Below are 57,550 nucleotides of genomic sequence, written 5' to 3'. Positions count from 1 at the left end.
TGCTGGCCTCGAACATGGAAGAGTTCGAACGGCTCAAGCGCATGGCGGAAAACCTGATGTTCCTGGCCCGCGCTGAGCAGGCCGAGCGCGCGCTCAATCTGCAAACGCTGGATTTACGCAGCGTTGGCGGTGAACTGTGTGATTACTTTGAGGCCTTGGCCGATGACCGCGAGTTGCGTCTGGACAATCAACTGCATGGCGAACTGCTTGCCGATCAGCAGTTGCTGCAACGGGCGCTGGGCAACTTGCTGGCGAATGCCGTGCGCCACGCTGACTCCGGAACCGTGATCAGCCTGCGTCGCCGCGATGAGGCGGGTTGGTGCTGGTTGCAGGTGCACAACCATGGCCCGGCCATTGCGTCGGAGCATCTGGGCAAACTGTTCGACCGTTTCTACCGTGTCGATCCTTCGCGCGCGGAGCCGGGGGATTCGGGTGGCTTGGGGTTGGCGATCGTGCAGTCGATCATGCAATTGCATGGTGGGCAGGTGCGGGTGAACAGTGATGCGGCGGGTACGGTGTTTGAGCTGGGTTTTGTGGTGAATTGAAGGACGTCTTCGCGAGCAGGCTCGCTCCCACATTTGGAATGCATTTCACATGTGGGAGCGAGCCTGCTCGCGAAGGCGCCGGATCTGACGACCCAACCCTGGGATCAGTCAGCGCAAACCATCGCGAAACTGCCCCGGCGTCAGCCCCGTCCAGCGCTTGAACGCGCGGCTGAAGCTGCTGGTATCAGCGAACCCGAGCAAATAACTGACCTCACTCAACGAGCACTGCGGATCGCGCAGGTGCAGCAGCGCCAGATTCTCCCGGCTCTCGTTGAGCAACGTATCAAAGCGACAACCTTCATCCGCCAGATGCCGCTGCAAACTGCGCAAGCTCAGGTGTAACGCCTGGGCAATCCTTTCAGCACTCGGCTCACCTTCTGGCAGTTGCTCTTCAATGGCATCGCGCACCTTGCGCTCCCAAGTCAGCGGTTGGAGCTGGGCCATCGTGCGTTTGAGCACCGCTTCATTGTGTTCGGCGAGTTCCGGGTTGGCGTCGTCGAGGTGGCTGTCAAAGTCGGCAAGGGCGAACTCCAGGCGATCCTCCGCACAACCAAAATGCACCGGGGCGCGGAAGACTTTGTGCCATTGGTGCGCATCGCTCGGCTCCGGGCGGCGCAGGTAAACGGCCAGCGGCGCGTAATCGCGACCAAGACGATTACGGCAGGTGCGCACGTAGATCGCGGTAAACGCATCGATGGCTTCGAAGGCCGGTGCCGGATTGCCTGACGGAATTTTCAGACGGAATTGGTAGCGATCATCGCTGCGGCTCAGTTCCAGTTCCAGCGCATCGCTGACCACCGGGTGATAGCGCACGATGCGTTCGAATACCTCGCGCAGGCTGCCGCTGGCGACCAGCGCATAACCGAGGGCATGGAACGTGGTAGGACTGACAAAGCGCGACACGCGCAGACCAATCGCCGGATCGCCGCTGACCTGCACGGCAATTTCCCACAAGCGTGTGGTGCCGGACAGCGGATAGCGCGCGTTGGGGTCGTCCATCAAATTCGGATCGAGCCCGGCCTGCTGGCACAGGGCAATGCTGTCCAGTCCCAGCGCATCGAGTTGCTTGCGCAAGGCACGGGTCCAGCTGGCGAGGGAGGTCGGTTCCTTCATGCTGATTGGCGCTTCCGGTCAACAGGTTGGCGTTCTCGGCTACCGCAATTGAAGCCTTGGCGAGGCACGATGCGAACATCATAAACCCGAGGATGGAAGCATGGACGGTACTTCTGCAAGTCCCCAGCGACACAATGCGGCCCAGCGATCAGCGCATATTCGCGAAGTGGTGCTGGCCAAAGGCGTCGAACTGCGCGAGCGCTACCCGATTCTCAAGCATCAGGATGCGCTTGGGGCGGGGATTCTGGCCTTTGCCCTGATCGGGATGATCGGCTCGGCGGCGCTGTACATCAGCGGCCACTTGGCGTGGTGGGTTTGCCTGCTGCTCAATGCGTTTTTTGCTTCGCTGACCCATGAACTGGAACACGACCTGATCCACAGCATGTATTTTCGCAAGCAGCGTGTGCCGCACAATTTGATGATGGGCCTGGTCTGGCTGGCGCGGCCGAGCACGATCAACCCGTGGATTCGCCGGCATCTGCACCTCAATCACCACAAGGTCTCCGGCACTGAAACCGACATGGAAGAACGCGCGATCACCAACGGCGAGCCGTGGGGGTTTGCGCGGTTGCTGATGGTTGGCGATAACGTCATGTCGGCGTTTATCCGCATGCTGCGGGCCAAGACCTGGGCGCACAAGTTCAGCATCATCAAGCGCACGTTGAAGGTGTATGCGCCGCTGGCGCTGGTGCATTGGGGCGCGTGGTATGTGTTTCTCGGTTTTCATGCGGCCAATGGCATTGCGTACCTGCTGGGGGCGCCGATTGAATGGTCTGCGACGACGTTGTCGGTGATGCAGGTGATCGATATCGCTGCTGTGGTGATTATCGGGCCGAACGTGTTGCGCACCTTTTGTCTGCACTTCATCAGCTCGAACATGCATTACTACGGCGATATTGAACTGGGTAATGTGCTCCAACAATGCCAGGTGCTGAATCCTTGGTGGCTGTGGCCGTTGCAGGCGTTCTGCTTCAACTTTGGCAGCAGTCACGGGATCCATCATTTTGTCGTGAAGGAGCCGTTTTACATCCGCCAGATGACCGTGCCGGTGGCGCATAAGGTGATGCGTGAGATGGGGGTTAGGTTTAATGATTTTGGGACGTTTGGGCGGGCGAACCGGTTTGTTCGTCGGGATGAAGTTGCGGTGGCTGGGGAGGCGGTGGAGGTCTGACAGAAGGCGCCCTCACCCTAGCCCTCTCCCGGAGGGAGAGGGGACTGATTGGGGGATATTGAAGAGTTACGCCGACCTGAATGTTTTTCTTCGAATCCATAATCGACCCAGTTTTTCAGGTCGGTGTTTGACGAAAGACACCTCGGTCGGCCCCCTCTCCCTCTGGGAGAGGGCTGGGGTGAGGGGCTTTTGATCTTCGCCTCAATCCGGTTGAAACGGCGACTCACTCAAAATCACCCCAGTCTCCTCGACATACTGCTGCCAATGCCCAATCAACGCGCTGAGCTTCTGCGGCTGACTCACCGCCAGATCATGAATCTCCCCCGGATCACTGCTCAAATCATACAGCTGCCAGGTCGCCGGCCCCACAGGACCGGGAATCCAAACCGCTTTCCATGATCCCTGCCGAATCGCCCGACGCCCGAACAATTCCCAACCCGTGACCGTGTGCTCGTCATGCACCTGCGCAGTCTCGCCGGACAAGAACCCCAGCCACGATTTGCCACGCAACGGCGCCACCGGTTTGCCGTGCCATAATTTGCCCGGATGACGCACGCCCGCCAGATCGAGAATGGTCGGGGTGATGTCCATCACCGTGCCGAAACCATGGCTGATCTGCCCTTTGATCGCCAATTGCGGATAGTGCAACAGCGCCGGCACGCGAATCCCGCCTTCAGTGGTAAACGCCTTGAACAACCGCGATGGCGCGGTCGCCACCTGCGCCCAGTTCGGCCCGTACCAGACGTAAGAGTTGGCCCGGCCAATGTTGTCGAGGCTGTTGTCGTAATGCTGGCTGAGATACGTCACCAGTTCCGGACCGAATTTGGGGAAGGCTTCAAGCAGCGCGCCTTCGGCACCGTTGTCAGACATGAACAGGATGAAGGTGTTGTCGAGCTGCCCTTGCTGGCGCAGGTAATCGACGACCCGACCGATGTTCCAGTCCATGCGTTCGACCATCGCCGCGTAGACCTCCATGGCCCGTGCGGAAATCTGTTTTTGCTCCTCGCTCAATGCGTCCCATTGTTGGGTCAACTGAATTAGCGGATGCGGCTCGACGTCCGGTTCGATCAGGCCGAGGGCTTTGAGTTTTTCCAGGCGCTCCAGACGCAGCACTTCAGGGCCGGCGTCATAGCGCCCACGGTATTTCTCGACGATCTCGGCGGGCGCCTGCAGCGGCCAGTGCGGTGCGGAGAACGGCAGGTAAGCGAAGAACGGCCGGGTCTGGTCACGCTCCTTGAGGTACTGCAGCAGCTTGTCGCCAAAGGCATCGGAGGAATAGAAGTCCTTCGGCAATTCGTCGAGAAACGTGTCGTCCTCGATGTACAGCGCCGGAGTGGATTTCAGCAGGCCGGGTGTTTGCTCATCGTAGGTTGGCTCGAAACCGTAATGGTTGGCCGCGCCCGGCAGCAGCGAAAACGAACGCTCGAAACCTCGCGCATGGGGCGCCAATTCAGCCTTCAAACCGAGGTGCCATTTGCCGCTCATCAATGTTTGATAACCGGCCTCGCGCAGCAACTCCGGCAGCGCCACCACCCGATCGTTGAGATAGCCTTCATAACCGGGTTTACCGATCAGTTCCGGCGTCAGCGTTTCGGCCATGGTGCCGATCCCGGCGATGTGGTGGTCGGTGCCGGTCAGCAGCATCGAGCGGGTCGGCGAGCAGGTCGGTGCGGTATGAAAATCGGTGAGGCGCAGGCCGTTGCTGGCCAGGGCATCGAGATGCGGCGTGGCGATTTCGCCGCCGAACGCGCCGATGTCGGAGAAGCCTAGATCGTCGGCCAGAATCACCAGAAAATTGGGACGTTGCGGCATCGCAAAACTCCTGTTCAGCAGGCAATGAACGTCAGCGGCAGATCGCGGATCTGCACCGGTACGCTCGGTTGGTAATGGTCATCACTGGTCAGCTCGTGCAGCAGCTCTTCACGCAACTGATGGAAGTCGAAACTGCTGCGCTGGCGCGGGTGCGGCAGGGCGATGTCGACCACCTGCTTGATGCGGCCCGGGCGCGGCTCCATCACCACCACGCGGTCGGCGAGGAAGATCGCTTCCTCGACGTCATGGGTGACGAGGATCGTGGTGATTTTTGCGCGCTCGCGAATCGCCAATAGCTCGTCCTGCATTTGCTGGCGGGTCAGCGCATCGAGCGCGCCGAAGGGTTCGTCGAGTAGCAGAATGCGCGGGCTGGCGACGAGGCCGCGAGCAATCGCCACACGCTGGGCCATGCCGCCGGAGAGCTGGTGCGGATAGGCGCGAGTGAAGTCGCGCAGTCCGACCAGATCGATGAAATCGTTGATCCGCTGTTGCTTCTGCGCCGCGCTCAGCGGCTCATTGACCAGACCCAGGCCGATGTTGTCAGCGACGGTCAGCCACGGGAATAAACGGTGTTCCTGAAAGACGATGCCGCGCTCTCCACCGATGCCGCTGACGGCTTTGCCATCCACGGTAATCTGCCCGCGAAACTGCGTATCAAGGCCTACCAACAAGCGCAGCAAGGTTGATTTGCCACAGCCGCTGGAGCCGACAATGGCGACGAATTCTCCCTCGGCAATGTCCAGGTTGAATTCGCGAATCGCCTCCAGTTCGAAACCGTCGACGTCGAAGGATTTGCCTACGTGATTGAAGCTGACAATCGGTGCGTTCATGCGTGTCTCCAGCGGGTCGCGCGAATTTCCAGGCGTTGGCCAATGAGGTTGAGCAGGGCGCCGGTGAGACCGACGAAAAGCATGCCGGCCATGATCAGGTCCATGCGCAGCAATTGTTGTGCGCCGATCATCTGGCTGCCGATGCCGCCGTTCGACGGCATGAAGTATTCGGCGCCAATGGTGCCGAGCCAGGCGTAGATCAGGCTCAGTCTGAGGCCTGCGAAAATCCCCGGCGCGGCGCCCGGCAGCACGAGTCGACGCAGGCGTTGGCCGAGGCTCAGGCGCAGCACTTGGGCGGCTTCGTTGAGTTGTGGCGAGAGGTTGGCGACGCTGCGTTGCGTGGCGATAAACAGCGGGAAGAACGCGGCAAGGGCGACGAACACCCACTTGGCCAATTCGCCAAGACCGAACCATGCGGTAAGCAGCGGCACCCAGGCGAAAATGGCGATCTGGCGGAGCGCTGCGAGGGTCGGACCGAGCAGGCGTTCGCTGGTGCGCGACAAGCCCAGCAGCAAGCCGAGGGCGAAACCGAGTCCGCCACCCAACAGCAAACCGCCGAGTGTGCGACCGAGGCTGAGCGCCATGCCGCTGATCAACGTGCCATCGAGCAGACCGTCCCATGCCGTGCTCAAAACGGCCAGCGGGCTGACCAGAATGTTGGCATCGACCCACTGCAGTTCGTTTGCCAATTGCCACAGCGCCAACAAGCCCAGCGGCAGCAGCCATGGTTGCAGCCGCTGCCAGCCTTCATAACGCGGGCCGCGGCGAATTTCAGCAGTGGCCGGGTGCGGCCAGTGCACCAGTTTCTTGTCCAGCAGACCGATACCGCGATCCATCGCCACGCCGATCAATCCGATGACGACGATGCAGACGAACACGATGTCGAGCATGAACAGTTGTCGCGCCCAGACCATCAGGTAGCCGATGCCTTCACTGGAGGCCAGCAGTTCGACGGCCAGTAATGAGGTCCACCCTGCGGCCAGTGCCAGACGCACGCCAGCCATGAACGCGGGGAGGGCGGCGGGCAACACCAGGCGACGGATCATCAGGTGTGGCGGCAAACGTAAAACAGCGGCGGCTTCGCGCAGTTTTGGTTGTGCATCTCTTACGCCGACCAGTGTGTGCAAGGTCACCGGCACCACGATCGCTTTGATCAGCACCACCAGTTTCAGCACTTCGCCGATGCCGAAAAACACCATGAACAGCGGGATCCATGCCAGCGTCGGTATTTGCGAAAGTCCGGCGAAGGTGGGGAAGATCAAACGTTCAAGACGACGACTGAATCCCAGCGCTGCACCGAGCAATGCCCCCGCAGAAACCCCCGCGAGCAGGCCCCAGAACAAACGTTGCAGACTGATCCACAAATGGCTCCACAACTCGCCCTGCGACAACTCGACAGCGCTGTTCCATACCAGCGACGGCGCGGGCAGGATCTGTTCGCTCATCCATTCATTACGCGCGGCCAGCCACCATAGGGCGAACAGGCTGAGGGGCAGCAGCCACGGCAACAGGCGTTGGTTCAGGCTGGGCCAGGTACGGCGGCTTTTCAGCGGCGGCGCGGGGAGTGGGAGACTGAGCAAGGATTGGCGGGCCATGGATGACCTCCGTTGTCGGGTTGGCTCAAGATCAAGATCAAAAGATCGCAGCCTTCGGCAGCTCCTACGGGGGAATGCGTCCTTGAATTGACCCCTGTAGGAGCTGCCGAAGGCTGCGATCTCTTGCGGTATTAACTAAGAGCGAATGGTTATAAATAATCTTTAATAAGTTGTTTTTAGAGATAAGCAGCGCCATTTAAGGCTTCCAGCCCACACGCATCCAATGCATTCGAAGAATATTTTCGATGCTGTTAATGCATACGCCGCTGCAAGCCCCGTTAATGCTTGCTTAGCGTTAAAAGCTATAAAAATGTGCATTTATAGTATTTAAGCGTAGGTAGTCATTCGGCCTACTTTCGGCTCCTCAACGCCCGTCGTGATCAAGGAGCTGCACCCATGAACCTTCCCTTCAAACGTGTTTTCGGTCTGTTTGCTGTTCCTGCTCTGGCGGGCCTGCTGGCGTTTACCGCGCATGCCGACGATCTCAAGGAAATCAGGATCGCCGTGCCTGACCTGAGCGCCGGCACTCAGCACAGCGGTGGGGGCGTGGTTGATGTGTTGCGCGATCAGCAGATTTTTGAAAAAGCCTTCGCCGATCAGGGCATCAAGATCCAGTGGAATTTCTTCAAAGGTGCCGGGCCGGTGATCAACGAGGCGTTTGCCAACGGTCAGGTTGATCTGGCGTATCTGGGCGATCTGGCGGCAATCATCGGCAAGTCCAATGGCCTCGATACTCGCTTGCTCAGCGCCAGTGCCCGTGGCGTGAAGCAGTATCTGGGCGTGGTGCCGGGCTCGGGAATCAAGACCCTGCAGGATTTGAAAGGCAAGCGCGTGGCGATCTTCCGGGGCACTGCGACGCAACTGTCATTCGATGCAGCGCTGGCCAGTCAGGGTCTGAGCGAGAAGGATCTGAAAGTGATCAATCTGGATTTCAATGCAGCGGTCGCGGCGTTGGCAGCCAAGCAGATCGATGCGTCATGGGGCAGCTCCGGGTTGAGCGCATTGCAGGCTAAGGGGCTGGCCGAGTTGCCGTTGAACACCAAGGATCTCGGTGGCGCAGGCAGCGTGCAGTCGGTACTGGTCGGCACGGGCAAGTTTGTCGACGCTCACCCGGAAGCGGTGGCCAAGTTGCTCAAGGCGCAGCAACAGGCCGTGGAGTGGCTGACGCAGGACAGCAACAAGGCCGCTTATGTGCAACTGGTCTCGGGTTTGGCCAGTTATCCGCCGGTGATACTGACGCAGGATCTGCAGGATCAGAAATTGAGCGAAGTGTTCCCGTCGACGCTGGATCCGGTGTTCCTTGGCAGCCTGCAGGACAAAGTGGATCTGGCGGCGCAGCAGAAGCTGATTCGCAAGCCGTTCAAGGTCAACGACTGGGTGGCGCCTGAGTTGGCAGCGGCCAAGCTCTAACGTACACCGATCGTTCCCACGCTCTGCGTGGGAACGCATCAATGGACGCTCTGCGTCCACTTTGGGACGCGGAGCGTCCCGGGCTGCATTCCCACGCAGAGCGTGGGAACGATCCCCTTAAACGGCGACGCTGACTTCCTGCCGATCCACCGCCACCAACGTCTCGATCATCGCCCGCGCCGCTGGCGACAAGCGAAACCCGGTACGACTGACAATCCCGCAGCGCGCATTCATGCTCTCCAGGTTCTGCGGCAAATTGCGCCAGTGCAGCAACGCCAGCGAACCCTTGGCAATGTCCTCGACAAACGCCTCTTCCGTGCCGACGCCAATCGCATTGGATTGCAGCACCACCTTCACCAGCGCCGGAAAGTGCTCGGTCTCGATAGTCGGTGAAAAATCGATGCGTCCACTGAGGTTCGCCAGCAGTTTGCGAATGCCCGGCGGGATCAGCGTGGTCGCCAACGGGTAGTCGAACATGTCGTTGGTTGACAGGCTTTCCTTGGCCAGCAACGGATGCCCCGGCCGGCAGAAAAACACCCCGCGTTTGGGTGTCAGCGCCTGGGTCTGGAAGTTCGGATCGGATTCGAAATGACGGATGTCGGCGATGAAGAATTCGATCTCTTCACGGCTCAGTGCGCGGCTGAGTTTTTCCCAGTTATCCACCTGAAAACAGGTGCGCACTTTCGGGTGCGCATTGATGAATTGCGCCACCGCATCCGGCACCAGTTTCACCGCTGGCGCCGGGCCGCAACCGAAGTGCACCTCGCCGGCGTCGAGCTTGGTCATCTGCGTCACTTCGGCGCTGAGCAGCGCCGCGCCTTGCACCAGGCTCAGGGCGTGTTGCAGCACCACTTGGCCCTCGGGTGTAGGGCGCAAATCCTTGTTGCCGCGATCCACCAGCACGCAGCCGAATTCCTGCTCCAGCCCCTGAATACTGCGACTGAACGCCGGCTGTGTGATGCCCATCGCGTCCGCCGCACGGACAAAACTGCGGTGTTCGTTGAGGGCGATGAAGTAACGCAACTGGCGAAGATCCATATGCTTTTCCGGCATCCTAAAAATAGCTCGAAGGCATTTGCGACGAGGGTTGCTAGAGGTTTTAAATGCAAGCTCTTATTCCGTCAACGAAGCATGTGAATATCTATTAGATGTAAATGGAATATAGATAGAGCGTTGTTTCGCTGCCGTCCAACCGTAAGCAGTCGATGAGGGTCTACCCATGAGCAATGCCGCACTCGCAGTTAAACCCGCTGTCCACACGCTGGAAATCCACCCGGTTGCCGGTCGTATCGGCGCCGAGATCCGTGGCGTGCATTTGTCCGGTGAACTGGACGCCGCCACCGTCGAATCCATTCAACAAGCGTTGGTGCAATACAAAGTCGTGTTCTTCCGCGAGCAGACTCAACTCGACGATCAGCGTCAGGAAGCCTTCGCCCATCTGCTCGGCGAGCCTGTCGCGCACCCCACCGTGCCATCGCGTGAAGGCACGCGTTATCTGCTCGAACTGGACGGCGCTGAAGGCCAGCGCGCCAACTCCTGGCACACCGACGTGACCTTCGTCGACGCCTACCCGAAAGCCTCGATCCTGCGCTCGGTCGTCGCGCCGGCCTTCGGTGGCGACACGCTGTGGGCCAACACCGCGACGGCGTACAACGGCTTGCCGACCGAGCTGCGTGAACTGGCCGACAAACTGGTCGCCGTGCACAGCAATGAATACGACTACGCCAGCGCCAAGCCGGACGTCTCGGCGGAGAAGCTTGAGCGCTATCGCAAGGTCTTCACCTCCACCGTTTACGAGACTGAGCACCCGGTGGTCCGCGTGCATCCGATCAGCGGCGAGAAGAGCTTGCTGCTGGGGCATTTCGTCAAACGCATCAAGGGTTATTCGCAGGCGGATTCGGCGCATCTGTTCGGGCTGTTGCAGAGTCATGTGATCCGTCAGGAAAACACCGTGCGCTGGCGCTGGAAGGCCGGTGATGTGGCGATCTGGGATAACCGCTCGACGCAGCATTATGCGATTGATGATTACGGCACTCAGGATCGGGTGGTGCGTCGGGTGACGTTGAAGGGTGAAGTGCCGGTGGGGGTTAGCGGGCAGCGCAGCCAGACCATCAAGGGTCGCGATTGAAGATCAAGAGCCCCTCATCGGAACGCCGCCCGCCCAGCCCTCTCCCAGAGGGAGAGGGAGTCGACCGAGTTGTCTCCCGCTATGCATCGACCTGAAAGATCTTTATCGATTATGGATTCGGTGAAGCGCGATCAGGTCGGTGTATCTCTGCAATATTTCCCGCTCAGTCTCCTTTCCCTCTGGGAGAGGGAGTCGACCGAGTTGTCTCGCGTTAGAACCGACCTGAAAGACCTTATCGATTATGGATTCGGTGAAGCACGATCAGGTCGGTGTATCTCTGCAATATTTCCCGCTCAGTCCCCTCTCCCTCTGGGAGAGGGTTAGGGTGAGGGGCTCTTCCCACTACCAAACACCAATCTGAACAACCTTCTCGGTCTCCGGCTCACCATAACGAAACCGTTGCCCACGCAAATCAATCTCCTGATGACTGATGGTCGTGCGCCGCTTCAACCCGCGCACCCACTCAAACAAATACCCCGCATGTTCCTCGCGCACCGCCGCATACGCCGGGTCATCCCCCAGGTCACGCAACTCCTGCGGATCATTGAGCAGATCAAACAACTGCGGTCGAAAGCCGTCGTACGCCAGGTATTTCCAGCGCTCGCTGCGCACCATGGTCATCCGGCAACGATCAATCGGCTGACCCAAACGCTCACGCGCCGGCGCCTGGAAGGCGTAGTCGTATTCGCTGATTGCATAGCGGCGCCAGCCCGGGTTTTCACCGTGCAGTAGCGGGATCAACGAACGCCCTTCAAGCCGATGCTCTGCCCCCGGCAACCCCAATGCCTGAAGAAACGTCGGCAAGGCATCAATGGTTTCCGCCAGTCGATCATCGACTGTCCCGCGCGTCGTATCCGCCGCCACACGAGGGTCACGAACGATCAACGGCACCCCCACCGCCTGCTCCAGCAAAAACTCCTTCTCACCGAGCCAGTGATCGCCCAGAAAGTCGCCGTGATCGCTGGTGAACACGATCAACGTGTCATCCCAACGGCCATTGCTCTGCAGAAAATCGAACAGTCGTCCGAGTTGATCATCCACCTGCTTGATCAGGCCCATGTACGTAGGGATTACAGTCAATCGTACTGATTCACGGGAGAAGTTGAGGCTTTCCTCATGTTGGCGAAAGGCAGTGTATACGGGGTGTTTGCTGGCTTCGGAGGGCGTCGCGCGGACCGCTTCGAGAATCGATTTCGTACTGTACAAGGCGTGGTACGGCGCCGGTACGATGTATGGCCAGTGAGGTTTGATATAGGAAAGGTGTAAACACCACGATTTCTCGCCTTGCTCGGTGATGAAGTCGATGGCTCGATTTGTAGTGTAGACAGTCTCTGAGTGTTGCTCGGGAATTCGTGCTGGCAAATTCGCATGACGCATTTTCCAGCCGCTGAGGATTTCGCCGTTTTCGCCTTCGGCGGCATTGGCCCAGTCGTGCCAGGGGTTTTTGCCGTCGAAGCCGTGTTCACGCAGGTAATGGGTGTAGGGCGCGGATTCGCGTTTGTCGTCGAACAACGGATCGTCGGGATAGATGCCGTCGTGGCGCATGTAGGGTTCGAAACCGACTTCGTTGAGGATTTCGGCTTGCTCGCTCTCGGGGTTGATCGCCAGACGCTGCAAGGCATCGACATTCGCCGTCGCGTGGGTCTTGCCGACCAGCGCGGTACGAATGCCGTGAGGGCGCAGATAGTCGCCGATGGTCAGTTCTTCCAAAGGCAACGGCACGGCGTTCCACGCCACTTGATGGCTGCTGACATAACGTCCGGTGTAGGCCGACATCCGCGACGGCCCGCAGATCGTGCCTTGGGTGTAGGCGCGGCTGAAACGCACGCCGGCAGCGGCGAGGCGATCGATATTCGGTGTGTGCAGGTGCGGATGGCCGTAGCAGGACAGGTAATCGCGGCGCAGTTGGTCGCACATGATGTACAGCACGTTGCGCACGGGGTTTGGCGGGGTGGGCATGGGGTTCACCGGTCAATGGGACAGGCGAGGTATTTCGCTAGGCGTGAGGGTGTTCGGCAAGTGCATTTGGGGAATGGGTTTTATGCAGGAAATGCATCGTTGCCTGCACTGCCGCCATCGCTGGCAAGCCAGCTCCCACAGGTATTGGGAGTGTTCAAATGGTTTGTGCTCGGCGCGAATCATGTGGGAGCTGGCTTGCCAGCGATAGCGGTGGATCAAACGGCGAGATTCTGCAGCGAGCAAACCTCCTCATCCTGCTGATCTATCGCCTTGATCTGCTCAATCATCGCTTCCGCCAACGGCGACAACCGATACCCCGCCCGGCTGACAATCCCGTAACGGGTGTACAACTCCTCAAGATCATCGGCCAACCCTTCAATGCGCAAACACACCAGCTCTCCCTTGGCTTGATGCAGCGCATCGGAATATGCCCCGACAATCCCGATCGCATCCGAACGCAGCACCACACTGAGCAAACTGGAGCTGTTTTCACACTCCACATTCGGCGTGAAATCCGGCCGCCCACTGAGATCAACGATGACCTTGCGCAAGTTCGGCGGACGAATGCTCACCGCCAGCGGATAGCTCATCAATTGCTCGGCGCTGACCTTATCGAAACCCGCCAGCGGATGCCCCGCACGGCAACAGAAATGCCATTTACGCGGCCGCAACCGGTGCGTCAGATAATCCGGATCCGCCTCGAAGTAGCGTGTGTCCGCGACAAAGAACTCGAACTCCTCGCTCATCAGTCGCTTGCTCAAACTCTGCCAGTCATCGACCTGAAACTGCACCCTCGCTTTCGGGTAGCGCCCGATAAAACTGCCGATGGCGCGAGGGATCAAACCCGCCGCTGGCGCCGGCCCACAACCGAAGCGTAATTCCCCCGCCTCCAGCCCATTGAACTGACTGATCTCGTTGGCCATCTGCTGCGCGCCACTGACCAGTCGCCGTGCGTGCTCCAGCAACACCTGGCCCTGTTTGGTCGGCGGTAATTCCTTGCGCCCACGATCGACCAACTGACAGCCAACGCTGTGTTCGAGTGCCTGAATGCTGCGGCTGAACGCCGACTGCGACAGGTTCACCGCCTGCGCGCCGGCGACGAAGCTGCGTTGTTCAGCCAAGGCGATGAAGTGACGAAGTTGACGCAAGTCGATATGCATTTTTCACATAAAAAATATCCGGGAAATGCATTGGATATGCATTAGGTCGACTCCTTATAAAGGCAATCTCTTATGCAGTAAATATTTGTAAATCCATAAATAAATAACTGAAAAGAATATGCAGCGCTGAAGATGTCTGTGTGTTTTTTGACCAGGAGCCGCGCCATGAGTCCGTTGAACCTTGCGTCACCCTTAACGCCACGACGGCTCAAACGCCTGCCTCTGGCCCTGTTGCTGGCAGGGAGCGCGAGCTGGACTCACGGCTACGCCGCCGATGCGGAAACCCCGGCGCCAGTGCCGGCCGGCAAGCCTGCCGCCAACAGTTCGCAACTGGAAACCGTGACCGTCACCACCCGCCGTCGCGAGGAAAGTTCGCAGGACGTACCGACGCCAATGAGCGTGGTCAGCGGGCAGAATCTGGAGACGCAGCGGGTTTACCGGATTCAGGATTTGCAGCAATTGGTGCCCAGCGTCAACGTCGCCTACATGCACGCACGCCAGTCCAGCGTGTCGATCCGTGGCTTGGGTAATAACCCGGCCAGCGATGGCCTGGAAGGCAGCGTCGGCCTGTACATCGACAACGTCTATCTGGGCCGCCCGGGGATGGCGGTGTTTGACTTGATGGACATCGAACAGCTCGAAGTCTTGCGTGGGCCGCAGGGCACGCTGTTCGGCAAAAACACCACCGCCGGGGTGATCAACATCAGCACCCGCGCGCCAACCTTCACCCCTGAGCGCAGCATCGAAACCTCGGTCGGCGAGGACGGTTATTTCCAGACCAAGGGCACCATTTCCGGGCCGCTCAACGATCAACTGGCCGGGCGTTTTTCGGCCTACCGCACGCGCAGTGACGGCGACATCAAAAACGAATACGACGGCCATGATTTGAATGGCGGCTCGCGCGATGGTTTCCGCGCCCAACTGCTGTTCAAGCCCAATGAAGATTTCAACCTGCGCTGGATCGGTGACTACAACGAAGAGGACTCCAGCGCGGGCACCCGCGTGCTGTACAACACCGGGCCGACCATCAATGGTGTCAACCTTTACCAGGCGCGCGCCAACGCGGCTGGCGCAACATTGGTCAACGGCTCGCACCGCAAGGTCAATCTGGACAACGACCAGCATGTCACCGTGCATCAGGGCGGCACCTCGGTGGAGGCTAACTGGTTGCTGCCGAGCGACTTCACGCTGACCTCGATCAGCTCCTATCGCTTCTGGAATTTCACCCCGCGCAACGACGACGGCCTCAACGTGCCGGCGAGTTACAACGCCGGCGTGTCGGTGGAAGACAAACAATATTCGCAGGAATTTCGCCTGGCCTCGCCCAAGGGTGAGTTCTTCGATTACGTGGTCGGCGCTTACTACTTCGGCTCGGATCTGGACAATAAATCCTTCGCCTATTACGGACCGCAAGCGGATATATGGAATGGTACGGCGCCCGGTGCGCTGGCCAACGTCACCAGTGTCGGCAACGGCCATATCAAGACCGACAGTTTTGCGCTGTTCGCCCAAGGCACCTGGCACCTCACCGAGCGACTGGACTTCACCGCCGGGGTGCGTGGCACGTATGAGGAGAAATCTGCCTGGGTCACGCGCGATGCGCCGGTGGGTGGTGCAACGGTGACGGGTGCTGCGGCAACGGCCAGGCGCGGTCGTGCCGGCGCTTACGATTCCGGCGACTTGAATCAGTACAGCTCCAGTCCCTCCGGGCTGCTCAATCTCAGCTACCGGATCACCGACGATGTGCTCGGCTACGCCACGTTATCCCACGGCGAGAAATCCGGCGGGGTTAACCTCGCCGTCGGTTCCGCTCCGGTGGCCGGCGCCGATTCGCTGCTGATCGGCACCGAACGCGCGAACAACGCCGAACTCGGCTTCAAGAGCACGCTGTGGGATCACCGTCTGCAACTCAACGCCAACGTCTTCTGGACGCAGGTCAACGCTTACCAGACCAACGCCTACGACGCGGAAAATCGCGTGCAGTACCTGACCAACGCCGGTTCCGTGCGTTCGCGCGGGGTCGAGTTCGAAAGCACGGTGATCCCGCTGCGCGGCCTGACCCTGAACATCAATGGCTCCTACAACGACGTCAGCTACCTCTCGTACAAAGATGCCCCGTGCCCGCCGGAAGTCAGCCAGGCGCCGGGCGCTCCAGCGTCTTGCGACCTCAGCGGCCATCAAGTGGTCGGCGCTTCGAAGTGGATCGGCAACGCCAACGGCGAATACAAATGGAATCTGGATAACGGCTTCGAACCTTACGTCACCGCGAGCTATGCATTCCGTTCAAAAGCCGTCGGTACAGTCGAGGATTCCGACTACGGGCAGATCCCGAGTTACGCCGTGGTCAATTTTTCCACCGGTCTGCGCGGCGACTTCAACCAAGGCCAGTGGGACGTGTCGCTTTGGTTGAAAAACGCCTTCGACAAAACCTACTACACGACCCTGTGGACGGGCGGCAACGGCGGCTATGAAGGCCTGCTCGGCACACCGCGCACCCTCGGCGTCACCGGTCGCTACGACTTCTGATTCGTCACTCAAGGAGCTGCATCATGTTGCGTATCAAAACGGCTTTGCCGGTGTTGCTGTCCGGCGCAGTGCTCAGTGCCGGCGCCTTCGCCGCACCAAGTGTTTACCCGACCGGCGTGACCCGTTATGACCCGAACAAGGCCTTCAATCAGTACGTGATTTTCAGCGGCGCGGACAAACAGACGCACCTGATCGACATGAACGGCAACGAGGTGAAAACCTGGCCACAGGCAGGCTTTCCGTCGGCGATCATCGATCCAGAACTGGTTGGCGGTGAGCGCGGCCATGTGCTGCTGCAATTGAGTGAAAAGGATCCCGGCAAACTCGGTTCGGCCGGCAACGGGCTGGGCAATCAGAGCATCGGTGAGCTGGACTGGAACGGTAAAGTTGTCTGGCAGTGGGGCGACAAGGCGCCCGGTGGCGCCGCGCAACAGCACCATGATCAGCGCCGTTTGAGCAACGGCAACACCGTGGTGCTGGCGAACAAGGTGCACAAGGTAAAAGGCTTCAAAGTGCCCGAGGTGATCGACGATGCGATCTATGAAGTCAGCCCCGAAGGCGCGGTGAAATGGCAGTGGCTGGCCTCGGAGCATCTCAATGAGTTCGGCTTCACCGCCGAGCAGTTGAAGCTGGTGCGCGCCAGTGAAAATCCGGACTACCTGCACATCAACAACCTCAGCCTGGTCGGGCCGAACAAGTGGTTCGATGCCGGTGACAAACGCTTCAATCCGGACAACCTGCTGATCGATTCACGCAACGCCAACTTCATCGCGATCATCGACAAGAGCAGCGGCAAAGTGGTCTGGCGTCTTGGCCCGAATCTGCCACTGATCAACCCGAAAACCGCGCAGAAATTGCCGCGTCCGGTGGATCAGTTTGTCGGTCAGCATGATGCGCACATCATTCCGGCAGGATTGCCTGGCGCCGGTAACTTGCTGGTGTTCGATAACCAGGGATCGGCGGGTTATCCGAACGTCACCCTCGGGCTGATTTCCGGCTCGCGGGTATTGGAAATCGACCCGGTGAAAAGCGAGATCGTCTGGCAGTACAGCGCTGCCAATTCGAAGCAACCGGGTTGGGCGTTTTACAGCTCGTTTATCAGCAGCGCGCGGCGTTTGCCCAACGGCAATACGTTAATCGATGAAGGCATGAACGGGCGGTTTTTCCAAGTGACGGCCAACGGTGAGAACGTCTGGGAATACGTCAGCCCCTATCTCGGCAAGGCGCCGGGCAGCGACGCGATCAGCAACTGGGTGTATCGGGCACTGCCTGTGAGTTATGACTGGGTGCCAACGGGTACGCCACGCTCCGAGACGGCAGTTAATGCCCCGGTTGTCGGTGTGCAGCAAACCAATGCCAGCCGTTAGTTGAATTGGAATTAATGCTCGATCGAACGGCGATAAGTTATGAGCGGGTTGAATAGTGCTTATTGCAATTTCGTTAGTAACTCGCGTGGACAGGAGTTGAATCTGCAACCATCCTGACTGTCGTGAGTTTCCAGGAGGAAACTTGCTCTCATCGGAAGACACTTATCCCAACGATAAAGGAAATCGAATCATGTCGAGCATTAATGGCACTTATGTGAACGCTAACGCTGGCGCCAAACTGACGATTACCGATGGCAACGATTCCAACGGTACATTCAGTGGCACGTTCAGCCAGGGCGGCGTTAACTATGACGTCAGCTACGGGCATTACCATTTCCAGAACAGCACCGGACAACCTACCACCATCACATTTGTCGGTCTGAATGGTAATAGCGGATTTCAAGCGTGGTCATTGTTTTCTCCTGATCACAATTATGCAAAAGTTCGCGCGGCCGGTTCCCGTACTAATTTTGACGGTGAAGTAGTGACCCTGGCAGGGGAATTCGTCAAACAATAATCCGCGCGCAATTGATAAAGGCCGACGCACGAAAGTGCGCCGGCTTTTTTTATTGTTCCGGCAAAAGAACAATCAACTATCTACTTGGTATTAGTTGTCCAGCAAAACCGGGTCAACCGAATTTGATGCGTTGCATGAATACTTTCGATGCCTCAAAAGCATGCGCTTTTTCACGCATCGCTGCAGCCCGCGTGGCGCGTGGCTTTGGCAGAATTGATCAATTCTTATATTCCATAAAGACCTATGCATAACGTTAAAGATTACTTTCGGAGATAAGCGTCAAGCCCAATGATTCACCCATCGATCCACCGTGGGGGATTCAACAAACGGTTGATCGGCAGTTTTTGTAGAGAACGCAAAAAGACCGCAGGGAGTGAATCAATGGGCAATGTCCAGACCGCCGCCAGCGCAGAGGAATTGCTGTGGCGTCAGACGCCGGGTGGCGAATTGGTCGATCTCGGCCGGCCGCATCGTGTGCCGCTGGGGCAGTTGCGGTTGCAGCGTGCGCCCAACGGCATTCTGAGTCGGCGCGAAACAATTCTGCTCGGCGTGCTCGCGCTGGTGGTGCATGGCGCGGTGATCTACTGGATCAGCCAGAAACCGACGCCAGTGCTGCCAATCGTGCCGCCGGAAATTCCGCCGATGACCATCGAGTTCTCGCGCCCGGCACCGCCAGCGCCACCGGTTGTCGAGCCGCCACCACCTGCGCCTGTGGTTGAGCCACCGCCGCCGGTGGAGGACGAACTGGCCGTGAAACCACCGCCGCCAAAACCCGTTCCGAAACCGAAACCGGTGGTTAAACAGGCACCCAAACCAGCGCCGAAAGCGGTCGAGCAGCCACCCGCGCCGCCACAACCGGCCGCTCCGGTTGCAGCGCCAGCACCACCTGCTCCCCCCGCGCCGGCACCGGTAACCCCGGCCTCAGCCAACGCCGCGTACCTGAAAAACCCGGCACCGGAATATCCGTCGCTGGCTCAGCGTCGCGGTTGGGAAGGCACGGTGTTGCTGCGCGTGCATGTGTTGGCCAGCGGCAAACCGGGTGAGATCCAGATAGCAAAAAGCAGCGGCCGGCAGCAGCTCGACGATGCGGCGCTGAACGCCGTGAAGCGTTGGAGTTTTGTCCCGGCCAAGCAGGGTGATGTGGCCCAGGACGGCTGGGTCAGCGTGCCCATCGATTTCAAGATTCATTAAACCGAAACCAAATTCGCGCGAAACGTTTACACGAGGAATACATCATGACGTTACTGGCATCTCCACTGGAATCCATCGAAAGCGCGGTGATCTGGCTGCTGGTGGTTTTTTCCGTCGCCACCTGGGGGCTGGCATTGCTCAAGGCTGTGCAGTTCGGACGTCTGAAGGCACAAGACCGGCGTTTTCATAAACGCTTCTGGGCGGCGTCGAGTCTCGATTCCGCTGCTGAATTGAGCGAAACCCAACCCGGCGCCGCCGCACGAGTAGCGCAGGCCGGTTACGCAGCGATTCAAGTGGGCGAGGCGCCACAGGCCAATGATTTGAGCCAGGCGATCAACCATCAGGATCGACTGGAGCGCGCCTTGCGTCAGCAAATTGTCCGCGAACGGCGTTCGCTGGAAACAGGCTTGGCAGTGGTCGCCAGTATTGGCAGCACATCGCCGTTCATTGGTTTGTTCGGCACGGTGTGGGGAATCATGGAAGCGTTGAAAGGCATCAGTGCGGCCGGTTCGGCGAGCCTGGAAACGGTGGCCGGGCCGATCGGTGCGGCACTGGTCGCCACGGGTGTGGGGATCGCCGTCGCGGTGCCAGCGGTGCTGGTTTACAACTACTTTTTGCGTCGGTTGAAACTGACGGCGGCGGATCTGGATGACTTCGCCCACGACTTCTACAGCCTGGCGCAGAAGAGTGCGTTCCGCGTGTTGATCCATCCGACCGCGCACAAGGTCGCAACGCCGGGTAACGCGGCAAAAGTGAAGGAGGCGTCCTGACATGGCTTTCTCCACGCAAGACAGTGATGAGGTGCTCAGCGAGATCAACGTGACGCCGCTGGTGGACGTAATGCTGGTGCTGCTGGTGGTGTTTATCGTCACCGCGCCGCTGCTGACCAACGCGATCCCGATCAACCTGCCGAAGACCGAAGCGGTGGCGCCGGTCGAGCAGAAGGATCCGCTGGTGGTGAGCATCGATGGCGCCGGCAAGCTGTTTATCAACAAGGATGAGATTCAGCCGGACTTGCTGGAATTCAACCTCAAGTCAGCCAAGGCCAAGGACCCGGAAGTGCGCGTGCAGTTGCAGGCCGATGACGGGGTGAACTACGGCGAAGTGGCGCGGGCGATGGCTTCGATTGAACGAGCGGGGATTACCAAGTTGTCGGTGATTACTGCGCGGTAACAGATTCAACGTTTTTCCGGGGCCGTCTCCTTGGCAGGGTGCGGCCCTTTTTTTATTTCTGGCATTAGAAGCGAAGCCCTCACCCTAGCCCTCTCCCAGAGGGAGAGGGGACTGATTGCGTTGTTTGGCCGCTATACACCGACATGAAAAATCCAGTCGAACTCCGGATTTGAAAGGCCAGGAGATCGGCTCCCTTTCCCCCTCGCCCCCATGGGGGAGAGGGCTGGGGTGAGGGGGAAAAGATTTAATGCCATGCACACATCGCATATTCAATTCAGGTCTTAATAAATAGCTTCTTATTCCTTAACGAATATAAATCCCCTCCCTATACTCGTTCAGGAACAGACACGACGCAGGAGAGCTCCCCATGCGCAACGAATCAATCCGCTACCTGATTGTGCCGGGCTGGCAAGGATCGCCAGAAGATCATTGGCAAAGCCACTGGCAACACAGCCTGCCGAACAGCGCGCGGGTCGAGCAGGCCGATTGGCTGACGCCGCGTCGTGAAGACTGGGTGGCGGCACTGGCCGAGGCGATTGCTGCCGACAGCACGCCGGTCATCCTTATCGCCCACAGCCTCGGCTGCATCACCGTTGCCCACTGGGCGGCCACGGCGCCGTTGCAATACCTGCGTCAGGTCCGCGGCGCCTTGCTGGTTGCGCCGGCCGATGTCGAGCGCCCGGCCTGCGCGCCGGCGCTGCGCAACTTCGCACCGATTCCGACCGATCTGCTGCCATTTCCGAGCCAGGTCGTCAGCTCCGACAACGACGCCGCCGTCAGCGCGCCGCGCGCTCTGGAGCTGGCGCGCAACTGGGGCGCCGAGGCGGGGATTCTCGCCGGTGCCGGGCACATCAACGTCAAGTCCGGGCATCAGCGTTGGGAGCAGGGTTTTGCTTATCTCTATCGCCTGCAAAACCGCATGGAACACCACGCTCGCCGTCGCGCCTGATTTTTTATCTTTCAACGCCCCCGTCTCCCGGCGGTTTTGGGCGGGAGTCTGCCATGAGTTTCGAAACCTTCGGTCAGCCGTTGCTGACCTTTCCCGATGCAGAAAAAAGCCCCCTGAGCATTCGCGCCAAGGCGCTGGTGTTCGTCGATCCGCGCTCGCGTCAATTGCGCGAAGAGCTCGAGCAATTGGCACCGCGTTCGACCTCGGTACTGATCCGTGGCGAGACCGGTACCGGTAAAGAATTGCTCGCTCGGCACATCCATCGCGCCAGCGACCGTAGCGGTCTGTTCGTTTCGGTCAATTGCGGGGCGATCAGCCCGACCTACGCCGATGCCGAGCTGTTCGGCTACGCCGCCGGCAGTTACAGCGGCTCTGCCAGCAGCCGTGCCGGATGGTTTGGTTCGGCCAACGGCGGCACCTTGTATCTGGATGAAATCGGCGACTTGCCGCTGCCGATTCAAATCAAATTGCTTGCCGCGCTGGAGAACCACGAAGTCACCCGTGTCGGTGCGCCTCAGCCAAGTCCCGTGGATGTGCGTCTGGTGGCCGCGACCAGCATCGATCTGGCGCAAGCGGTGGACGCCGGCAAATTTCATGAGCGCCTCTATCACTACTTGAGCGAAGGGCAACTGGAGCTGCCCGCCTTACGCGCGCGCATCGGCGACATTCTTTCGCTGGCCGAGTATTTCCTTGGCATCTATAGCCAGCGTCTGGACTTGCCGGTGCCATTGATCAGCGAAGCGGCGCAGCATGTGCTCGAACAACACAGCTGGCCGGGCAACACTCGCGAGCTGGAAAACGTCATTCACTTTGCCTTGCTGGTGAGCACCGGCGACGAGATTCTCCCAGAGCACCTGAATCTGCCCGAGGTGTCTGGGCCGCAGCTTCAGATCGAACGGCTGGTGGCACAAATCAACATCGGCGGCAGTGTCGATGAGCGTAAGGTATTGAAAGATTTGCTGATTCGGTTAAGTGAGGGTTTGTAACCGTTTTGTTCAACATGAACAAAATGGAATATGAAGCTGAATAAACGTTATTGTCCGGGAATAAAAAATCCCGGTATTGTCCGACCCACGCCAGCGATATCACTTCACTGGCACACGTATTAATGCCGTCGTCGATGACGACCGTGATTTTCGATAAGGACACTGCATGAAAAAGGTTCTGTTGTTTACCGCATTGGCGGCTGCTCTGACTGCTTCCCTGGCCAATGCCGGCGAGAAACTGGTGGTTGCGGCGACCCCGGTGCCGCACGCTGAAATCCTTGAGCTGATCAAACCGACCCTGGCCAAAGAAGGCGTGGATCTGGAAATCAAAGTGTTCACCGACTACGTTCAGCCGAACGTACAGGTTGGCGAGAAGCGTCTGGACGCCAACTACTTCCAGACCCTGCCGTATCTGAACAGCTTCAACCTGGGCAAATACAAGGACGACAAGTCCAAGTACCTGGTGACCGTGCAGGGCGTGCACGTTGAACCGTTCGGCGGCTACTCGAGCAAATACAAGACCCTGGCTGAATTGCCGGACGGCGCGACCATCGCCATCCCGAACGAAGGCAGCAACAGCGGCCGTGCCCTGATCCTGCTGCAGAAGGCAGGCCTGATCGAGCTGAAAGACCCGAAAAACGCTCTGGCAACGCCAAAAGACATCGCCAAGAACCCGCACAACTTCAAGTTCAAGGAACTGGAATCGGCGCTGCTGCCACGCGTTCTGAAAGAAGTTGATCTGGACATGATCAACACCAACTACGCGCTGGAAGCCAAGTTGAACCCGCAGAAAGATGCGCTGGTGATTGAAGGCGCTGACTCGCCGTACGTGAACTTCCTGGTGGCCCGTGAGGACAACAAGAACAGCGACGCGATCCAGAAACTGGCCAAAGCCCTGACCAGCCCGGAAGTCAAAGCGTTCATCGAGAAGAAGTACAACGGCGCGGTACTGCCGGCGTTCTGATCTGACGCTTGAGTGAACCCCTTCAAGGTATGAAAACGCCGATGGCCAGCGAGGGTCATCGGCGTTTTTGTGTGTGCGCTTGAAAAGCCCCTCACCCTAACCCTCCCGAAACGTCGGACCGCCCAAAGGGAGAGGGGACTGATCGGGGGATGCTGTAGAGGTACGCCGACGTGAAAGATTTCTGCCGAATCCATAATCGACTTGATCTTTCAGGTCGATGTAAATCGCCATACACCTCGGTCGGCTCCCTCTCCATCCGGGGGAGGGCTGGGGTGAGGGGACTGATCGGGGGATGCTGTAGAAGTACGCCGACGTGAAAGATTTCTGCTGAATCCATAATCGACTCGATCTTTCAGGTCGATGTATGACGCAAGACACCTCGGTCAGCTCCCTCTCCCTCCGGGAGAGGGCTGGGGTGAGGGGCTTTTGATTTACGCTGTGGCCTTCAACGCCCGCCTCAACGCCACCAACAATTTCAAAATCTCCTGCGGATCCAGTCGCTGCGGCACTTTTACGTCCATGTTTTCTTCCTTGTTATGGGTTTGGCCGAGGGAGTCTGGCCAAAAGCTGTTCATCCTTGGAGGGCTTTCGTGAAAAAAAGATCCGTCCTACAGCGCAAAGGAAAATAGCCTTCTTATTCCTTCCCGGCAAACCCACAAGATAGTTTTTTGGGTGATATCAATATGCTTTAACGGTATTTAAATTCTTGTTTTTATACCTATAAAGTCGGTGCTTGCCGGACAGCCACCCGCTGCCCATGGACTGCACCACCGTCGCTTACCGAGCGGCGTTCAGGACGTTTCATGACCTTCGATTACGCATTTATCCTCAGCACCCTGCCGGCGTTTCTCAAAGCCGTGGGCGTGACGCTGCAGGTCGGTTTTATCGCCATTGGCACCTCGCTGCTGGTGGCGCTGCTCAACGCGACGATTCTGGTGTTCCGCACGCCGTACCTGCGAAAACTGGTCGTGCTGTATGTGGAACTGGCGCGCAACACGCCGCTGTTGATCCAGTTGTTTTTCGTCTACTTCGCCTTGCCGGCCGTGGGGATCCAGGTTTCCGGTTTCACCGCCGCGATCATCACCATGACCTTCCTCGGCGGCGCTTACCTCACCGAAGTACTGCGTGCCGGCGTCGATGCGGTGCCGCAGGCGCAACTGGAGTCGGGGCGCTCCATCGGTCTGTCCCATGGCCAGTTGCTGCGCTACGTGATCCTGCCGCAAGCGGGGATTCTCAGCCTGCCGTCGCTGTTCGCCAATTTCATTTTCCTGCTCAAGGAAACCACTGTGGTTTCGGCGGTGGCGGTGCCGGAAATTCTCTACACCACCAAGAGCTACATTGCGCTCTATTACAAAACCTACGAAATGCTCGCCGTGCTGACGCTGATCTGCGTGCTGTTGTTCTTGCCGCTGTCGTTGCTGCTCAGCCGTCTGGAAAGGAGGCTCCAGCATGGCCAGTTCGGGTCTTGAGCTGCTCTGGGTGTCGTTGCCGCAATTGGCCAAAGGCGCCGGACAAACCTTGTCGATATCTTTTCTGAGCATCGCCATCAGCACTGTCGGCGGCGTGCTTTACGGCGTGTTGCGCACGCTCAACGTGACATGGCTGAACGCGATTTTGCGGGTGTATCTGGAACTGTTCCGGGCGATCCCGGTGCTGGTCTGGTTGTATCTGTTGTTCTTCGGTCTGCCGATTTTCTTCGGCCTGAGTATTCCCAGCTTTTGGTGCGCGGTGCTGGTGCTGTCGCTGTGGGGCGCTAGCGAGGTCGGCGAGGTGGCGCGCGGCGCATTGCATTCTCTGCCGCGCGGGCAGCGTGAAGCGGGCCTGTCGATTGGCCTGAACGCGGCGCAACTCTACGGCTACGTGCTGCTGCCGCAAGCGCTGAAACGCATGACGCCGCCGACCATCAACGTCTACACGCGGATCATCAAGACCAGCTCGCTGGCGGTGTTGATTGGAGTAGTAGATGTGATCAAGGTTGGTCAGCAGATCATCGAGCGCACTTACGAATCGGTGCTGATTTACGGCGCGCTGTTCCTGTTTTTCTTTTTCATCTGCTACCCGCTGTCAGCCGCTTCGCGCGTGCTGGAGCGACGCTGGACGCAAGCATGAGCGCATTGATCGAGTTTCACGGTTTCAACAAATTCTATGGCGAGCAGCAGGTGCTCAACGGCATCGACCTGCAGGTGCAGAGTGGCGAAGTGATCGTCATCCTCGGCCCCAGCGGTTGTGGCAAAAGCACCTTGCTGCGTTGCCTCAATGGCCTGGAAGAGGCGCACAGCGGCAGCCTGAAATTCCTCGGCCGTGAGCTGCTCGGCAAGTCCACTGACTGGCGTGAAATCCGTCAGCAGATCGGCATGGTCTTCCAGAGTTATCACCTGTTCCCGCACATGAGCGTGCTCGACAACCTGCTGCTCGGCCCGCTCAAGGTGCAGAAGCGTCAGCGCCGCGAAGCCCAGCAACAAGCTGAGTCGCTGCTCGAACGCGTTGGCCTGGCGGACAAGCGCGACGCCTTCCCGCGTCAGCTCTCCGGCGGCCAGCAACAACGCATCGCTATCGTCCGCTCGTTGTGCATGAACCCACGGGTGATGCTCTTCGACGAAGTCACCGCCGCCCTTGATCCGGAGATGGTCAAGGAAGTTTTGCAGGTGATTCAGGGCCTCGCCCGCGAGGGCATGACCCTGTTGATCGTCACTCATGAAATGGCCTTCGCCCGCGCGGTGGCCGACCGCATCGTGTTCATGGATGCCGGGCGCATCCTTGAACAGAACCCGCCCGAGATTTTCTTTACGAACCCGCAAACCGCACGCGCGCAGCAGTTTCTGGAGAAGTTCTCCTTCGTGGCAACACTGCCAAAAACGAATCCGACAAAGGAACTGGAACTGTTATGAAAACTGCCGCTTTTTTACTGCCGCTGCTCAGCTTCGCCTTGCTTGCCGGTTGCAGCAAAACCGAAGAACCGCCGAAGCCGAAAGTCGCCAGCGAAAGCACCGCGCCCGCTGGTTATCTGGACAAGATCAAGGCCCGCGACAAATTGATCGTTGGCGTCTTTACCGATAAGCCGCCATTCGGATTTGTCGATGAGGCTGGGCGTTATGTTGGCTTCGATACCGACATCGGCCGGCGTTTCGCCAAGGATCTGCTCGGCGATGAAAACAAGGTCGAGTTCGTTGCCGTTGAACCCGCGAGCCGCATTCCGTTCCTGCAAAGCGACAAGGTCGACCTGATCCTCGCCAACATGACCGTGACCCCGGAGCGCAAGGAAGCGGTGGAATTCACTAACCCGAACCTCAAGGTTGCGGTGCAGGCGCTGGTGCCGCAAAGCAGCGCGGTGAAAAACCTTGATGACCTGGCGACCCGCACCACCATCGTCACCACTGGCACCACTGCGGATATCTGGCTGACCAAGAATCACCCGGACTGGAAACTGCTGAAGTTCGAGAAAAACTCCGAATCGCTGCAAGCCTTGGCCAATGGCCGTGGCGATGCCTATGCGCAGGACAACCTGGTGCTGTTCAGCTGGGCCAAGCAGAACCCGGGCTATCGCGTGCTGGATGAAAAACTCGGTGCGGAAGCGCCGATTGCGCCGGCGGTGAAGAAGGGCAATATCGAGCTGCGTGACTGGGTGAATACCGAGCTGGCCAGGCTGGGTGAGGAGAAGTATCTGCTCAAGCTGTACGACCAATATGTGCGTAAAGAGCTGAGCGATGACACCAAGCCTGAGAGCGTGATTGTCGAGGGTGGCAAGTGGCAGGGGTGATTGCCTGTTGAGTCGGTGGTGAGGCTCAAGGGCAATCCCTCACCCCAGCCCTCTCCCGGAGGGAGAGGGGGCCGACCGAGGTGTCTTGCATCAGACATCGACCTGAAAAACAGAGTCGATTATGGATTCACAAAGCATTTTCAGGTCGGCGTAATTCCCGAACATCCGCGGTCAGGCCCCTCTCCCCGTAGAGAGGGAGCCGATCTCTGGGCTTTTCAAAACCTGAGTTCAACTCGAGACTTTCATGTCGGCGTAACTCGAAAGAACAACTCGGTCAGTCCCCTCTCCCCCCGGGAGAGGGCTAGGGTGAGGGGCTTTTGCCTGAATCACTCAATCCGGCCAGTTCCACGCCGGCTCATCCAGCACCCGCTGCCCGACAATCCCGGTCTGCCCCAGTGTCTTCTCCAGAACAATGCAGTTGCATTCCGGGTCTTCCTGCAACGCCGAAATCAACCGCCGCGCATGCGACACCACCCACACCTGACACTGCTCAGAGGCACGGATAATCAACCGCGCCAACGCTGGCAACAGATCCGGGTGCAAACTGGTTTCCGGTTCGTTCAGTACCATCAGCGACGGCGGTCTCGGCGTCAGCAATGCCGCCACTAAAAGCAGATAGCGCAATGTCCCGTCCGACAGCTCCGCCGCCGACAATGGCCGCAACAAACCTTCCTGATAAAACTCGATGGCAAACCGTCCACCGGCCTGCGCTTCGATATGCACCCGTGCACCAGGAAATGCATCGGTAATCGCCGCACGCATGGCGTCGCCGTCACCAATCTCGATGATGGTCTGCAACGCCGCCGCCAGATCACGGCCGTCGTGATGCAGCACTGGCGTGCGCGTACCCAGTTGCGGCTGGCGCACCGGTGCATCGGCATCGCTGCGAAAGTGATCGTAAAAGCGCCAGCGGCGAATGAACTCGCGCATCTGAAACACTTCCGGCGAGCTGCGCAGGCTGCCGACCTGATCGAAGAGGCTGTCGAAGTTCGGCGTGTGTTGCGCCAGTACATCCCATTGGCGCTCGGCGCGTGCGCGGATCATCGGCCCGTCACGATCCACCAACAGGCTAGCCGGACGGTAAAGGGCGCCGGCCCAGATGCATTCGCGCTTGATCTGCGGGTCGAGGCTGAAGCGCGAGGGGATCGGCCGCGAATGTTCGGGCAACATGAAGTGCCCGTTAGAGTCGGGCAAGCCGAGGCTGATCGAATAACTGAAATCTTCTCCGGCGAACCCCAGGCGCAATCGTTTAACGCCTTGGCGTACCGTCGACTGGATCGGCACTTCGCCGTTACGCATGCGCCGGCTGATGGTTTCCGGCCCGGCCCAGAAGGTCGACTCCAGTCCGCCTTCACGGGCCAGCGCATTGACTACGCCACCCTGAGCGGTTTCCGCCAGCAGGCGCAAGGCCCGGTAGAGGTTGGACTTGCCGCTGCCGTTGGGGCCGGTGATCAGGTTCAAGCGCCCCAGTGGGATCACCAATTTGTTGATCGAACGGTAATTGGCCACCGCGAGAGTATTGAGCATGGAATTCCTTCTCTTCAGGCGCCTATTGTAGGAGCTGCCGAAGGTTGCGATCTTTTGATGTTGTTTTTAAAAGATCAAGAGATCGCAGCCTACGGCAGCTCCTAGAGGAAATATGGGGGACGAACGGGCGAACGTTGAACCCTGTTCTAAGCTCACAGTCGTATCGTCACTTGCACGTTCGTACACAGGAAGGAGTCTGCATGGCGAGTCCCGGTTTGAAAACAGCGGTCATGCTGAGTCTGTTCACCTTGGTGACCGCATGCGGCGAGAAAAAAGCCCCTGAGGAATACCTGCCACGGGTCTTTGTACAAGAGGTCAAACCCACGGATTACGCGGCTTCGGTGACATTGACCGGTGACGTGCAGGCGCGCGTGCAGACCGAATTGTCGTTCCGCGTCGGCGGCAAGATCATCCAGCGCATGGTCGACGTCGGCGACCGGGTCACCGCCAAACAGGTGCTGGCCAAACTCGATCCCAAGGATTTGCAGACCAACGTCGACTCCGCCCAGGCTCAGGTAGTCGCCGAACAAGCCCGGGTGAAACAGAGTGCCGCGGCGTTCGTACGCCAGCAAAAACTCCTGCCCAAGGGCTACACCAGCCAGAGCGAATACGATTCCGCCCAAGCCGCGTTGCGCAGCAGCCAGAGCGCCTTGAGCGCGGCGCAGGCGCAATTGGCCAACGCTAAGGATCAACTCAGTTACACCGCGCTGATCGCCGATGCGCCGGGCGTGATCACCGAGCGCCAGGCCGAAGTCGGCCAAGTGGTCCAGGCTACCGCGCCGATTTTCAGCCTGGCTCGCGATGGTGATCGCGATGCGGTGTTCAACGTGTATGAATCACTGCTCGCCGAGCGTCCCACGGACAACAAGATCACCGTCAGCCTGCTCGACAACCCCGAGATCAAAACCACCGGTATCGTTCGCGAAGTCACCCCGGCGGTATCGGCGCAATCCGGCACCGTGCAAGTCAAAGTCACCCTCGACAAACTGCCGCCGGGCATGCAGCTCGGCTCGGTGGTCAGCGCCACCGCGAAAGGTTCGGGCAAATCGGCAGTCGAGCTGCCGTGGTCAGCATTGACGAAAAACATCAGCGATACCGCGGTGTGGATGGTCGACGACAAGGGCGAAGCGCAATTGCACAACGTTACGGTAGGCCGTTACCTGACCGGCAAAGTCATCATCAGCGAAGGCCTCAAGGGTGGCGAGAAAGTCATCGTCGCCGGTGGGCAGTTGTTGCACCCGGGGATGAAAGTCGAGATCGCCGAAAACACCTACAAGGATCTGCAACCGGGAGCACAGCCATGAAGCGTCTGTGGCTGTTACCCATGGCTGTGTTGTTGGCCGCGTGCTCGAAGAAAGAGCCGCCGCCCGAACCGGTACGTCCGGTGCTGTCGGTCAAGGTCGAAGCGTTGAGCGAGGAAAACCTCGGGCGTTTCGCCGGCAGCATTCAGGCGCGCTACGAGAGCAACACCGGTTTTCGCGTCGGTGGACGCATTGCCAGCCGCAACGTCGATGTCGGTACCGAAGTGGAGAAGGGCACGCTGCTCGCCACCCTCGATCCGTCTGATCAGCAGAACCAATTGCGTTCGGCCCAGGGCGACCTGGCAAAAGTCCAGGCGCAACTGATCAACGCGCAAGCCAACGCGCGCCGTCAGCAGGCGCTGTTTGATCGCGGCGTCGGTGCACAGGCGCAACTGGACATTGCCACCACCGACCTGAAAACCACGCAAGCCTCGCTGGATCAGGCACGCGCGGCAGTCAACCAAAGCAAGGACCAACTCGGCTACACAGAATTGCGTTCCGACCATAAAGCCGTCGTCACGGCGTGGAACGCCGAGGCCGGGCAGGTGGTCACGGCTGGCCAGCAAGTGGTGACGCTGGCACAACCGGACATCAAGGAAGCAGTGATTGATCTGCCGGATACATTGGTCGATCAGATTCCCGGCGACGTTGTGTTCTCGGTGGCCGCGCAGCTCGATCCGAGCATCAACACCACCGCGGTCATCCGCGAGATCGAACCACAGGCCCAGAGTGCTACGCGCACCCGACGGGCACGCCTGACCCTGGCCGATACGCCGGACGGCTTTCGCCTCGGCACGGCGATCAGCGTGACCCTCAGTTCGGCAATCAAACCGCGCATCGAATTGCCTGTCACCGCACTCCAGGAGGTCGATGGCAAATCGCGCATCTGGGTGATCGACACGCAAAACAAAACCGTCAGCCCCCGCGACGTAACGGTGGTCAGCCGCAGCGACAGCAGCGTGGTGCTCGCGGGAGGGGTGAAGAACGGCGAGCGCGTGGTCAGCGCCGGCGTCAACAGTCTCAAACCCGGGCAACCCGTGAAACTTGACGAGGACAGTCAATGAAAGGCTCTTTCAACCTCTCCGAATGGGCCCTCAAGCATCAGTCTTTCGTCTGGTATCTGATGTTCGTCGCGTTGCTGATGGGCGTGTTCTCGTACTTCAATCTGGGGCGCGAAGAAGACCCGTCATTCACCATCAAGACCATGGTGATCCAGACCAAATGGCCGGGCGCGACCCAAGAGGAAACCCTCAAGCAGGTCACCGACCGCATCGAGAAAAAACTCGAAGAACTCGACTCTCTCGATTACGTGAAAAGCTACACGCGCCCCGGCGAATCGACGGTGTACGTGTACCTGCGCGACACCACCAGTGCCAAGGACATCCCGGAAATCTGGTATCAGGTGCGCAAGAAGATCGACGACATTCGCGGGCAGTTTCCCCAAGGGATTCAAGGGCCGGGATTCAACGATGAATTCGGTGATGTATTCGGCTCGGTGTATGCGTTCACCGCCGATGGCCTGACCATGCGCCAGCTGCGCGATTACGTGGAGCAGGCGCGGGCCGAGATCCGCAATGTGCCGGGGCTGGGCAAGATAGAAATGGTCGGCCAGCAGGACGAAGTGATTTACCTGAACTTCTCCACGCGCAAACTCGCGGCGCTGGGCATCGATCAGCGTCAGGTGGTGGACAGTCTGCAATCCCAAAACGCGGTAACCCCGGCGGGCGTGATCGAGGCCGGTCCCGAGCGGATTTCCGTGCGCACTTCGGGGCAGTTCGCCTCGGAGAAAGATCTGGCCGAGGTCAACCTCAAGCTCAATGATCGTTTCTATCGTCTGGCCGACATCGCCGACATCAGCCGAGGTTACGTTGACCCGGCCACCCCGGAATTCCGTTTCGACGGCAAACCGGCCATCGGCCTCGCCATCGCGATGCAGAAGGGCGGCAACGTTCAGGAGTTCGGCAAGGCCCTGCACAAGCGCATCGATGAATTGACGGCGGACTTGCCGGTGGGCGTCGGCGTGCACACGGTGTCCGATCAGGCTGTGGTGGTGGAAGAGGCCGTCGGCGGCTTTACCAGCGCATTGTTCGAAGCCGTGATTATCGTCTTGGTGGTGAGCTTCATCAGTCTCGGCGTGCGTGCCGGTCTGGTGGTGGCGTGCTCGATTCCGCTGGTGCTGGCGATGGTCTTTGTGTTCATGGAATACAGCGGCATCACCATGCAGCGGATTTCCCTCGGTGCCCTGATCATCGCCCTCGGCCTGCTGGTGGACGATGCGATGATCACCGTGGAGATGATGGTCACGCGTCTGGAAATGGGCGAGACCCGCGAGCAAGCCGCGACGTTCGCTTACACCTCGACGGCGTTCCCGATGCTCACCGGCACGCTGGTGACCGTCGCGGGTTTCGTGCCGATTGGCCTCAATGCCAGCTCCGCCGGTGAGTACACCTTCACCCTGTTCGCGGTGATCGCCGTGGCGATGCTGGTGTCCTGGGTGGTGGCGGTGTTCTTCGCTCCGGTGATCGGCGTGCACATTCTCAGCGCCAACGTGAAACCCCATGAAGCCGAACCCGGCCGCATCGGTCGCGCGTTCAATGGCGGGCTGTTGTGGGCGATGCGCAATCGCTGGTGGGCGATCGGCATTACCGTGCTGCTGTTTGCCCTGTCGATTTTTTGCATGCGTTTTGTGCAGAACCAGTTCTTCCCGGCGTCGGACCGTCCGGAAATTCTCGTCGACCTCAACCTGCCGCAAAACGCCTCGATCGACGAAACCCGCAAAGCCGTCGACAAGCTCGAAGCGACGCTCAAGGGTGATCCGGACATCGTGCGCTGGAGTACTTACATCGGTCAGGGCGCGATCCGTTTCTACCTGCCCCTCGACCAGCAATTGCAGAACCCGTACTACGCGCAACTGGTGATCGTCAGCAAGGATTTCGAGGCCCGTGAGGCGTTGAGCCAACGCCTGCGTGAGCGCTTGCACAAGGACTTCGTCGGCATCGGCAGTTACGTGCAGGCGCTGGAAATGGGCCCGCCGGTGGGGCGTCCGATCCAGTACCGGATCAGCGGCAAGGACATCGATCAGGTGCGCAAGCACGCCATCGACCTGGCCACCGAACTGGACAAGAACTCGCACATTGGTGAAATCATTTACGACTGGAACGAGCCGGGCAAAGTCCTGCGCATCGACATTGCCCAGGACAAGGCACGCCAGCTCGGACTGTCGTCCGAAGACGTGGCGAAGCTGATGAACAGCATCGTCAGCGGCTCGCCATTGACTCAGGTCGATGACGATATCTACCTGATCAATGTGGTCGGGCGCGCGGTGGATTCCGAGCGTGGCACCCCGGAAACCCTGCAAAACCTGCAGATCGTCACCCCGAGCGGCACGTCGATTCCGCTGCTGGCGTTCGCCACCGTGCGTTATGAACTGGAGCAGCCGCTGGTGTGGCGTCGCGACCGCTTGCCGACCATCACCATCAAGGCCTCGGTGCGCGACGAGATCCAGCCGACCGATCTGGTGAAAATCCTCAAACCGTCGATTGATGCTTTCGCTGACAAATTGCCAGTGGGCTACAAAGTCGCCACCGGCGGTACGGTCGAGGAAAGTGGCAAGGCCCAGGGGCCGATTGCCAAGGTTCTGCCATTGATGCTGTTTTTGATGGCGACGTTCCTGATGATCCAGTTGCACAGCGTGCAGAAGATGTTCCTCGTCGCGAGTGTCGCGCCGCTGGGGCTGATCGGCGTGGTGCTGGCGCTGGTGCCGACGGGGACGCCGATGGGTTTCGTGGCGATTCTGGGGATTCTGGCGCTGATCGGCATCATCATCCGCAACTCGGTGATTCTGGTGACGCAGATCGATGAGTTCGAGAAGAAGGGCTATGCGCCGTGGGATGCGGTGGTCGAGGCGACTGAGCATCGACGCCGACCGATCCTGCTGACCGCCGCTGCGGCAAGCATGGGCATGATCCCGATTGCCCGGGAAGTGTTCTGGGGGCCGATGGCGTACGCGATGATCGGCGGGATTGTGGTGGCGACGTTGCTGACGTTGCTGTTCCTGCCGGCGCTGTATGTGGCCTGGTACAAGATCCGCGAGCCGAAGAAGGATTGAGTCAACAGCTGTCCCTCACCCTAACCCTCTCCCGGGGGGAGAGGGGACTGACCGAGGTGTCTGACGCTATCCATCGACCTGAAAAATCGAGTCGATTATGGATTCAGCGAAGTTGGGTCAAGTCGGCGTACTCCCTCAATATCCCCCAATCGGCTCCCTCTCCCTCCGGGAGAGGGTTGGGCGGGCGGCGTTCCGATGAGGGGCTTTTCCTGACTCAACTCAGTCCTTGCGCCAGACACTCGCCAACCAAGGCTGCTGCTCACGCGGCAGCCCCGCCGGCCGGTAGTAATGCTCAAGCTCGACAAACCCCGCCGCCGTCAACAACCCTTGCCACGCCGCCAGATCGTGATACGAGCCATAGCGCGGCCCGTTCCAGCCCTCACGGTTATCCCCGCGCGGATTCGAGCTGAAGAGCACACCACCGGGCTTCAGCGCGCCATGCAATTGCTTGAGCACCCGTGGCAACTCCTGCAGCGGCACATGAAACAACACCGCATTGGCGAAGATGCCGTCGAAGCGTTCGGCCGGCAGATCCAGCTTCAGAAAGTCCTGCTGCAGCACCTCGCAACCACTGTCCTCACGGGCCATTCGCGCAAACTCTGGCGAACCGTCGAGACCGACGGCGATGTGGCCCATGCGCGTGAACGTCTGCAAATCCCGGCCCGGACCGCAGCCGAAATCCAGAATCGTGAACGGCGCTACACCTTGAATATGCCGTAGCAACGCATCGATGTTCTGGCTGACATCGTGGTCACGGGTGCCTTCACGGAAGTCTTCGGCCACCGAGTTGTAGTGGCCGAGGGTGGTGGCGGTGATCTGTTCGAGATCGTCGGAGGTCTGCTTCATGGTGGGGATACACGGGCAATTGGGATTTGCCGAATATACGCCATCGAGTTCGGGGCTGCTGCGCAGCCATTCGCGAGCAGGCTCGCTCCCACAGGGGAACACATTCCAAATGTGGGAGCGAGCCTGCTCGCGAAAGCGGTTTCAAGGGCGTGGCATGAATCCGGATGAGTTCAGCGCTTGTTCAACCCCCGCGCCAAGCGATCCCCACCCAACTGAATCACCGCGACCAACGCCACCAGCAACACAATCACCGTCAGCATGATCTGGCTGTCAAAGCGCTGATAGCCGTAGCGATAGGCGATATCGCCCAACCCGCCAGCCCCAATCGCCCCGGCCATCGCCGAAGAGTTGATCATCGTCACCAGCGTAATCGTGAAACCGCCGACAATCCCCGGCAGCGCCTCAGGCAACAACACATGCCAGACAATGTGCCAGCGCCGGCACCCCATCGCCTGCGCCGCTTCAATCAAACCATGATCAACCTCACGCAGACTCACTTCGGCAATCCGCGCAAAGAATGGCGTAGCGGCAATCGTCAGTGGCACCACGGCAGCCCAGACACCGTACGTAGTGCCGACAATCAAGCGGGTAAACGGAATCAGCGCGACCATCAGAATCAGAAACGGGATCGAGCGAAACAGGTTAACGAAGGCACCCAACGCACGGTTCAACACCGGTGCTTCGTAGATCCCGCCCTTGTCGCTGGTGACCAGAATCACCGCCATGGGAATCCCAACCAGCAACGCGATCAGCGACGACACGCCGACCATCAGGAACGTGTCGATAAACCCCTGCAGCAAGCGATCAAACCACATAACCCACTACCTCCACTCGTTGCGCCCACGGTGCGGCGCGCTCGCGTAATTGTTCGGCGCTGAACGCTGAACCGCTGATGGCCAACAACAGTTGCCCGAGCGCATGTCCCTGAATCCGCTCAACGCCGCCCTGAAGCAACTTCACCCGGCCGCCGAGCGCTGTGAAAAGCGCGGCCAGATCCGGTTCATCACTGGCGCTGCCGGTGAACTGCAGACGCAACACCACAGCAGCGTCGGAGGCGGTGGGCTGCGTTTGCAAACGACTCTGCAATTCTTCCGGCAACGCGTGTTGCAGCGGCGCCAGCAAGGTTTGGCTGACTTCGTGCTGCGGATTACCGAACACTTCCCAGACCGGGCCTTGCTCGACAACCCGCCCGTGTTCAAGCACGACAACGCGGTCGCAGATTTCGCGGATCACTGCCATCTCGTGCGTGATCAGGACGATGGTCAGGCCCAGGCGTTTATTGATTTCACGCAGCAGGCCGAGGATCGACTGGGTGGTCTCGGGGTCGAGCGCCGAAGTGGCTTCGTCGCAGAGCAGAATGTCCGGGTCATGCACCAACGCGCGGGCGATGCCGACACGCTGTTTCTGCCCACCGGAAAGCTGCGCCGGATAAGCCTTGTGCTTTTCCTGCAGGCCAACCAGTTCGAGCAGTTCGCGAACCTTCTTCTCGCGTTGTTCTTTCGGCACGCCGGCGACTTTCAGCGGCAGTTCGACGTTCTGCCAAACGGTCTTGGCCGACATCAGATTGAAGTGCTGAAAGATCATGCCGATGCGCCTGCGTAGCGCGACGAGACGGTCTTCATCGAACTCGCCGATGTCGACCTGATCGATCAAAACCCGCCCAGACGTCGGCTGCTCCAGACGATTGATCGTGCGGATCAGCGACGACTTGCCGGCACCGCTGCGGCCGATGATGCCGAACACTTCACCGCGCTGAATCGCCAGATCGATGCCCTGTAATGCCGCGATCGGGCCTTGCCGGCCGTTGTAGGTTTTGCCCAGGCCGATAAAACGTACGTGGGCGCGATTCAACTCAGGGTGCAGCTCGGTTTTTTCGGCGTTGTGTGGCTCTGGAATTTCCAGTCGCCGTTGGATCGCGGCCGTCATGCTCAGCTTTCCCAACCGGCTTGATACAGCTTGCCATGAGCCTTATCCAGCGCAGCGCGAACGGCTGGCGAGTGCTGGTAGATGTCGACGAATTTGATCAGACGCGGATCGGTTTTGCTCTTCGGCTGGATGACGAACTGAATCACGTATTCCTTGTGGTCGAGACCGTCGAACAGCAACGCGGAACCTGCATCGAAGGTCTTCGCCAGACGAATGTAGGCCGGGTAGCCCTGGACCAGGTCAGCGTCGTCATAGGCGCGCACCAATTGCACGGCTTCGACTTGCAGAATCTTGATTTTTTTCGGATTAGCGACAATGTCGTCTTCGGTGGCCTTGTAACCAACGCCCGGTTTCAGGGTGATCAAGCCAGCCTTGGCCAGCAGCTGCAAACCGCGACCGCTGTTGATCGGGTCGTTAGCGATGGCGACGCTGGCGCCTTCTGGCAGCTCATCGAAGCTTTTGTATTTTTTCGAGTAGAGGCCGACGTTGTTGATGATCCCCGGCGCGAACGGCACCAGATCAAAACCCGACGCGGCTTTGGCGTTTTCGAGGAACGGGATGTGCTGGAAGTAGTTCACGTCGATGTCGCCGGCGGCGAGGCTGACGTTCGGTGCGATCCAGTCAGTGAACTCCACCAGTTCGACTTTAAGGCCTTGTTTGGAGGCTTCTTCGACAGCGGCTTCCAGCGGGATGGCGAAGGCGGCGGTGGTGCCGATTTTCAACGGGGCGTCGGCGGCGAAAACGGCCGAGCTGAACAGACCGAGGGCCAGGGCCAGTGCTTTGACTGGGTGGGACAGGGTTTTCTTGGTCATGATGAGTTTTCCAGTCAGTGCATAGATTTGTGGTGTCTGGTCGGGCTTCTTCGCGAGCAGGCTCGCTCCCACAGGGAAATGCATTCCGAATGTGGGAGCGAGCCTGCTCGCGAAGCTTTTAGCGGCGGTACGAAGATCCAGTGTGTTGCTCGGGCAACTGCGCCGCGCCGTGAAACAGCTTCTCGCGCAAGCTGCCGCTGTCATACGCGGTCTTGTACGACCCACGCTGCTGCAGTTCCGGAATCACCAGCTCGATAAAATCGACATAGCTTTCCGGCGTAACAATCCGGGTCAGGTTGAAACCGTCCAGACCGGTCTCGGCGATCCACGACTCCAGCTCATCCGCCACTTGCTCAGGCGAACCGACCACGGTGATGTAGCGACCACCGAGGGCGTGCTGGTCGAGCAATTTGCGCCGGGTCCAGTCGTTGTTCTGCAGGTTTTTCGTGGCCGACTGAATGGCGTTGCTCTTCACGTACTGGATCGGTTCGTCGATTTCGTACTGGGAAAAGTCGATGCCGGTCGACGCGGAAAAATGCGCTACGCCGGCTTCGGCGCTGGCGTAGCTCAGGTATTCGGCGTGCTTGGCCCACGCGGCTTCCTCAGTCGCCCCGACAATCACGTTGAGGCCCATGAACACCTTGATGTCCTCAGGGTTGCGACCCGCTTCCACGGCACTGGCGCGGACCTTGTCGACTTGAACCTTGGTCGACGGTTTGTTCTGGCCGCTGATGAAGACGCACTCGGCGTGACGACCGGCGAAGAGCAAACCGCGATCGGAACTGCCGGCCTGAAACAGCACTGGCGTGCGCTGCGGAGACGGCTCGCAGAGGTGATAACCCTCGACTTGATAGAACTCGCCCTTGTGCTCGACCTTGTGTACTTTTTCCGGTTGCGCGTAGATCCGCTGCTCGCGGTCATTGAGCACCGCGCCGTTTTCCCAACTGCCTTCCCAGAGCTTGTAGAGCACTTCCAGATATTCGTCGGCCTGATCGTAACGACGGTCATGCTCGACTTGTTCGCTGAGGCCCATGGCTTTGGCGGCGCTGTCGAGGTAACCGGTGACGATGTTCCAGCCGACACGACCACGACTCAAATGATCGAGCGTCGACATACGTCGGGCGAATAGATATGGCGGTTCGTAGGTGAGATTCGCGGTCAGGCCGAAGCCGAGGTTTTTGGTCACGGCGGCCATCGCCGAGACCAACAACAACGGATCGTTGACCGGCAACTGGATCGACTCTTTCAGCGTGACGTCGACCGAGTTCTGATAGACGTCATACACGCCGACGATGTCGGCGATGAACAAACCGTCGAAGAGCCCGCGTTCGAGCAGTTGCGCCAGTTCGGTCCAGTATTCAATGGTGTTGTAGCGCGTCGAGGTGTCGCGCGGATGCGTCCACAGACCGTGGTTGATGTGTCCGATGCAGTTCATGTTGAACGCGTTGAGCAGGATCTTCTTTTTCGCCGCGCTCATCAGATCGTTCCTCGCAATGGAGGGTTTTCATCGTTGAGGTAGTAGTTGCCCACCGCGTGATATTTCCAGCGCACCGGGTCGTGCAAGGTGTGCACGCGGGCGTTGCGCCAGTGGCGGTCGAGGCCGTGTTCAATCAGGGTCGCCTGGCTGCCGGCCAGCTCGAACAACGTGCTGCCGGCGGCGAGGGAGATTTCCGTGCTGATCGCCCGTGCTTCGGCGACAGCAATCGACGCGGCGGCGACGGTCTCGGCGTTGGTCTCGGTTTGCGCGGCGTCGAGGAGTTCGCCGGCCCGTTCGAGCAAGGCTTCGGTGGCGTGCAGGCGAATGCTCAAGTGGCCGAAGCTTTTCAGTGTCAGTGGATCTTCGGTGGCTTTGTCGTTACCGGAATCGATCCACGGGCGCGTCTTGCTTCGCACGAAATGCAACGCATCCTCGTAAGCGGCGCGGGCGATGCCGGTGTCGATGGCGGCGTGAAGGATCTGCGCCAACGGGCCGACAGTGGTCGGGCGTTCGAAGGCACTTTGAAACGGCAGCACGTCTTCGGCGGCAACGTACACGTCTTCGAACACCACCGAACCGCTGCCGGTGGTGCGCTGACCGAAGCCGCTCCAGTCGTCGATCACCGTCAGGCCTTTGCTGTCACGCGGGACAAAGGCCAGTTGCTGCACGCCGGTTTCATCGACAACCGAAGTCGGAATACGCTGCGCGTAAATCGCACCGGTCGAATAAAACTTGCGGCCGTTGATGCGATACCCATCACCGTCGCGCTTGAGGCTGGTGACGCGGTCGTGGGCGGTTTTGGTGCCCAGTTCTGCCAAGGCATTGCCGAACCGTTGGCCGGCGAGCACTTCGGCGTACAGCCGTTGTTTCTGCGCGTGGCTGCCGTTCACACGGAGCACTTCCAGTGCGTAGAAATGGTTCTGCGGAATCTGCCCGAGCGAACCGTCAGCCTGAGCGATCAGGGCAATGACTTTGGCCAAAGTTACGTTGGACACGCCAGCGCCGCCGTATTCCTTTGGCACACTGATGCCCCACAGGCCCGAGCGGGAAAACACGTCGAGTTCCGGCAGTGGCAAGCGACGTTCACGGTCGCGCAGGGCGCTGTCGCGTTTGAAATCTTCGGCCAGGTCGCTGGCGACGATCAGGGCTTGCTCATCGCTGGTGATGACCGCGACGGGATGGGAAAAAGTCATGTGTTTCTCCAGAGATCTGGTCAAAAGTGTTCTGGTCGTTAAATCCAGGAGTGACGAGCAGGCAACGTGCCGTTCAGGCGATAGGCGCCGACCGCGTGATATTTCCAGCGCACCGGGTCGTGCAAGGTGTGCACGCGGGCGTTGCGCCAGTGGCGGTCGAGATTGAATTCGGCGAGGGTCGCGCGGCTGCCGGCCAGTTCGAAAAGTTTTTCGCTGGCGAGTAGAGAAATCTCGGTGGTCAGCACTTTCGCTTCGGCCACGGCAATTGAGGCGCGTGCGGCGGATTCGGCGGTGAGCGGCGCGGCGTGCACTTGATCGAGCACTTTGCCGGCCTTGCGCAGCAGCGCTTCGGCCGCGTGCAATTCGATTTTCAGTTTGCCGATGTCGGCGATCACGTAGAGGTCATCACTGGCGCGTTCGACCTTGGCATCAATCCATGGCCGTGCACGGGTTTTGACGAACTCGATGGCGTCGTCGATAGCGCCACGGGCAATTCCGGCGTCGATGGCGGCCTGAATCAGCTGCGACACCGCGCCCTGAGTATTCGGGACCTCGTTGATCTTCCAGTTATCGACCACCAGGCTCGACTCGACGCGCACGTTGTTCAGCACAATCGTGCCGCTGGCGGTGGTGCGCTGACCGAAGCCCGACCAGTCATCAACGATGCGCAGGCCCGGCGTGCCGCGACGAACGAAGGCCAGCACTTGCTTGCAGTCATCGTTGAGTGCCTTGACCGCAACCCAGTGCGCAAACAGCGCGCCGGTGGAATAGAACTTCTGGCCGTTGATCACGTAATCGTCGCCGTCGGCGGTGATCCGCGCTTTCAGTTCCAGGGTGTTTTTGGTGCCGCGCTCAGGGCCGGCGTTACCGATGCGCCAGCCTTCCAGAACACTTTGGAACAGCTGCTTTTTCTGCTCCTCGGTCGCGCTGCCGAGCACCAGATTGATGATGCCGAACTGGTTCTGCGGGATCTGCCCCAACGCCGGGTCGGCGGCGGAAATGATCGCGAACACCTCGGCCAGAGTGACGAATGAAACCTGCGGGCCACCGTATTCGCGCGGGATGGCGATGCTGCCTAATCCGCTGCGGGTGAACTGTTCGATTTCCGACCACGGCAGCTTGCGCTGACGGTCGCGTTTGGCCGCCTGCACGCGGGCGACTTGCGCCAGTTCATGGGCAGCCTTGATGGCTTGGGCGTCGTTGCGCAAGACCTGCGCAGGCAACAATAACGGGGCGATGTCCAGATCCGACTGGACGTTTGCGTCTGCCAGACTGGACATCAGTGCCGCTCCTTGGCTGCACGCAATGCCCTGGCGATCTGCACTGGGGTGATTGTGTTCCGGACCATACTACCTACCTCACATCTTATGAAAAACGCCGCAAAGTGCGGCGAACGAAAGAATGTCCGGTGGTCCGGTCCATATACCCTAAGCGTGTATAAATATTAAATAAACTAACTTTTAGGAATATGTATAGAAGAGGTGATGGTCGGGTTGGTTAAGAATTTCGAGTGAGGGGGCTCAACCCCCATCACCAGCAAAGCGCATCAGGTCTTGCTCGATTCGGCCGCCTTGAGTTCCTGCCTCAGAGGGACTTTCAGATAAGGATTCACACAGCCGATCTTCAAGGTACGTGGCGGCGCCCAGCGTGAGTTGTTTCCGACCCGGTCAAGGATGCAATACGTCACGTCCAGGCGCAGATCCTCGCCAGCTTCGACAATCACCGACGGCGGGACCCAGACCTGAATCGGCAAGCCGATATCCGCGGCAGTGACCGGTGCCAGATCCATGCGCACATCACCCCAGCGCAAGGTGATGGCGTCATCCTCGGCCATGTTCAGGTACGGCTCGATAGTCAGCGGCACGCCGCGTTTGATCTGGTTCGGATTCACGCCCTGGCGGCGAATGACGTCGGGGATGGTCACGGGGGCCAGTTGCTGGTTTTCATCTGCGCTCAGCGTCGAGGGTTGTCCACCGGGGCAGTCCAGTTTGACCTGCACGCGCGTCGCTGCCGACAGCGCCGGACCCTGACCGACCTGCATCACCCGGTAGTGAATGCGCGCGGTGCCGCTGGCGATGAAACTCTCCGGCACCCGCAGGCGGACCGCTGTGCCGACGTCATCGGCCGTCAGCACCCTGGAGGCGACATAGCATTTGTTCCAGAACAGCTCGATCAGGTCTCCGCTGTCCATATCGGGGTAGGGCGAGACCTCGACCAGAAAATGTGCGGCGGCGCTTAGATTGATGCCGGTTTTTTGCGCAGGCGCCAGGATCGGCGCTGCCAGTTCGGGGGTATGCGAAGTGCGGGTCATCGATTTCTCTCCTTGAAGCCTTGCAGCGAAGTCCGTTTCTGGAAGAACAAAAGGCGTGAATAAACTGGCAATAAAACTTTGAACTTTTATTCAAGTTGAATACGGGTTGATTGAACTAAGTGGTGCCAGTTGTCGACTAGATAAGAGCGTGCGGGATGGGGTGTCAATAGACGATATTAGTTAATCCGGGAATTACGAGTTAATCAGAAGTTTCCTACGCTGCTGTGGTCATCTGCCTAGGCGCTCAGGCGAAATGAGCCACGGAACTCAGGGCTTTTTGGCGGGTTTTGCGCATGTTTATTCGAGCTTTGTCATGTCGGGTTGAGCGCGATTGAGGCGGGCATTATCTGTTGCAGAACATATATATGTACCGCTGCGGATATGTTTTGTCAGGATAGGGTGTTAATGAGGCGGGATTTTAACAAAAGTAACTTCCATCCATGGAAGTTGTCGGTATCGCAATGAAAGTTCTCAGGCGTGATTCAAGAACTTGCTGAGAAACTGTTGAGTGCGTTGTTCTTTCGGGTTGGCAAACAACGCTTTGGCTTCACCTTGCTCGACGATCACGCCTTTGTCGAAAAACACCACACGGTTGGCCACGTCGCGAGCAAAACCCATTTCGTGAGTAACGATGACCATGGTGCGTTTTTCTTCGGCGAGGCCACGAATGGTCGCCAGCACTTCGCCGACCAGTTCCGGGTCGAGGGCCGAGGTCGGTTCGTCGAACAGGATCACTTCCGGTTCCATGGCCAGCGCCCGGGCAATCGCCACGCGCTGTTGCTGTCCACCGGAGAGACGACGCGGATAAGCGTCTTCTTTGCCGGCGAGTCCGACCTTGGCCAGCAACTTCTTGCCCAGAGCAACTGCCTCGTCGCGCGGCATCTTCTTGACCACGATCGGGCCTTCGATGACGTTCTCCAAAGCGGTGCGATGGGGGAACAGGTTGAAGTTCTGGAACACGAAACCCACGTGCTGGCGCAGGTTGCGCACCAGACCTTGCTGCTGGTTCAGCGGGCGACTGGTATCGATTTCGATATCGCCAACCTTGATCCGGCCGCTGGTGGGTTGTTCAAGGAAATTCAGGCAGCGCAGGAACGTCGTTTTCCCCGAACCGCTGGGGCCGATGATCGCGACCACCTCACCTTCCTTGACCTCGAGGTCGATGCCGTTGAGCACGACTTGACCCTTGAATTGCTTGGTCAGTTTTTCCACGACAATCATGGGGTCAGGACTCCTGGTCGTGCCGATTGACCCGCTCTTCCAACTTGTTCTGGAAGTGCGAAAGCACTGTGGCCAGAATCCAGTAGATCAGTGCGGCGGCAAGATACATGGTGAAGACTTCGAAAGTCCGGGCGGTAATCAACTGCGCCTGACGGAACAGTTCCGGTACTTGAATGGTGGCTGCCAGAGCGGTGTCTTTGACCAGTGAAATGAAGCTGTTGCCCAGCGGCGGCAATGCCGTGCGCATCGCTTGCGGCAGGATGGCCCGGCGCAAGGTCTGCGCGCGGGTCATGCCAATGCTCGCAGCCGCTTCCCACTGACCACGCTCGATCGAGCCGATCGCGGCGCGGAGGATTTCACAGGCGTAAGCAGCCATGTTCAGCGAGAAGCCGATCAGCGCCGCTGGCAGCGGATCCAGTTCGAGGCCCAATTGCGGCAAGCCGTAATAGATCACGAACAGTTGCACCAGCAACGGTGTGCCGCGAAAGAACGACACGTAGATGCGCGCCAGCCAGCTTACCGATTTGAAGCGCGACAGGCGCATCAGCGCCAGGCCGAAGCCCAGCAGCAGGCCGAAGAACATCCCGCCGAGGCTGAGGACTACCGTGTAGTACGCGCCCTTGAGCAGGAAGGGCGCGGAATCCAGCGCGAGTTGGAAAGCCTCTTCCATTACTTGGTGACGTCAGCGTTGAAGTACTTCTCGGACAGCTTCTTCAGCGTGCCGTCGGCGCGCAGCTCGTCGAGAGCTTTGTTCACGGCTGCCAGCAGTTCAGGTTCGCCTTTGCGCAGGGCAACACCGGCTTCCTGACGCGAGAAGGCTTCACCGGCGGCGACGGTTTTCGGCGCTTTCTTGGCGTATTCCAGGGCGGCCAGACGGTCGATCAGGATGGCGTCGGTGCGGCCGTTGTTCAGGTCGGCGAACTTGGTCGGATCATCGTCGTAGGTACGCACGTCAGCGCCTGGCACGTTGGCGCGGACCCATTGTTCGTAGTTGGTGCCCAGGCCTACACCGACTTTCTTGCCGGACAGGTCGGCGGCGGTCTTGATGTTCAGCGCGGCTTCTTTGCTCTTCAGCACCAGCGCCTGAATCCCGGAAACGGTGTACGGCTCGGAGAAGTCATACTTCTTCTTGCGCTCTTCGGAGATGGTCACCTGGTTGACGACAACGTCCAGACGCTTGGATTCCAGCGCAGCGAGGATACCGTCCCACTTGGTTGGCTGAACCTTGGCTTTGACACCAAGCTTTTGCGCCAGCGCTTCGGAGAGTTCGACTTCGAAACCGGACAGTTTGCCGTCGGCATCGACGAAGCTGAACGGTGGATAAGTGCCTTCCAGGCCGACGTTGATAACGCCTTTGTCCTTGATCTGTTGCAGCTGCTCACCGGCCACTGCCTGGCTGATCAGACCGGCGCTTAGCGCCAGGCCCAGCGAACCCACCAGCAGATTGCGACGTAGTGCGGAAAAATTCATGACGAGCCCCTGTGTTTTCTTATGGAAGACGCTAAAGGAAAGTTGGCGAATTGGTGATTCGGACGACAGCGCTATCCTGCCTTAAAGCAGCTTATGCGTCTCTCGCGAAATTCGCCTGCGGCGAGACTATAAGGCGTCTGCGTTAGACTTGAAAATACTTAATATTGAAAATGATATTCTTTATTGGAATATGCGGCATCTGTGGAAAAAGATCGCAGCCTGCGGCAGTTCCTACAGGTAATCCCGTGTAGGAGCTGCCGCAGGCTGCGATCTTTTGATCTTGCTCTTACAAAAAATCCCTATAGGCAAATAACGCCGGCGCGCCGCCGGTGTGCAAGAAAATGATCGGCCCCTCATCAAAACGCTGACGCCCGATCCCGTCCAGCAATCCCGCCATCGCCTTGCCGGTATAAACCGGATCCAGCAACACCGCTTCCTGACTCGCCAGCAACTTCACTGCCGCCAACGTCCCGGCATTCGGCTCGCCATAACGCGGGCCGAAATATTCGTCCCACAGCTCAACCTTGAAACTGGTCGGCAGCTCGACACCGAGCAGGTCCGCCGTGCGTTCCGCCAGGCCTTGTACCTTCGGCCGCTGATCTTCATCACTGCGCGAAACGGTCACGCCAATCACCGGCAATTGCGGCAACACTTCGCTCAACGCCAATGCCAGACCGCTGTGCGTTCCGGCACTGCCCGAGGCCAACACTACAGCGGCGAAATTCAGGCCGGTGTCCTTGATCTGCTCGGCTAGCTCCAGACCGGCGCGCACATAACCCAACGCACCGAGCGCATTGGAACCACCGATTGGCACCAGATACGGCTTCTTGCCGTTGCTGCGCAGGCGGGCGGCGAGGGCGGTCAGTTGTTCGTCGGCGTTGTCGAGGTTGTCGACCAGCTCGACCTTGGTGTCGAACAGATCCAGCAGCAGGCGGTTGCCGTTGCCGGTGTAGTTGCTGTCGTCAGTGCCCAGCGGATTTTCCAGCAGCGCCACGCAACCCAGGCCCAATTTGGCGGCCAGTGCGGCGGTCTGGCGGACGTGGTTCGATTGCAAGGCGCCGGCGGTGATCAGCGTGTCGGCGCCTTGCGCGAGGGCGTCGGCAGCGAGGTATTCGAGTTTGCGCAGTTTGTTGCCGCCCATGGCCAGCGGCGTCAGGTCATCGCGTTTGATGTACACCTCGCGACCGAGCCAGGTGGACAAGCGTTCGAGTTTTTCCAGTGGCGTCGGGTGGCCGAGCAGGTCGAGACGGTTAAAGCGGTCCAGCTGTTGTTTGATCATGAGTCCGTACTGGCGGAGGAAGATGAAAGGACTATAGGCACGCGCTTTTGCTGGGGCAACCGTGGATCGCTTATAGCCAAATGAACTGAGGCCAGCACTATCGGTTCTTAATTCGCTCTCGTGAGCATGCCGTAAAGTAGTCGCCGTTGACGCGGCCAGACAGTCCGGCCGCCCGTGAGGAGTCTTTACCGTGAGCGAGCGTTCCAGCCATTGGCAATTGCAGACCATCGTCAGCCAACTGCGCAGCGCGCGGGATCAGTGGCGGGCACAGAACGGCCGGGCGTCCGGCGAGCAGGGCGGTCGCGAGTTGCCGTCCCGCGCAGCGATGGCGGAGATTCTTGAAGCATTGTGTGGCGCGCTGTTCCCGATGCGTCTGGGCCCGGTGGATCTGCGCGAAGAGAGCGAAGATTTCTACGTCGGCCACACCCTCGATGTCGCCCTGAATGCCTTGTTGGCGCAGACCCGCCTGGAGCTGCGCTACGTCGCCCGCCATAGCGCGCAGGCCGACACGGAAGTCGAGGCCCGCGCGATTCAGATCGTGCAGGATTTCGCCCTCGCACTGCCGGGCCTGCGCACACTGCTCGACACCGATGTGCTGGCGGCCTATCACGGTGATCCGGCGGCGCGCAGCGTTGATGAAGTGCTGCTGTGCTATCCGGGGATTCTCGCGGTGATTCACCATCGCCTCGCGCACCATTTGTATCGCGCCGGGCTGCCGTTGCTGGCACGGATCAGTGCGGAAATCGCCCATTCGGCGACGGGCATCGATATTCACCCAGGGGCGCAGATCGGCCGTAGCTTCTTTATCGATCACGGTACCGGTGTGGTGATTGGTGAGACCGCGATCATTGGCGAGCGCGTGCGGATTTATCAGGCCGTGACGTTGGGCGCCAAGCGCTTCCCGGCGGATGAGGACGGGCAGTTGCAGAAAGGTCATCCGCGTCATCCGATCGTTGAAGATGACGTGGTGATTTATGCCGGGGCGACGATTCTCGGGCGGATCACCATTGGCAAGGGTTCGACCATTGGCGGCAATGTGTGGCTGACGCGCAGCGTGCCGGCGGGGTGCAATCTGACCCAGGCGAATTTGCAGCATGATGACGGGACGCAGAAGTAAAGGCGATCAAAAGCAAACCCTCACCCCAGCCCTCTCCCAAAGGGAGAGGGGGCCGACCGAGGTGTTTTGGGTTATCCATCGACCTGAAACACCGGGGCGATTCTGGATTCGGTACAGCAGGATCACGTCGGCGTAGTTCTCAAATATCCCCCAATCAGTCCCCTCTCCCTTTGGGAGAGGGTTAGGGTGAGGGGATGTTGAACGAATCCCCCCAAACCCACGTCATACCCATCCTTGAGCTAGCGTAGGAAAACTACCGCCTAGCCGTACGATTAGTCCTTACCACCCCATCCATGTTTAACTTGAACGTTCATTCAAGTTAAACCGGTGGTTCGCTGCCCGCTCACAACAGGAGGCTTGCCTTTGCTGAGTCCGATCATTTCAGCCACGTTTCAACCCCTCGAGGTGCACGTTTCATGAGTGCATCGTCTACCCCCGCCAGCGGTCTGGTGCGCATGAATCCGCCGGTGTTCTACTTCGCCGCGACGGTCATTCTGCTGTTTGGTCTCGTTGTTATCGCCATGCCGGAGCAGGCCGGCGCCTGGCTGCTGGAAGCGCAAAACTGGGCGGCCAATACGGTCGGCTGGTACTACATGCTCGCGATGACCCTGTATCTGGTCTTCGTGGTGGTCACCGCCTTATCTGGCTACGGCAAGATAAAACTCGGTGCCGACCACGACGAGCCCGAATTCAGTTATCTGTCCTGGGCCGGCATGCTGTTCGCCGCCGGGATCAGCATCACGCTGTTCTTCTTCTGCGTCTCTGAACCGCTGACCCATATGCTGCAGCCGCCGCAAGGCGAGGCGGGCACGGCGGATGCGGCGCGTCAGGCGATGCAGATTCTGTTTCTGCACTGGGGCCTGCATGGTTGGGGCGTATTCGCCTTCGTCGGCATGGCGCTGGCGTATTTCGCCTACCGCCACAATCTGCCACTGGCCCTGCGTTCGGCGCTGTATCCGCTGATTGGCAAACGCATCAACGGCCCGATCGGTTACGCAGTGGATGGCTTCGGCATCATCGCCACGGTGTTCGGTCTGGGCGCCGACATGGGTTTTGGTGTGCTGCACCTCAACTCGGGCCTCGACTACCTGTTCGGCATCGCGCACACCCAGTGGATTCAGGTCGGCCTGATCACGCTGATGATGGGCGCGGCGATCATCGTGGCGGTCTCCGGCGTTGATAAAGGCGTGCGGGTGATGTCCGACATCAACATGCTGCTGGCCTGTGCCCTGCTGCTGTTCGTGTTGTTTGCCGGGCCAACCCAGCATCTGCTCAACACCCTGATCCAGAACTTGGGCGACTACCTCGGCGCCTTGCCGATGAAGAGTTTCGACCTCTACGCCTACGACAAACCGAGCGACTGGCTCGGTGGCTGGACGGTGTTCTACTGGGCCTGGTGGATTGCATGGTCGCCGTTCGTGGGCTTGTTCATCGCACGGATTTCCCGTGGCCGCACCATCCGTGAATTCGTTTTCGGCGTGCTGCTGATTCCGCTCGGTTTCACCCTCGCGTGGATGTCGATCTTCGGCAACAGCGCGATCGATCAGGTCCTCAACCACGGCATGAGCGCGCTGGGCATGTCGGCCATCGACAACCCGTCGATGAGCATTTACCTGCTGCTGGAAACCTATCCGTGGAGCAAAACCGTCATCGCCGTGACGGTGTTTATCAGCTTTGTGTTCTTCGTCACGTCTGCCGATTCCGGCACCGTGGTGCTCTCGACGCTCTCGGCCAAGGGCGGCAACCCGGACGAAGACGGGCCGAAATGGCTGCGGGTGTTCTGGGGCGCGATGACCGCGCTGATCACCAGTGCGCTGCTGTTCTCCGGCAGCATCGATGCGCTGAAGTCAGCGGTGGTGCTGACGTCGTTGCCGTTCTCGCTGATCTTGCTGCTGATGATGTGGGGCCTGCACAAGGCGTTCTATCTGGAGTCGCAGAAACAGATCGCGCAGTTGCATTCGCTGGCACCGGTCTCCGGTTCACGGCGCGGCACCGGTGGCTGGCGACAGCGTCTGAGCCAGGCTGTGCACTTCCCGTCGCGTGACGAGGTGTACCGCTTCATGGACACCACGGTGCGCCCGGCGATTGAAGAAGTGACGGCGGTGTTTGTCGAGAAAGGCCTGAATGTGGTCACGCAGCCGGATCCGGCGAATGACAGCGTCAGTCTGGAAATCGGCCATGGTGATGCGCATCCGTTCATCTATCAGGTGCAGATGCGCGGCTACTTCACGCCGTCGTTCGCGCGTGGCGGCATGGGTTCCAAGCAACTCAACAACCGCCGCTACTACCGCGCCGAAGTGCACTTGAGCGAGGGCAGTCAGGACTACGATCTTGTCGGCTACACCAAAGAGCAGATCATCAACGACATCCTCGACCAGTACGAACGCCACATGCAGTTCCTGCATCTGGTGCGTTGATCGGCGGTTGGGCGCCGGGTCTGCTCAGGACTCGGCGCTCAGCACCATGAACAACACCATCGCCGCCACCGGTACCCCGAACACCGCACTGCCTATGGCTATTTCCGAACCCACGGACTGGCCGGCATGCACCACCCCCACCGCACCATTGATCACCGTTAACGCCAGCCACAGCGCGGCGAAGCCGTAGGCCATGGTCTGGCGGCTGAAGCCGATGCGCTCGCCGATGTAGAGCATCAGCGCGAGCAGGATCAGGCCGAAGAAAATGATGATGGCGGTGTGCATGGCGGGTTCTGCCTGGTGGAGGTGCATTGCCTGAAGGATCGCTTTCGCGAGCAGGCTCGCTCCCACAATGGATCCCGGCTGGACATAAATTTCATGTACACAGGAAATCCTTGTGGGAGCGAGCCTGCTCGCGAAGGGGTCACCTCGGTGTTCTTTAGAGCATAGCCAGTCCCGCCACATCTCTATTGGACATATTTTGCGACCCTTACAGAGAGTTTGGCCGGCGACGTGTTTTTCTTGCTGGCCCAAGCCTGCCGTTGATCTGCCCCATAACCGAGCGATTGTTCAGTGAGCTAATATTTATCTGAGTGTGTATCGTGTGTATCAAAGGCTCCTGCGCCCTCTAGAGTAAATGGCTCTAGCTGTCGAACAGGGCAAAGGAAATGCGCAGTCGGGAAATGATCAGGATGATCGAAGACGATGGTTGGTATCTCGTGGCGGTGAAAGGCAGCCACCACCAATACAAGCATCCGCACAAGCCAGGAAGGGTGACGATCAAGCACCCTGATTCGGATCTGCCCAAGGGCACGATCAACAGCATTTTGAAACAGGCGGGCTTGAAATGAGGCCCGTTATTGGAAACGAAGGCCGTTTTATGGGCCTGTCAGAGGAAGGACTCACTCATATGAAATTCCCGGTCGTTCTGCACAAGGATGCCGACTCAGACTACGGAGTGATCATCCCGGATGTCCCGGGTTGTTTCTCCGCAGGCACTACGGTCGCTGAGGCGTTTGAAAATACTCAGGAGGCATTGGCGCTTCACTATGAGGGGTTGGTCGCCGACAGCGCGCCGTTACCGCAAGTGCGGGACATTGATGCTCATCTCGATAACCCGGATTACGCGGGAGGGATCTGGGGCGTGGTCGATTTTGATATCACCCCGTATTTCGGCAAGTCAGTGCGTTTTAACGCCACGCTGCCGGAGCAGTTGCTTGAGCGTATTGACCAGACAGTCCGCCGTGACCAGCGCTATCGATCCCGTTCCGGATTTCTCGCGGCGGCCGCCTTGCGCGAACTGTCGGTATAGCGAAGTCAGGTACTTTCCCGTTCGATGACTTGGCACTGCAGCAGGTTCAGCCGCTGCACCTCGTCGCTCGGCAACACGCCAAGGCTTTCCAGCACGCGTGTTGCAGCCAGTACGCCGATCTCCAGTGCCGGTGGTTTGATCGTGCTCAGGCTTGGTAGCAGCATCTCGGCGAACGGGTAATCGCCGAAGCCAAGAACGGCGCAGTCTTCGGGGATTTTCAAACCGGCGCGTTGCCCGGCGAGCAGCCCGCCAGCGGCGAGGTTGTCGTTGGCGAAGATGATCGCGTCGGGGCGCGGTGTGGTGTTCATCAGGGCGTCCATCGCCTGTTTGCCGGCCTCGAATGGTGCGCGGTCAGCGTCGGGAGCGAAGATCCAGGGTTTCAGGCCGGATTCTTTTAAAGTCGCCGCGTAACCGTCGCGGCGCTCCAGTGCGCTGAAGTCCCCCGGCGCGCTGTTCTGCACGAAGGCGATACGTCGGTAGCCTTTTCCCAGCAGATGTTTTGCCGCCGTCACGCCCACTTCAAAATGCGAAAAACCGATCTGCATCGGCTCACGATCCGGTTGGTAATCCCACGTCTCGATCACCGGCACATCGGCCTCGGCGATCATCTTTTCCGTGCCGGCACTGTGAAAGTGACTGGTGAGCACCAGCGCCGCGGGCGACCAGCCAAGAAACGCGCGCACGGCGTTTTCTTCCTGCTCGGTGCTGAAGTAACTCGACGCCAGCAACAGCTGATAACCGTGACGGCTGAGCGTGTCGCTGAAGCCTTGAATGGTATTGGCGAAGATCGGCCCGGAAATGTTCGGGATCACCATCCCGACGATTTTCCCCCGTGCCGAGGCCAGCCCGCCGGCCACCAGATTCGGCACGTAACCCAACTCCGCCACCACCGCCGCAATCCGTTCGCGGCGCTCGGGCGAAACCTGCTCCGGCTGGTTGAAGTAGCGCGACACGGTAATCGCCGAAACCCCAGCCTCACGTGCCACGGCATTGAGGGTCACACGGCCGGCGCCACGGCGTTTGCGGGGCTTTTCTTCGCTCAAGGCTCGATCCTTATTAAAAACCAAATCGCATATAAAAGTAATTTTTCAGTATTGGACGCTCTATGTGCGGCTTGCCAATACTGTCGATGGTAGCGCTAACAAAGCGCGCTGTCTGCTACTCGCTCGAGCGAATGCCCAAGACACCGATTCAGGCGCTGTCGTCGCAGAACGGCAGCGGTTAAGGGCCAATTTCGAGCGGGCAAACATGCACAACATTCCTGGGGCGACACACAAACTGGCGCAGTCGATTCGCGCCGCCGGCTGGTTATTCACGGGGTTGGCGGCGCTGCCGTTGCCCAACGTATTCGCTGCCGAGAGCAGTGATCAGGAGCCGACACTCAAATCCGTGACCGTCACTGCCACGCGCCGCGAAGAGTCGCTGCAAAAAGTGCCGGTCGCGGTGTCCGTCATCGATGGCGAACAGCTTGAGCGCGACAACCGCAACGGCGTGGCCAGTATCGTGCAGCAAGTGCCGTCGCTGAATTTCCGTACCGGCGCTTCGAACAAGGACACCTCGTTGTTCGTGCGCGGCGTCGGCACGATTTCCACCTCGCCGGGCGTCGAGCCGACCGTGGCGACGGTGATCGATGGCGTGGTGTATGCGCGGCCGGGTCAGTCCACGCTCGACCTGCTGGATCTGGAACGCGTCGAAGTATTGCGCGGCCCGCAAGGCACGTTGTTTGGCAAAAACGCATCGGCCGGCGTGCTCAACATCACCAGCAAGGCGCCGACCGCCGAAACCCACGGCTACATCGATCAGTCGTACTACAGCGGCAATGAAAGTCGCACCCGATTTGGTATCGGCGGCAGCCTGATTCCGGACACACTGAAGGGCTCGATCAGCACGCTGTTCGGCACCTACGACGGCAATGTCGACAACAAACACAACGGTCAGGAGGTCAACGGCTACAACCATCGCGGCGTGCGCGGCAAACTCGAATTCACCCCGAATGACGACGTCACCTTCACCCTGATCGCCGACTACATGCAGTCCCACGACGACGGTCCCAATGGCGTTGTCAGCAAGTCGCTGACCCCGGCCTTCACCAACGCGCTGAGTCCGGTCAATGCAAGCAGCCACAACCGCGACATCAACACCGACACCCGCTCACACGTTGAGGACACCAACAAAGGTCTGTCCGGCCAACTCGATTGGCAACTGGGCGATTACACCCTGACGTCGATCACCGCATGGCGCGGCTGGGACAACACCCAATATCAGGACGGCGACCGTCTCGGCACAGTGACCGCAGCGTTTCCCGGCACGGCGGACAAGGGCGATCTGGCTTTCGATCAATACTCGCAAGAGCTGCGTCTGGCTTCGCCGAAGGGTGAATTTCTCGAGTACGTCGGCGGCCTGTTCTACATGCACGGCAAGGACGACGAGACCTATCAGCGCACGCTGACCACCACCACGCGCACCGATCGCGGCGTCGCTGATTACAGCACCACCAGCGACAGCTACGCAGCGTTCGGCGAGGCCACCCTGAACTTCACGTCCGACTTTCGCGGCATCGCTGGCCTGCGCTACACCCACGATGATCTCGAATACGATCACCGCCGCGTTTCGACTTCAGCAACCACCGTCAGCGGCATTCAACCGGCGACCAGCAGCTCAGGCTCGGTCGACGAAGACGGCTGGTCCGGCCGCCTCGGCGTGCAGTACGACCTGAGCGATGCAGTCACCACTTACCTGACCTACTCGCGCGGCTACAAAGGCCCGGCCTACAACGTGTTCTTCAACATGCAGCCGCGCGACACCGAAGCGCTGAAACCGGAGACCTCCAACACTTGGGAAGCGGGGATCAAAGCGACGAGCTGGAACAATCGCCTGACCACCAACCTTGCGGTATTTCACAGCGAGTACGACAACTATCAGGCGAACTTCTTCGACACCGTCGCCGGCCAGGTTGTGACACGTTTGATCAACGCCGGCAGCGTCAGCACCGAAGGCGTCGAACTCGACTACGCCTTGCAAGCCACCCAGCAACTGAAACTGTCCGGCGCACTGGCCTACACCCGCGCACGGATCGACGAATTCGCCTGCCCGGCGGGCGCGGCGGCGTCGTGCAACGTCAACGGCAAACCGCTGCCGTTCAGCCCGGACTGGAAAAGCTACGTGCGCGCCGACTACAGCATCCCGCTGGATAACGGCCTGGATATCGAACTCGGCACCGACTACAGCTGGCAGAGCGAAGTGCAGTACGACATCAGCCAGAACGCCGACACCAAGCAGGGTGCCTACGGCCTGTGGAACGCCAGCGTCGCTCTGGCCGATTACAGCAATGGCTGGCGCGTGGCGCTGCTGGGCAAGAACCTCACCGACAAGTCCTATTCACCGTTGCTCGCCAGCGGCGGTAACTACATCTACCGCGCCGTGCCACGGGATGACGAGCGCTACTTCGGCGTGCAACTGCGCAAGGATTTCTGAGATGAGCAGACAGTTGAAACTCGGCGCATTCCTTATGGCCACCGGGCACCACGTCGCGGCGTGGCGTCATCCTGATGTGCCGGCGAATGCCGGCCTGGATTTCACCCATTACAAGCGGCTGGCGCAAATTGCCGAGGCAGCGAAATTCGATGCGTTGTTTGTCGCTGACAGCGTCGCCGCGCCGACCCAGGACATCGCCAGTCGCATGGCGCGCTCTGATCACTTTGAGCCGTTGACGTTGCTCTCGGCGCTGAGTGCGGTGACCGAGCACATCGGCCTGATTGCGACGGCAACCACCAGCTACAACGAGCCGTATCACGTGGCGCGCAAATTCGCTTCGCTCGATCACCTTTCCGGTGGGCGTGCGGGGTGGAATCTGGTGACCTCGGACAACGCCGCCGAGGCGCTGAATTTCGGTCGTGATGAACATATTGGTCATGCCGAACGCTATAGCCGCGCCCGCGAGTTTCACCAGGTGGTGACCGGGCTTTGGGATAGCTGGGAAGATGATGCGTTTGCGCGCGACAAGGCCAGTGGGGCGTATTACGACCCTGCGAAGTTGCACGTTCTGGATCATGTTGGTGAGCACTTTCGCGTCAAAGGCCCGCTGAACGTTGCGCGTTCGCCGCAGGGGCAACCGGTGATCGTGCAGGCCGGCTCTTCCGAGACTGGACGTGAATTGGCGGCGCAGACCGCTGAGGTGGTGTTCACCGCGCAGACCTCTCTGGCCAACGCCCAGGCGTTTTACGCCGATCTCAAAGGCCGTCTGCCCAAGTACGGTCGCAGCGCTGACTCGCTGAAAATCATGCCCGGGGTTTTTGTCGTGGTCGGCGGCACCGAAGCCGAAGCGCAGGAAAAATGTGAAACGTTTCAGCAATTAGTCGAACCCGAGGTTGGCGTCGCCTTGCTTGGGCGTATGCTGGGCAACTTCGATTTGTCGAAGTACCCGCTGGACGGGCCGCTACCAGAGTTGCCGCTGACGCAAAGCGGTCAGCAGAGCCGGCAGAGATTGCTCACGGAACTGGCCGGGCGCGAGAAGCTGACCCTCGCCGAACTCGGTCGCAAGATTGCGGGCGGGCGCGGGCATTACAGCCTGGTCGGTACGCCTGAGCAGATCGCTGATCGCTTGCAGGAATGGTTTGAACAAGGCGCGGCGGATGGCTTCAACGTGCTGGTGCCGCACCTGCCGGGCGGGCTCGAAGACTTCGCCAATGGCGTGGTGCCGGAACTGCAACGGCGTGGGTTGTTCAGAACTGAGTATGAAGGTCGGACGTTGCGCCAGAACCTTGGTCTCGCTCGACCCGGCAATAGATTTTTGTAGCGCCCAATCGCTAGCCTGCTAGCGATGAAGTCGACACCCCATTCAAGACAGACAAGAGAGGATTCGATGACTTACACCGCTGCCGAAAACCGCTACGACTCCATCCCTTACCGCCGCGTCGGCCGCAGCGGTCTGGTGCTGCCGGCGCTGTCGTTGGGCCTGTGGCACAACTTCGGCGACAGTACGCCGATCGACACCCAGCGCGCCTTGCTGCGCACCGCGTTCGATCTGGGCATCAACCACTTCGACCTGGCCAACAACTACGGCCCGCCGTACGGCAGCGCCGAGATCAATTTCGGTCGCCTGCTGCGCGAAGACTTCAAGCAATACCGCGATGAGCTGATCATCTCCAGCAAGGCCGGTTGGGACATGTGGCCCGGCCCTTACGGCCAGGGCGGTGGCTCGCGCAAATACGTGCTGGCCAGCCTCGACCAGAGCCTGCAGCGCCTCGGTCTCGACTATGTGGATATCTTCTATTCGCACCGCTTTGACCCGGACACCCCACTGGAAGAAACCGCCAGCGCCCTCGCCACTGCCGTGCAGCAGGGCAAGGCGTTGTACATCGGTATCTCGTCGTACTCGGGAGTGAAAACCCGCGAGATCGCGGCGCTGTTGAAAGAGTGGAAAGTGCCGCTGTTGATTCATCAACCGGCGTACAACCTGCTCAATCGCTGGGTGGAAAAAGACCTGCTCGATACCACCGATGAACTCGGCACCGGCGTGATCGCGTTTACCCCGTTGGCGCAAGGTCTGCTCACCGACAAATACCTCAACGGCGTGCCGGCGGATGCGCGGGTCAATCGTCCGGGCGGTGGTTCGCTGCAGGCTTCGCACTTGTCCGATGCCAACATTGCTCACGTGCGGGCGCTGAATGAAATTGCCAAGCGTCGTGGTCAGAGTCTGGCGCAACTGGCGCTGGCGTGGACGCTGCGCGATCCGCGGGTGACTTCGGCGTTGATTGGTGCGAGCCGGCCGGAGCAGATTATCGAGAACGTCGGGGCGTTGAAGAATTTGAGCTTCAGTGCTGAAGAGCTGGCGGAGATTGACCGGTTTGCCCAAGAGGGCGGGATCAATCTTTGGGCGAAGCCTTCGACGGCGGAGTGATGAAGATTGGGTTGGGTCAGCAAGATCCAACCCCCTCACCCCAGCCCTCTCCCCCAGGGGGGCGAGGGGGAAAGGGAGCCGATCTTCATGCTTTTCAAAACTTGAATTCAACCCGACATTTCAGGTCGATGTAGCTCGTACAAACACCTCGGTCAGTACCCTCTCCCTCCGGGAGAGGGTT

The 57,550-nt window shown here is 59.5% G+C and carries 49 protein-coding genes (1 of these 49 cut by a window edge); 27 read left to right on the top strand and 22 right to left on the bottom strand.

The window, feature by feature from the left end:
- Positions 1-545, top strand: the final stretch of a protein-coding gene (locus tag M5G26_RS04300) for a heavy metal sensor histidine kinase (RefSeq protein WP_273914530.1). The gene continues 841 nt to the left of window position 1, outside the view; 545 of the gene's 1,386 nt are visible here — the last part of the coding sequence; the start codon falls outside the window, past its left edge; it ends in the stop codon at positions 543-545.
- Positions 546-653: 108 nt separating this feature from the next.
- Here M5G26_RS04300 and M5G26_RS04295 read toward each other — a convergent pair whose 3' ends face one another.
- Positions 654-1,658 carry an AraC family transcriptional regulator gene (locus M5G26_RS04295; RefSeq protein WP_273914529.1) on the bottom strand — a complete coding sequence of 335 codons (1,005 nt, stop codon included), beginning with the start codon at positions 1,656-1,658 and terminating at the stop codon, positions 654-656.
- Positions 1,659-1,758: 100 nt separating this feature from the next.
- On the opposite strand from M5G26_RS04295, the gene M5G26_RS04290 reads away from it, so the two are divergent.
- Positions 1,759-2,829 (top strand): fatty acid desaturase, encoded by a 1,071-nt coding sequence (locus tag M5G26_RS04290; RefSeq protein ID WP_273914528.1) that lies wholly within the window; start codon positions 1,759-1,761, stop codon positions 2,827-2,829.
- 201 nt (positions 2,830-3,030) lie between these two features.
- Here the strand turns inward: M5G26_RS04290 and M5G26_RS04285 are convergent, their stop codons facing one another.
- From M5G26_RS04285 to M5G26_RS04275, 3 genes are read right to left on the bottom strand one after another with little or no spacing between them, the layout of a single operon-like run.
- Positions 3,031-4,641: an arylsulfatase gene (locus M5G26_RS04285; RefSeq protein ID WP_273914527.1), complete on the bottom strand. Its 1,611-nt coding sequence runs from the start codon at positions 4,639-4,641 to the stop codon at positions 3,031-3,033.
- Between the two features lie 14 nt (positions 4,642-4,655).
- Positions 4,656-5,471 carry an ABC transporter ATP-binding protein gene (locus M5G26_RS04280; RefSeq protein WP_038359705.1) on the bottom strand — a complete coding sequence of 272 codons (816 nt, stop codon included), beginning with the start codon at positions 5,469-5,471 and terminating at the stop codon, positions 4,656-4,658.
- Complete coding sequence (locus tag M5G26_RS04275) at positions 5,468-7,066, bottom strand: ABC transporter permease (protein ID WP_273914526.1); 1,599 nt, start codon at positions 7,064-7,066, stop codon at positions 5,468-5,470. Before M5G26_RS04275 ends, M5G26_RS04280 begins: the two co-directional genes overlap by 4 nt.
- Positions 7,067-7,462: 396 nt before the next feature.
- On the opposite strand from M5G26_RS04275, the gene M5G26_RS04270 reads away from it, so the two are divergent.
- A complete protein-coding gene (locus M5G26_RS04270) occupies positions 7,463-8,476 on the top strand; it encodes an ABC transporter substrate-binding protein (protein ID WP_273914525.1) in 1,014 nt (337 codons plus the stop codon).
- Between the two features lie 117 nt (positions 8,477-8,593).
- Here the strand turns inward: M5G26_RS04270 and M5G26_RS04265 are convergent, their stop codons facing one another.
- On the bottom strand, positions 8,594-9,514 hold the full coding sequence (locus M5G26_RS04265) for a LysR family transcriptional regulator (RefSeq protein ID WP_273914524.1): 921 nt from the start codon (positions 9,512-9,514) through the stop codon (positions 8,594-8,596).
- A gap of 181 nt (positions 9,515-9,695) precedes the next feature.
- Between M5G26_RS04265 and M5G26_RS04260 the strand changes: the two genes are divergently transcribed.
- A complete protein-coding gene (locus tag M5G26_RS04260) occupies positions 9,696-10,604 on the top strand; it encodes a TauD/TfdA dioxygenase family protein (protein WP_273914523.1) in 909 nt (302 codons plus the stop codon).
- A 342-nt stretch (positions 10,605-10,946) separates the two neighbouring features.
- Here the strand turns inward: M5G26_RS04260 and M5G26_RS04255 are convergent, their stop codons facing one another.
- Positions 10,947-12,563 carry an alkaline phosphatase family protein gene (locus M5G26_RS04255; protein WP_273914522.1) on the bottom strand — a complete coding sequence of 539 codons (1,617 nt, stop codon included), beginning with the start codon at positions 12,561-12,563 and terminating at the stop codon, positions 10,947-10,949.
- 215 nt (positions 12,564-12,778) lie between these two features.
- On the bottom strand, positions 12,779-13,723 hold the full coding sequence (locus tag M5G26_RS04250; protein ID WP_134176174.1) for a LysR family transcriptional regulator: 945 nt from the start codon (positions 13,721-13,723) through the stop codon (positions 12,779-12,781).
- A gap of 165 nt (positions 13,724-13,888) precedes the next feature.
- On the opposite strand from M5G26_RS04250, the gene M5G26_RS04245 reads away from it, so the two are divergent.
- From M5G26_RS04245 to M5G26_RS04185, 13 genes are all read left to right on the top strand, one after another.
- Positions 13,889-16,249, top strand: coding sequence for a TonB-dependent receptor (locus tag M5G26_RS04245; RefSeq protein ID WP_150692877.1), 2,361 nt, complete (start codon positions 13,889-13,891; stop codon positions 16,247-16,249).
- Positions 16,250-16,272: 23 nt separating this feature from the next.
- On the top strand, positions 16,273-17,616 hold the full coding sequence (locus tag M5G26_RS04240) for an aryl-sulfate sulfotransferase (RefSeq protein WP_273914521.1): 1,344 nt from the start codon (positions 16,273-16,275) through the stop codon (positions 17,614-17,616).
- 190 nt (positions 17,617-17,806) lie between these two features.
- On the top strand, positions 17,807-18,133 hold the full coding sequence (locus M5G26_RS04235) for a hypothetical protein (protein ID WP_038359731.1): 327 nt from the start codon (positions 17,807-17,809) through the stop codon (positions 18,131-18,133).
- A gap of 381 nt (positions 18,134-18,514) precedes the next feature.
- Complete coding sequence (locus M5G26_RS04230; protein ID WP_273914520.1) at positions 18,515-19,324, top strand: energy transducer TonB; 810 nt, start codon at positions 18,515-18,517, stop codon at positions 19,322-19,324.
- Positions 19,325-19,368: 44 nt separating this feature from the next.
- On the top strand, positions 19,369-20,094 hold the full coding sequence (locus M5G26_RS04225) for a MotA/TolQ/ExbB proton channel family protein (protein WP_273914519.1): 726 nt from the start codon (positions 19,369-19,371) through the stop codon (positions 20,092-20,094).
- Position 20,095: 1 nt separating this feature from the next.
- Positions 20,096-20,497, top strand: coding sequence for an ExbD/TolR family protein (locus M5G26_RS04220; RefSeq protein ID WP_003220570.1), 402 nt, complete (start codon positions 20,096-20,098; stop codon positions 20,495-20,497).
- Between the two features lie 367 nt (positions 20,498-20,864).
- Positions 20,865-21,446 carry an alpha/beta hydrolase gene (locus tag M5G26_RS04215; RefSeq protein ID WP_273914518.1) on the top strand — a complete coding sequence of 194 codons (582 nt, stop codon included), beginning with the start codon at positions 20,865-20,867 and terminating at the stop codon, positions 21,444-21,446.
- A 53-nt stretch (positions 21,447-21,499) separates the two neighbouring features.
- Entirely contained in the window at positions 21,500-22,432 is a 933-nt protein-coding gene (locus M5G26_RS04210) for a sigma 54-interacting transcriptional regulator (RefSeq protein ID WP_134176179.1), read from the top strand.
- 166 nt (positions 22,433-22,598) lie between these two features.
- Positions 22,599-23,396, top strand: a complete 798-nt coding sequence (locus M5G26_RS04205; RefSeq protein WP_160054708.1) for a MetQ/NlpA family ABC transporter substrate-binding protein — start codon at positions 22,599-22,601, stop codon at positions 23,394-23,396.
- An 803-nt stretch (positions 23,397-24,199) separates the two neighbouring features.
- On the top strand, positions 24,200-24,865 hold the full coding sequence (locus tag M5G26_RS04200; RefSeq protein ID WP_273914517.1) for an amino acid ABC transporter permease: 666 nt from the start codon (positions 24,200-24,202) through the stop codon (positions 24,863-24,865).
- Entirely contained in the window at positions 24,846-25,505 is a 660-nt protein-coding gene (locus M5G26_RS04195; RefSeq protein WP_007918714.1) for an amino acid ABC transporter permease, read from the top strand. Before M5G26_RS04200 ends, M5G26_RS04195 begins: the two co-directional genes overlap by 20 nt.
- Positions 25,502-26,284, top strand: coding sequence for an amino acid ABC transporter ATP-binding protein (locus tag M5G26_RS04190; protein ID WP_273914516.1), 783 nt, complete (start codon positions 25,502-25,504; stop codon positions 26,282-26,284). The genes M5G26_RS04195 and M5G26_RS04190 overlap by 4 nt, the downstream gene beginning before the upstream one ends.
- Entirely contained in the window at positions 26,281-27,153 is an 873-nt protein-coding gene (locus tag M5G26_RS04185; protein ID WP_273914515.1) for a transporter substrate-binding domain-containing protein, read from the top strand. Before M5G26_RS04190 ends, M5G26_RS04185 begins: the two co-directional genes overlap by 4 nt.
- A 330-nt stretch (positions 27,154-27,483) precedes the next feature.
- Here the strand turns inward: M5G26_RS04185 and M5G26_RS04180 are convergent, their stop codons facing one another.
- A complete protein-coding gene (locus M5G26_RS04180) occupies positions 27,484-28,680 on the bottom strand; it encodes an AAA family ATPase (protein ID WP_273914514.1) in 1,197 nt (398 codons plus the stop codon).
- 200 nt (positions 28,681-28,880) lie between these two features.
- Here M5G26_RS04180 and M5G26_RS04175 point away from each other — a divergent pair, with 200 nt between their 5' ends.
- Genes M5G26_RS04175 through M5G26_RS04165 form a run of 3 tightly spaced genes read left to right on the top strand, consistent with a single transcriptional unit; the run spans position 28,881 to position 34,089 of the window.
- Positions 28,881-29,984: an efflux RND transporter periplasmic adaptor subunit gene (locus tag M5G26_RS04175; RefSeq protein ID WP_150692883.1), complete on the top strand. Its 1,104-nt coding sequence runs from the start codon at positions 28,881-28,883 to the stop codon at positions 29,982-29,984.
- Entirely contained in the window at positions 29,981-31,045 is a 1,065-nt protein-coding gene (locus M5G26_RS04170; RefSeq protein ID WP_150692884.1) for an efflux RND transporter periplasmic adaptor subunit, read from the top strand. Before M5G26_RS04175 ends, M5G26_RS04170 begins: the two co-directional genes overlap by 4 nt.
- Positions 31,042-34,089 (top strand): efflux RND transporter permease subunit, encoded by a 3,048-nt coding sequence (locus M5G26_RS04165; protein WP_273914513.1) that lies wholly within the window; start codon positions 31,042-31,044, stop codon positions 34,087-34,089. The genes M5G26_RS04170 and M5G26_RS04165 overlap by 4 nt, the downstream gene beginning before the upstream one ends.
- Before the next feature lie 219 nt (positions 34,090-34,308).
- Here M5G26_RS04165 and M5G26_RS04160 read toward each other — a convergent pair whose 3' ends face one another.
- From M5G26_RS04160 to M5G26_RS04105, 12 genes are all read right to left on the bottom strand, one after another.
- Entirely contained in the window at positions 34,309-34,935 is a 627-nt protein-coding gene (locus M5G26_RS04160; RefSeq protein ID WP_273914512.1) for a class I SAM-dependent methyltransferase, read from the bottom strand.
- 170 nt (positions 34,936-35,105) lie between these two features.
- A complete protein-coding gene (locus M5G26_RS04155) occupies positions 35,106-35,750 on the bottom strand; it encodes a methionine ABC transporter permease (protein ID WP_034151854.1) in 645 nt (214 codons plus the stop codon).
- On the bottom strand, positions 35,740-36,861 hold the full coding sequence (locus tag M5G26_RS04150) for a methionine ABC transporter ATP-binding protein (RefSeq protein WP_273914511.1): 1,122 nt from the start codon (positions 36,859-36,861) through the stop codon (positions 35,740-35,742). Before M5G26_RS04150 ends, M5G26_RS04155 begins: the two co-directional genes overlap by 11 nt.
- 2 nt (positions 36,862-36,863) lie before the next feature.
- A complete protein-coding gene (locus M5G26_RS04145) occupies positions 36,864-37,673 on the bottom strand; it encodes a MetQ/NlpA family ABC transporter substrate-binding protein (protein WP_273914510.1) in 810 nt (269 codons plus the stop codon).
- A gap of 118 nt (positions 37,674-37,791) precedes the next feature.
- Positions 37,792-39,150 (bottom strand): LLM class flavin-dependent oxidoreductase, encoded by a 1,359-nt coding sequence (locus tag M5G26_RS04140; RefSeq protein ID WP_273914509.1) that lies wholly within the window; start codon positions 39,148-39,150, stop codon positions 37,792-37,794.
- Positions 39,150-40,343, bottom strand: coding sequence for an SfnB family sulfur acquisition oxidoreductase (locus tag M5G26_RS04135; RefSeq protein ID WP_273914508.1), 1,194 nt, complete (start codon positions 40,341-40,343; stop codon positions 39,150-39,152). The genes M5G26_RS04140 and M5G26_RS04135 overlap by 1 nt, the downstream gene beginning before the upstream one ends.
- Before the next feature lie 38 nt (positions 40,344-40,381).
- Complete coding sequence (locus M5G26_RS04130) at positions 40,382-41,623, bottom strand: SfnB family sulfur acquisition oxidoreductase (RefSeq protein ID WP_273914507.1); 1,242 nt, start codon at positions 41,621-41,623, stop codon at positions 40,382-40,384.
- 266 nt (positions 41,624-41,889) lie between these two features.
- A complete protein-coding gene (locus M5G26_RS04125) occupies positions 41,890-42,654 on the bottom strand; it encodes a hypothetical protein (protein WP_150692892.1) in 765 nt (254 codons plus the stop codon).
- 471 nt (positions 42,655-43,125) lie between these two features.
- Positions 43,126-43,875, bottom strand: a complete 750-nt coding sequence (tcyN, locus tag M5G26_RS04120; protein WP_134176193.1) for an L-cystine ABC transporter ATP-binding protein TcyN — start codon at positions 43,873-43,875, stop codon at positions 43,126-43,128.
- A 4-nt stretch (positions 43,876-43,879) separates the two neighbouring features.
- Positions 43,880-44,545, bottom strand: coding sequence for a cystine ABC transporter permease (tcyL, locus tag M5G26_RS04115; RefSeq protein WP_007918741.1), 666 nt, complete (start codon positions 44,543-44,545; stop codon positions 43,880-43,882).
- The gene (gene tcyJ / locus M5G26_RS04110) at positions 44,545-45,345 is read right to left on the bottom strand and encodes a cystine ABC transporter substrate-binding protein (protein ID WP_150692894.1); all 801 of its coding nucleotides are present in this window, start codon (positions 45,343-45,345) and stop codon (positions 44,545-44,547) included. Before tcyJ ends, tcyL begins: the two co-directional genes overlap by 1 nt.
- Before the next feature lie 286 nt (positions 45,346-45,631).
- Positions 45,632-46,624 (bottom strand): D-cysteine desulfhydrase, encoded by a 993-nt coding sequence (locus tag M5G26_RS04105; protein WP_273914506.1) that lies wholly within the window; start codon positions 46,622-46,624, stop codon positions 45,632-45,634.
- 190 nt (positions 46,625-46,814) lie between these two features.
- Here M5G26_RS04105 and epsC point away from each other — a divergent pair, with 190 nt between their 5' ends.
- A complete protein-coding gene (gene epsC / locus M5G26_RS04100; protein WP_016983653.1) occupies positions 46,815-47,741 on the top strand; it encodes a serine O-acetyltransferase EpsC in 927 nt (308 codons plus the stop codon).
- A 455-nt stretch (positions 47,742-48,196) separates the two neighbouring features.
- Positions 48,197-50,158, top strand: a complete 1,962-nt coding sequence (gene betT, locus M5G26_RS04095; RefSeq protein ID WP_273914569.1) for a choline transporter BetT — start codon at positions 48,197-48,199, stop codon at positions 50,156-50,158.
- Between the two features lie 24 nt (positions 50,159-50,182).
- Here the strand turns inward: betT and M5G26_RS04090 are convergent, their stop codons facing one another.
- Positions 50,183-50,443 carry a hypothetical protein gene (locus M5G26_RS04090; RefSeq protein WP_095122232.1) on the bottom strand — a complete coding sequence of 87 codons (261 nt, stop codon included), beginning with the start codon at positions 50,441-50,443 and terminating at the stop codon, positions 50,183-50,185.
- 383 nt (positions 50,444-50,826) lie between these two features.
- Here M5G26_RS04090 and M5G26_RS04085 point away from each other — a divergent pair, with 383 nt between their 5' ends.
- Both M5G26_RS04085 and M5G26_RS04080 read left to right on the top strand, forming a co-directional pair.
- Positions 50,827-51,009 (top strand): type II toxin-antitoxin system HicA family toxin, encoded by a 183-nt coding sequence (locus M5G26_RS04085; protein ID WP_026000492.1) that lies wholly within the window; start codon positions 50,827-50,829, stop codon positions 51,007-51,009.
- Entirely contained in the window at positions 51,006-51,470 is a 465-nt protein-coding gene (locus M5G26_RS04080; RefSeq protein ID WP_401042953.1) for a type II toxin-antitoxin system HicB family antitoxin, read from the top strand. Before M5G26_RS04085 ends, M5G26_RS04080 begins: the two co-directional genes overlap by 4 nt.
- Positions 51,471-51,475: 5 nt before the next feature.
- Here the strand turns inward: M5G26_RS04080 and M5G26_RS04075 are convergent, their stop codons facing one another.
- Positions 51,476-52,513: a LacI family DNA-binding transcriptional regulator gene (locus tag M5G26_RS04075; protein WP_110720692.1), complete on the bottom strand. Its 1,038-nt coding sequence runs from the start codon at positions 52,511-52,513 to the stop codon at positions 51,476-51,478.
- A 205-nt stretch (positions 52,514-52,718) separates the two neighbouring features.
- On the opposite strand from M5G26_RS04075, the gene M5G26_RS04070 reads away from it, so the two are divergent.
- The 3 genes from M5G26_RS04070 (at position 52,719) to mgrA (ending at position 57,369) form a co-directional block, all read left to right on the top strand.
- Positions 52,719-54,944 carry a TonB-dependent receptor gene (locus M5G26_RS04070; protein ID WP_273914505.1) on the top strand — a complete coding sequence of 742 codons (2,226 nt, stop codon included), beginning with the start codon at positions 52,719-52,721 and terminating at the stop codon, positions 54,942-54,944.
- Position 54,945: 1 nt separating this feature from the next.
- Positions 54,946-56,265, top strand: coding sequence for an LLM class flavin-dependent oxidoreductase (locus M5G26_RS04065; protein ID WP_273914504.1), 1,320 nt, complete (start codon positions 54,946-54,948; stop codon positions 56,263-56,265).
- A 66-nt stretch (positions 56,266-56,331) separates the two neighbouring features.
- Positions 56,332-57,369: an L-glyceraldehyde 3-phosphate reductase gene (gene mgrA / locus M5G26_RS04060; RefSeq protein WP_273914503.1), complete on the top strand. Its 1,038-nt coding sequence runs from the start codon at positions 56,332-56,334 to the stop codon at positions 57,367-57,369.
- Positions 57,370-57,550 lie beyond the last annotated feature (181 nt).

The organism is Pseudomonas sp. TNT2022 ID642 (assembly GCF_028656995.1).
Lineage (GTDB): Bacteria > Pseudomonadota > Gammaproteobacteria > Pseudomonadales > Pseudomonadaceae > Aquipseudomonas.
Note: the sequence above shows the minus strand (reverse complement) of the source record. Positions and strands in the feature narration are given on the sequence as shown.

What these genes read in the sequence shown, in the direction of transcription:
- M5G26_RS04265 (WP_273914524.1), bottom strand. Translation starts at nt 9,514, where the DNA reads ATGGATCTTCGCCAGTTGCGTTACTTCATCGCCCTCAACGAACACCGC.
- M5G26_RS04140 (WP_273914509.1), bottom strand. Translation starts at nt 39,150, where the DNA reads ATGAGCGCGGCGAAAAAGAAGATCCTGCTCAACGCGTTCAACATGAAC.
- M5G26_RS04180 (WP_273914514.1), bottom strand. Translation starts at nt 28,680, where the DNA reads ATGCTCAATACTCTCGCGGTGGCCAATTACCGTTCGATCAACAAATTG.
- betT (WP_273914569.1), top strand. Translation starts at nt 48,197, where the DNA reads ATGAATCCGCCGGTGTTCTACTTCGCCGCGACGGTCATTCTGCTGTTT.
- M5G26_RS04175 (WP_150692883.1), top strand. Translation starts at nt 28,881, where the DNA reads ATGGCGAGTCCCGGTTTGAAAACAGCGGTCATGCTGAGTCTGTTCACC.
- M5G26_RS04125 (WP_150692892.1), bottom strand. Translation starts at nt 42,654, where the DNA reads ATGACCCGCACTTCGCATACCCCCGAACTGGCAGCGCCGATCCTGGCG.
- M5G26_RS04195 (WP_007918714.1), top strand. Translation starts at nt 24,846, where the DNA reads ATGGCCAGTTCGGGTCTTGAGCTGCTCTGGGTGTCGTTGCCGCAATTG.
- M5G26_RS04065 (WP_273914504.1), top strand. Translation starts at nt 54,946, where the DNA reads ATGAGCAGACAGTTGAAACTCGGCGCATTCCTTATGGCCACCGGGCAC.
- M5G26_RS04170 (WP_150692884.1), top strand. Translation starts at nt 29,981, where the DNA reads ATGAAGCGTCTGTGGCTGTTACCCATGGCTGTGTTGTTGGCCGCGTGC.
- M5G26_RS04190 (WP_273914516.1), top strand. Translation starts at nt 25,502, where the DNA reads ATGAGCGCATTGATCGAGTTTCACGGTTTCAACAAATTCTATGGCGAG.
- M5G26_RS04295 (WP_273914529.1), bottom strand. Translation starts at nt 1,658, where the DNA reads ATGAAGGAACCGACCTCCCTCGCCAGCTGGACCCGTGCCTTGCGCAAG.
- M5G26_RS04230 (WP_273914520.1), top strand. Translation starts at nt 18,515, where the DNA reads ATGGGCAATGTCCAGACCGCCGCCAGCGCAGAGGAATTGCTGTGGCGT.
- M5G26_RS04205 (WP_160054708.1), top strand. Translation starts at nt 22,599, where the DNA reads ATGAAAAAGGTTCTGTTGTTTACCGCATTGGCGGCTGCTCTGACTGCT.
- M5G26_RS04130 (WP_273914507.1), bottom strand. Translation starts at nt 41,623, where the DNA reads ATGTCCAGTCTGGCAGACGCAAACGTCCAGTCGGATCTGGACATCGCC.
- M5G26_RS04105 (WP_273914506.1), bottom strand. Translation starts at nt 46,624, where the DNA reads ATGATCAAACAACAGCTGGACCGCTTTAACCGTCTCGACCTGCTCGGC.
- tcyN (WP_134176193.1), bottom strand. Translation starts at nt 43,875, where the DNA reads ATGATTGTCGTGGAAAAACTGACCAAGCAATTCAAGGGTCAAGTCGTG.
- M5G26_RS04270 (WP_273914525.1), top strand. Translation starts at nt 7,463, where the DNA reads ATGAACCTTCCCTTCAAACGTGTTTTCGGTCTGTTTGCTGTTCCTGCT.
- M5G26_RS04085 (WP_026000492.1), top strand. Translation starts at nt 50,827, where the DNA reads ATGCGCAGTCGGGAAATGATCAGGATGATCGAAGACGATGGTTGGTAT.
- M5G26_RS04150 (WP_273914511.1), bottom strand. Translation starts at nt 36,861, where the DNA reads ATGACGGCCGCGATCCAACGGCGACTGGAAATTCCAGAGCCACACAAC.
- M5G26_RS04240 (WP_273914521.1), top strand. Translation starts at nt 16,273, where the DNA reads ATGTTGCGTATCAAAACGGCTTTGCCGGTGTTGCTGTCCGGCGCAGTG.
- M5G26_RS04165 (WP_273914513.1), top strand. Translation starts at nt 31,042, where the DNA reads ATGAAAGGCTCTTTCAACCTCTCCGAATGGGCCCTCAAGCATCAGTCT.
- M5G26_RS04135 (WP_273914508.1), bottom strand. Translation starts at nt 40,343, where the DNA reads ATGACTTTTTCCCATCCCGTCGCGGTCATCACCAGCGATGAGCAAGCC.
- M5G26_RS04280 (WP_038359705.1), bottom strand. Translation starts at nt 5,471, where the DNA reads ATGAACGCACCGATTGTCAGCTTCAATCACGTAGGCAAATCCTTCGAC.
- M5G26_RS04215 (WP_273914518.1), top strand. Translation starts at nt 20,865, where the DNA reads ATGCGCAACGAATCAATCCGCTACCTGATTGTGCCGGGCTGGCAAGGA.
- M5G26_RS04070 (WP_273914505.1), top strand. Translation starts at nt 52,719, where the DNA reads ATGCACAACATTCCTGGGGCGACACACAAACTGGCGCAGTCGATTCGC.
- M5G26_RS04255 (WP_273914522.1), bottom strand. Translation starts at nt 12,563, where the DNA reads ATGCCCACCCCGCCAAACCCCGTGCGCAACGTGCTGTACATCATGTGC.
- M5G26_RS04210 (WP_134176179.1), top strand. Translation starts at nt 21,500, where the DNA reads ATGAGTTTCGAAACCTTCGGTCAGCCGTTGCTGACCTTTCCCGATGCA.
- M5G26_RS04290 (WP_273914528.1), top strand. Translation starts at nt 1,759, where the DNA reads ATGGACGGTACTTCTGCAAGTCCCCAGCGACACAATGCGGCCCAGCGA.
- M5G26_RS04090 (WP_095122232.1), bottom strand. Translation starts at nt 50,443, where the DNA reads ATGCACACCGCCATCATCATTTTCTTCGGCCTGATCCTGCTCGCGCTG.
- M5G26_RS04275 (WP_273914526.1), bottom strand. Translation starts at nt 7,066, where the DNA reads ATGGCCCGCCAATCCTTGCTCAGTCTCCCACTCCCCGCGCCGCCGCTG.
- M5G26_RS04250 (WP_134176174.1), bottom strand. Translation starts at nt 13,723, where the DNA reads ATGCATATCGACTTGCGTCAACTTCGTCACTTCATCGCCTTGGCTGAA.
- mgrA (WP_273914503.1), top strand. Translation starts at nt 56,332, where the DNA reads ATGACTTACACCGCTGCCGAAAACCGCTACGACTCCATCCCTTACCGC.
- M5G26_RS04260 (WP_273914523.1), top strand. Translation starts at nt 9,696, where the DNA reads ATGAGCAATGCCGCACTCGCAGTTAAACCCGCTGTCCACACGCTGGAA.
- tcyJ (WP_150692894.1), bottom strand. Translation starts at nt 45,345, where the DNA reads ATGAATTTTTCCGCACTACGTCGCAATCTGCTGGTGGGTTCGCTGGGC.
- M5G26_RS04285 (WP_273914527.1), bottom strand. Translation starts at nt 4,641, where the DNA reads ATGCCGCAACGTCCCAATTTTCTGGTGATTCTGGCCGACGATCTAGGC.
- M5G26_RS04225 (WP_273914519.1), top strand. Translation starts at nt 19,369, where the DNA reads ATGACGTTACTGGCATCTCCACTGGAATCCATCGAAAGCGCGGTGATC.
- M5G26_RS04160 (WP_273914512.1), bottom strand. Translation starts at nt 34,935, where the DNA reads ATGAAGCAGACCTCCGACGATCTCGAACAGATCACCGCCACCACCCTC.
- M5G26_RS04235 (WP_038359731.1), top strand. Translation starts at nt 17,807, where the DNA reads ATGTCGAGCATTAATGGCACTTATGTGAACGCTAACGCTGGCGCCAAA.
- M5G26_RS04155 (WP_034151854.1), bottom strand. Translation starts at nt 35,750, where the DNA reads ATGTGGTTTGATCGCTTGCTGCAGGGGTTTATCGACACGTTCCTGATG.
- M5G26_RS04245 (WP_150692877.1), top strand. Translation starts at nt 13,889, where the DNA reads ATGAGTCCGTTGAACCTTGCGTCACCCTTAACGCCACGACGGCTCAAA.
- M5G26_RS04200 (WP_273914517.1), top strand. Translation starts at nt 24,200, where the DNA reads ATGACCTTCGATTACGCATTTATCCTCAGCACCCTGCCGGCGTTTCTC.
- tcyL (WP_007918741.1), bottom strand. Translation starts at nt 44,545, where the DNA reads ATGGAAGAGGCTTTCCAACTCGCGCTGGATTCCGCGCCCTTCCTGCTC.
- M5G26_RS04185 (WP_273914515.1), top strand. Translation starts at nt 26,281, where the DNA reads ATGAAAACTGCCGCTTTTTTACTGCCGCTGCTCAGCTTCGCCTTGCTT.
- M5G26_RS04145 (WP_273914510.1), bottom strand. Translation starts at nt 37,673, where the DNA reads ATGACCAAGAAAACCCTGTCCCACCCAGTCAAAGCACTGGCCCTGGCC.
- M5G26_RS04080 (WP_401042953.1), top strand. Translation starts at nt 51,006, where the DNA reads ATGAGGCCCGTTATTGGAAACGAAGGCCGTTTTATGGGCCTGTCAGAG.
- M5G26_RS04220 (WP_003220570.1), top strand. Translation starts at nt 20,096, where the DNA reads ATGGCTTTCTCCACGCAAGACAGTGATGAGGTGCTCAGCGAGATCAAC.